The sequence below is a fragment of the Pantoea sp. CFSAN033090 genome (assembly GCF_001264395.1).
GTDB classification, from domain to species: Bacteria; Pseudomonadota; Gammaproteobacteria; order Enterobacterales; family Enterobacteriaceae; genus Pantoea; species Pantoea agglomerans.
Window position 1 is genome coordinate 110,706 of the sequence record NZ_LGYX01000031.1, and the last position, 56,492, is coordinate 167,197.

Below are 56,492 nucleotides of genomic sequence, written 5' to 3' on the forward strand. Positions count from 1 at the left end.
GATAAACAATCAGTTCATCGACCAGTCCGGCCTGCAACAGGGCACCGGCCAGCGTTGCGCCCGCTTCAACCCAGACGCTGTTAATCTGTCGCTGTCCCAGCAGCATCATCATCGCCACCAGATCCAGCTGCTGTTCGCGCAGCGGAACAGCAATTTGCGTTACGTCAGCGGGCCAGCTCTGCTGATCGGGCTGATGACGCATCAGCCAGGTTTCACCCGGCTGCGAAATGAGCCGATGCTGCGGCGTCACGCGATTCTGGCTGTCGATAACCACCCGCACCGGCTGACGCAGTTGCTGCTCATTGAGCAGTGCCTGGCTCTCCGCATTGAGTTCAGACCAGCGTACCGTCAGGGAAGGATCGTCCGCCAGCACCGTGGCGCTGCTGCTGAGAATGGCGGCGCTCTGCGCACGCAGGCGCTGCACATCACGACGGGCAGCCGGCGAGGTTATCCACTGACTTTCGCCGCTGGCCATTGCCGTTCTGCCATCCAGTGAGGCACCCAGCTTGAGCTGGATCCAGGGGAAGCCAGTGCGCATGCGTTTGAGGAAACCGCGATTCAGCGCCTCCGCTTCCGGCATCATCAGACCGTGGCTGACCTCAATGCCCGCCTGATGCAGACGGTGCAGTCCGCGCCCCGCCACCTGCGGATTCGGATCCTGCATGGCGGCCACGACACGGGTAACGCCAGCGGCGATCAGCGCATCACAGCAGGGTGGCGTACGGCCATGATGGCTGCAGGGTTCCAGCGTGACATAGGCGGTTGCGCCACGCGCTTTCTCGCCCGCCATGCGCAGGGCGTGGACTTCAGCATGCGGTTCACCGGCGCGCTGATGCCAGCCCTCACCGACCACCTCGCCATCGCGCACAATCACGCAGCCCACATTGGGGTTCGGCATCGTCGTAAAGCGGCCACGTCGCGCCAGTTCCAGCGCACGCGCCATGTAAAGTTCATCCATGGTTTAATCCTGTAACCGGGCGATCTCTTCGCCAAAATCACGAATGTCTTCAAAGCTGCGGTAAACCGAGGCAAAGCGGATGTAGGCGACTTTATCGAGCTTCTTCAGCTCATCCATCACCAGATTGCCAATCAGCTTACTGGGGATCTCACGTTCACCGGTGGCACGCAGCTGGGTTTTAATATGGTTTACGGCGCTTTCAACCGCATCGGCGCTGACCGGACGCTTCTCAAGCGCTTTCATCATCCCGCTGGCCATTTTGTCTTCATTAAACGGTTCGCGCACGTCATTGCTTTTCACCACGCGTGGCATCACCAGTTCCGCCACCTCGAAGGTGGTAAAACGCTCATGACACATCAGACACTGGCGGCGGCGGCGCACCGAAGAGCCTTCACTAACCAGACGAGAATCAATCACTTTGGTGTCCACAGCGGAGCAGAATGGGCAATGCATGACGTTTCCTGACGCGAGAGAGATGGGCCAGACAGTGTAACGCGAACTGCGAATCAACAAAATCTCTTCCGTGCCTTTCCTGTGCCACCACGCACAGCATAAATGATGTTAAATATCAGCGACGGCAAAAGGGTCTACGCTTATAGAGCCGAAAGACGGCGTATATCCACTAACACACTGGAGGTTGTATGGGTCTGTTTAATTTTGTGAAAGAAGCCGGTGAAAAATTATGGGATGCCGTGAATGGCGGCGATGACCAGAATAAAAAGCTGCAGGATCACATCAACAAGCTCGGTTTACCCGACAGCGACAAAGTGGATGTGAAGGTCAATGGCGATACAGTGACCGTGACGGGCGATGGCCTTTCCCAGGAGCTGAAAGAGAAGATTCTGATCGCAGCCGGTAACGTTGCAGGCATCACCAAAGTGGAAGATAAGGTGACCGTGACAGATAGCGCGACCGAGTCAGAACTTTACACCGTGAAAAAAGGCGACACGCTGAGCGCAATTTCCAAACAGGTTTATGGAAATGCCAACGAATACAACAAGATTTTCGAAGCGAATAAGCCAATGCTCTCTCATCCTGATAAGATCTATCCTGGCCAGGTTTTACGTATTCCAAAATAACGGACAAGGATAACTTATGAGCAGGATGGTTTGGGTTCCGGTGGCGCTCTCTCTGGTGATGCTGAGCGGTTGCAGCAGTAGCGCCAGCAACCCGCAGGTCAGAGAGCTGCATCAGGAAGTGAGTCAGCTTAATCAGCAGATGCAGCACCTGACCACGCAGGCCAGCGCGCTGGAGATTCAGGGGCAGTTAAACAGCCATTCGCAGCAAGGCGCGTGGCTGATCCCGCAGGCGAACACGCCGGTGGCACTGCAAACCCAGCTCGGCACGCTGCGACTCGCGCTCTCGCCTGTCACTGCTGAAGCCAGCGGCTCGCGGGCAACCCTGACGGTACGCTCAATGGACGATCGCCCCTTGCCCGCCCTGCACGCTACGGTGAACTGGGGCGAACTCGATCCGGCGACCGGTAAACCACTGAGTAACGGCAGTCTGAGTCAGACGATAGCGGTGCCTGCCTCGCTGCTGCGCCAGCATTCGGTGAGCATACCGCTGCGACTCAGCGGCCTCACACCGGATCAATCAGGTTATGTCCGCGTGCATAACGTCACCGGCGACGCACCTGCCCAGACCTCCCCTGCTGCACCCTGATCTGATCACAGGTGCAAAAAAAAACGGGCAGCCACATGGCTGCCCGTTTTTATTTCTCTGCGGCGATTAAGGCAGGATAGAAGGCTGATCGGCGCCCTCTTTCTCGACTTTCTGCACCAGCATATGTTCACGCTTCATGCCCAGCTTCAGCGCCAGCGCCGAAGAGACATAAATTGATGAAATCGTACCAATCGTCACACCAATCAGCATGGTCAGTGAGAAGCCTTTCAGCAGCGCACCACCAAACACGAAGAGGATGAGGATCATCGCCAGCGTGGTCAGCGAGGTAATCAGCGTACGGCTTAACGTCTGGGTCAGTGACACGTTAGTAATATCGTAAGAGCTGCCGCGACGGATCTTGCGGAAGTTTTCACGAATACGGTCCGACACCACGATTTTATCGTTAAGCGAGTAGCCAATCACCGACATCAGTGAGGCAACAATCGTCAGGTCGATTTCAATGCGGAACAGCGCCAGCAGGCCGCAGGTGATGATCACGTCATGCGCCAGCGCCAGCACGGTACCCAGCGCCAGACGCCACTCAAAGCGAAAACCGATGTAGATCAGAATCGCAATCAGTGCGGACAACAGCGCCATCGCACCCGCCTGCGCCAGGTCGCTGCCCACACTCGGACCCACGAACTCAATGCGCTTAACGGTGGCATTTTGCTGGGTGGTCTGGTTAATCACCGACACCACTTTATTGCCTAACTCGGTGCCCGCCGGGCCGGTAACCGGTGCCATACGCACCATGACGTCACGGCTGCTGCCAAAGTTCTGAACCAGCGGCTCGTCAAAGCCCGCTTTCACCAGATCGCCACGCAGGACTTCAAGATCGGCCGGTTTTTCCAGCGCGATCTCAATCACTGTACCACCGGTGAAATCGAGGCCCCAGTTAAAACCACGCACACCCACGATAGCAATCGCGGCGAGAATCAGCAGTCCCGAAATGATGAAGGCCAGCTTATCCCAGCGCATAAAGTCGACGACTTTACGCCCGTGGTTCAACTGCTCAATGTTATATTCCTGTGCCACAACGCACTCCTCAGATAGACAGCTTGTTGATGCGTTTGCCACCGTAAACCAGGTTAACAATGGCACGGGTACCGACAATCGCGGTGAACATTGAGGTTGCGATACCAATTGCGGTGGTAATAGCAAAGCCTTTGATCGAACCGGTGCCGACTGCATAAAGAATGATAACTTTGATCAGGGTGGTCACGTTCGCATCGACAATACTGGAGAAGGCGCCTTTATAGCCCTCATGAATTGCCTGCTGAACCGAGCGCCCGTTACGCAGCTCTTCTTTAATACGTTCGTTAATCAGCACGTTGGCATCCACCGCCACCGCCAGCGTTAACACGATACCGGCAATACCCGGCATGGTCAGGGTCGCGCCCGGCAATAGCGACATAATGCCGACAATCAGCACCAGGTTAACCAGCAGCGCGCTGGTCGCAATCAGACCAAACTTCTTGTAGAACACCACCATAAACAGGATCGACGCAAGCAGACCCCACAGGCAGGCTTCCAGACCCTGAGTAATGTTCTGCTGACCCATGGTCGGCCCGATAGTACGCTCTTCCACAATCTGGATGGGCGCAATCAACGCACCGGCACGCAGCAGCAGCGAGAGCTGACGCGCTTCGTTCGGGTTGTTGATACCGGTGATGCGGAAGCTGTTCCCCAGACGAGACTGGATGTTGGCGACGTTAATCACCTCTTCCTGTTTCACCAGAATTGAACGGCCGTTGGCATCTTTCTTACCACTGTCTTTGTACTCCACAAACAGGGTCGCCATCGGCTTGCCGATGTTGTCCTTGGTGAAGTTCGACATGATGTTACCGCCTGCGCCATCCAGTGAAATGTTCACCTGTGGCTGGTTGTACTCATCCATGCTGGAAGTCGAGTCGGTGATATGGTCACCGGTCAGGATCACCCGCTTGTAGAGCACAACCGGCTGGCCATCACGCATGTCTTTAACTTCAGAGTCACCCGGTACACGACCACTGGCCGCTACGGTTGGATCCACGCTGGTGTTTACCAGACGGAATTCCAGCGTCGCCGTTGCACCCAGAATCTCTTTAGCGCGTGCCGTATCCTGAATACCCGGCAACTCAACTACGATGCGATCGGAACCCTGACGCTGTACCAGCGGTTCGGCCACGCCCAGCTGGTTCACACGGTTACGCAGAATAGTAATGTTCTGCTGAACCGCATATTCACGCGCTTCGCTGAGACGAGCATCGCTCATGGTGGCACGCAGGGCATCGCTGCCGCTGCTGTTGATCACCAGATCCTGATGACGCGAGGTCAGCCAGGAGATCGCCGCATCGCGGCTGGCTGCGTCACGGAAACGAATTTCCACGCCGTAGTTCGCGATTTTGTTGACGGTGGTGTAAGGGATACTTTTGGTGCGCAGGTCGCTACGCAGCGAGTCAGCATTCTGCTCCTGCAGTTTGCCGAGTGCGGTGTCCATGTCCACTTCCATCAGGAAGTGCACACCACCACGCAGATCGAGACCGAGTTTCATCGGTTCTGCTGACAGCATACTCAGCCAGCGAGGCGTGGCTGGCGCGAGGTTCAGCGCAACAACGTAGTCTTCACCCAACGCTTTCATGATCGCTTCACGGGCGCGTAACTGCACATCCGTATTATTGAAGCGCGCGGTAATCGCACCATTTTCCAGCGCAACAGATTTGCTCTGGATATTGTCTTGTTTTAATGCGGACTGAATTTGATCCAACGTCTGCTCACTGGCGGCGCTTCCGCGCGCACCAGTGATTTGAACGGCCGGATCCTCACCATACAGGTTGGGAAGCGCATAGAGCAGGCCGACGAGAATCACGACGACCAGCATCACGTACTTCCACAAAGGATAACGATTTAACACGGCAGTTCCCTTAGGGAAGAAAGAATTACAGCGCCTTGATAGTGCCTTTAGGCAGCACGGCGGCGACGAAATCACGTTTAATGACGACTTCATTGGTGTCATTCAGCGCGATAGCTACGTAGCCCGTGTCAGAGACTTTTGTTACGCGGCCTACAAGCCCACCGCTGGTCAGCACTTCATCACCCTTAGAGATAGAATCCATCAGCTTCTTGTGCTCTTTCGCACGTTTCTGCTGCGGACGCAGGATCATGAAATAGAAAATCAGACCAAACACCACCAGCATGATCACCAGAGAATACGGACTTCCCTGAGACGGTGCGCCTGCTGCGGCCACGGCGTCAGAAATGAAAAAGCTCATTAAATTTCCCTCATTGATGAATTATCAGACGTTAAAGGCGGAACTTCTTTGCCCGTCCGTTGGTAGAACTCGTTTACAAAGCGCTCTAATTTACCCTCTTCGATGGCCTGGCGTAAACCTGCCATCAGGCGCTGGTAATAGCGCAAATTGTGGATAGTGTTCAGACGCGCGCCCAGTATTTCGTTACAACGGTCGAGATGATACAAGTAGGCACGACTATAATTGCGACAGGTGTAACAATCACACTCCGCATCCAGTGGCGCAGTGTCATCTTTGTATCTGGCGTTGCGGATTTTCACCACACCCTCAGTCACAAACAGATGACCATTCCGGGCATTACGGGTCGGCATCACGCAGTCAAACATATCGACGCCGCGACGGACGCCCTCAACCAGATCTTCTGGCTTGCCGACACCCATCAGATAACGCGGTTTATCCTGCGGAAGCTGCGGACAGACGTGCTCAAGAATACGGTGCATGTCCTGCTTAGGCTCACCCACCGCCAGGCCGCCCACAGCGTACCCATCAAAGCCAATCTCTACCAGACCTTTCACCGAGACATCTCGTAAATCTTCGTAAACCGAGCCCTGAATAATGCCAAATAGCGCATTTTTATTGCCCAGGCTGTCAAAACGGTCACGACTGCGTTGCGCCCAGCGCAGCGACATCTCCATCGAGCGTTTGGCGTAGTCCCAGTCCGCCGGATAGGGCGTACATTCATCGAAAATCATCACGATGTCAGAACCGAGGTCATACTGAATCTCCATCGATTTTTCCGGATCGAGGAAGATCGGGTCGCCGTTGATCGGGTTACGGAAATGCACGCCCGCTTCGGTGATTTTACGGATGTCGCCCAGGCTGAAGACCTGGAAGCCGCCGGAGTCGGTCAGGATCGGCCCTTTCCACTGCATAAAGTCATGCAGATCGCCATGCAGTTTCATGATCTCCTGACCCGGACGCAGCCAGAGGTGGAAGGTATTGCCCAGAATGATCTGCGCGCCGGTCTCCTGCACTTCTTCCGGCGTCATGCCTTTAACGGTGCCATAGGTGCCAACAGGCATAAACGCAGGGGTTTCCACCACACCGCGATCAAAAATCAGACGGCCACGGCGTGCGCGCCCGTCTGTGGTATCAAGTTCAAATTTCACAAAGCCTCCATCGGAGAAACAGTCCGATGCAGATAACCTTCAGTCGCTCTCAGTCGATTCCGGCTATCGGTTAATAAATCAGTCGCCCACTTTTTCCAGCGGCGCCTGCGGATTTTTGCTGATAAACATCGCGTCGCCATAACTGAAGAAACGATATTGCTCAGCCACGGCTGCGCGGTACGCGGCCATGGTGTGCTGATAACCGGCAAACGCCGAGACCAGCATAATCAGAGTCGATTCGGGCAGATGGAAGTTGGTGATCAGCGCATCGATCACCTGATACTCATAGCCCGGATAGATAAAAATCTGGGTATCATCGAAGAACGGCGCAATCAGGGCATCCTGGCTCGCTTTGGCGGCGCTCTCCAGCGAACGGACAGAGGTGGTGCCGACAGCGACCACCTTATTGCCGCGTGCTTTACAGGCCAGCACCGCATCAACAACCTCCTGCGGCACTTCGGCATATTCAGCATGCATGTGATGCTCTTCGATGGTGTCGACGCGCACTGGCTGGAAGGTTCCCGCACCGACATGCAGCGTCACAAACGCCATCTCAATGCCCTTCTCTTTCAGCGCCTGCAGCAGCGGTTCATCAAAATGCAGACCGGCGGTCGGTGCCGCAACGGCACCCGGCCGGGCACTGTAAACCGTCTGATAGAGCTCGCGATCCGCCTCTTCATCCGGACGGTCGATATAAGGTGGCAGAGGCATATGGCCGACGCTGTTGAGGATGTCGAGCACCGCGCGCTCATCATCAAACACAATCTCAAACAGCGCATCGTGACGCGCCACCATCGTCGCTTTGACGCTCTCGTCTTCGCCCAGCAGCAGTTCTGCTCCCGGCTTCGGCGCTTTCGAGGCGCGCACATGGGCCAGCACACGCTTGTCGTCGAGCATCCGCTCCACCAGCATCTCGATTTTGCCGCCACTGGCTTTGCGGCCAAAGACGCGCGCCGGAATCACACGGGTGTTGTTGAACACCAGCAGATCGCCCGGATTCAGCTTATCCAGCACGTCGGTGAACACACCGTGCGACAGCGTCCCGCTGGGACCATCGAGCGACAGCAGACGACAGCCGCTGCGCTGCGCCTGGGGATAGTGAGCAATCAGGGATTCGGGCAGTTCAAAAGCAAAATCGGCGACACGCATGAAAGAGTTCTTTCTCAGGCAAAAACAGGCGGCACAGTTTAGCGGAAAATCGACCAATTCTGAACAACTGGCTGCGCAAAGGCAGTTCAGCCTATAATGCGGCATGAACTTTCTTGCTCATCTCCATCTGGCTAAGCTGGCCGACAGCTCCTTACTCGGCAATTTAATGGCCGATTTTGTGCGTGGCAACCCGCACCAGCACTGGTCTGCGCCCGTCGCGGACGGCATTCTGATGCACCGTCGTCTCGATGTGATGACCGATGCGCTGCCGGAAGTGCGCAGCGCCCGTCAGCTATTCCGTGCCGAAACCTATCGCGTGGCACCCATTACGCTGGACGTCATCTGGGACCATTTTCTGGCCCGGCACTGGCAGCACTTCACGCCCGGCCAGACGCTGGTGCACTTTTCTGCCGCCGCCGAGCGCGAGATCATGCCGCAACTGGCAGACACCCCCATCGAGTTTCAGGAACTCAACGCGGTGATGTGGCGCGAGCGCTGGTTTGAGCATTATGCCCAGCCCGCGCGGCTGGAGCGGGTGCTGCACGGCATGGCCAGCCGCCGTCCACGCCTGGCAGCCCTGCGCGACTCCTATCACGATTTCACGCAACACTATGATCAGCTGGAAGCGCTGTTTTTTGTTTTTTATCCGCGTTTAATGGCGCTGGCGACCAGCAGAACCCTGTAAAACCCGATCCTCTGCTGCCGGGCTGGCGGACGCCAGCTTTCGCCCGCCGGGAAAGCGCCTCACCCGACCCCGCACCATCTTGCCATTGCTGCCTATCTGCGGCTTAATGAAGCCTTTCTTAACAATAGTTAAGTAAATATCACAGCCAGACCGCCTGTTCAGGCGTGCCTTCCGTTCGTTTTGACCAAAAGACATAAGAGGAAAAGATGTCATCCGCTTCGCATTCTGAAATTGACGCGCGTTACCGTTACGCCTGCGACATCGCCCGTGCGGCGGCCAGCCGGGCTTATTCGTGGTATCAGCAGCGTCAGACACTGGTGGTGGAACACAAAAGGGATTTGCAGGACGTGGTCAGCGAGGCTGATCGTAACGTTGAGGCATTGATTAAGACATTAATCGCTGAGCGCTTTCCTGACGATGCTGTCTATGGCGAAGAGAGCGGCGGTGAGGTTCAGGGCGCACCCTTTATCTGGGTGGTCGATCCCATCGACGGCACCGCCTGCTTCGTCAACGGCCTGCCTAACTGGTGCGTCTCGCTGGCGGTGGTCTGTGACGGCGAACCGGTAATCGGCGTGGTCTGCGATCCCAATCATCAGGAGCTGTTTCACGCACGAGCAGGTCAGGGTGCGTGGGTTAATGAGAGCCGTCTCCAGGTTCATGGCGCGACGCATCTCAACGAGGGTTTGCTCGGCATCAGCAACTCCAGTCGCACCCCTGCCGAAAGCGTCTCGCGCCTGATTAGCGGCTTAACTGAACAGGGTGGCATGTTTATTCGCATCGGTTCTGGCGCGCTGACCAGCGCCTGGGCGGCCGCCGGGCGACTGATTGGCTACTATGAAGCGCATATGCATCCCTGGGATAGTCTGCCGGGCATCGTCCTGATGCGCGAAGCGGGCGGCGTTACTAATGATTATCTGCGCAACGAAGGACTCAAAAACGGCAACCCGGTGTTGCTGGCCAATGCGACTCTTTATCCAAAAATCAAAGCGCTGACCGGTAATCGCGCGCTGGAGGAGTAAATGACGCTGCCCGGCCTGTACCGCTGCGCGCTGATCCTCAGTTTTCTCTGGCTGTTAAGTCCAGCGTCACAGGCGGCGGATTACCAGCTGGAGAAGGTGGTCGAACTGAGCCGTCACGGTGTCCGTCCGCCCACCCCCGGTAATCGCAAAGAGATTGAAGCCGCCAGCCAGCAACCCTGGACGCAGTGGACCACCGCCGATGGTGAGCTGACCGGTCATGGCTACAGCGCGGTGGTCAATAAAGGACGCTGGCAAGGCGAGCACTATCGCCAGCTCGGCCTGCTGGGCGCGGGCTGTCCTGATGCGGCACAGGTCTACGTGCGCGCCAGTCCGCTGCAGCGCACCCGTGCCACGGCCACAGCGCTGACTGACGGGGCCTTTCCCGGCTGCGGCGTGCCGGTGCATCACGTAGCGGGCGAAGTCGATCCCCTGTTTCAGAGTGAAAAGCTGACGATCACCCAGAGCGATCCTGCTCAGGAGCTGGCGGCTAAGCAGCAGAAAGCGGGCGATCTGGCGCGGCTGCAACAGCAGTTGCAACCCGCCATTCAGCAGCTGAAAGCCGCCGTCTGCCCACCCGCGACTGACTGCCCCCTCTTTGATGCGCCCTGGTCGTTCCGGCAAACCCGTAACGGCAACACATACGTTTACGGGCTGAGTGTGATGGCAAGCATGGTGGAGACGCTGCGACTGGGCTACAGCGAAAACCTGCCGTTGGACCAGCTCGCCTGGGGACACATCACCTCGGCCGCGCAGATCACCACGCTGCTGCCGCTGCTGACCGCAAACTACGATCTCAGCAACGACGTGCTCTATCAGGCACAGCGCCGTGGCTCAATATTGCTCAACGCCCTGCTGGAGGCGATTGCTTCCGATAGCGCGCCGGGCCGCTGGCTGATTCTGGTGGCACATGACACCAATATTGCGATGGTGCGCACCCTGATGGGCTTTAGCTGGCAGTTGCCAGGCTATTCACGCGGCAACATTCCACCGGGCAGTAGTCTGGTGCTGGAGCGCTGGCGCGACACCCGCAGCGGCGAACGTTTTTTGCGGCTCTATTTCCAGGCGCAGAGTCTGGATGGGATTCGTCAGCTGCAACCGATTGATGATAAACATCCGTTATTACGTCAGGAGTGGCATCAGCCTGACTGCAGAATCACCGATGTCGGCCTGCTCTGCCCTTATCAATCCACGCTGATTCAGTTGCGGAAAAAGCTGGATAACAGCGCTGTGCTGCCGGTTTCGGTTATATTGCCCTGAGTCTGTGGCTAATCAAATTCAGGCCGCAGCATCAACGCGGCCTGAATAATGTTAACCGCTGTTAATTAACGCCATTCCGACCTTTTCTTATTTAAATCGCCTGACTATCAGCGCCACTCGTTTTGTTTTACGATAGACCTGTCAATCATCCCTTTATTAACTATTTTCCTGTAATTCTTGAGTATTTCGGCGACTGGTTTCGCCGTTTTTTATTTCTTACACGCCCCGCTACTGCTGCCCGCCAGCGCCTGTGTGACTGCACGCTCACTTCTCTGAATCTCCCTTATCGCTTTCTGCCCGGTTATCACTATCCGCCACATTCACTGCCAATTAAAATACGCATTCATGGATATAAACCGGGACATAAACTTATTTCGCAGGCAGGCGTTTTGCTCCTGATAACAGGATTCCATATTGTGGATTGGGTCACATAAATAATCAGATGAGCAGGAATATAAAAGCGCGGGAAATAGCGTGTTCTGCTCCCCCACGAATGAGAGAGCAGAACAGGAGATTAGCGGGGTTTACGAACCAGCTTATAGCCCAGCAGCAGCACCACTATCCACACCATACCGACATAGAGGGAAATGCGGGTATCGGGGAAATAACCAATCAGACCGATAATAAAGCAGAGGAAGGCTACGCCGACACCAGCAGTCCAGCTGCCGCCTGGCAGCGCAAACTGCAGCTTACTGGCGGCCTCTTTACCAATTTTGCGACGGAACGCGATCTGCGACAGCAGAATCATGATCCAGACCCACACCGTTGCAAAGGTCGCCAGCGAGGCGATCACCAGGAAGACTTTTTCCGGCATCAGGTAGTTGAGATAAACCGCAATCAGCATGGCGAACATCATCACCACCACCGTCACCCACGGAATCCCGCGCGAGGAGACCTTCATAAAGACCTTCGGCGCATGTCCCTGCTGCGCCATCCCGTGCAGCATGCGGCCCACGCCAAACACATCGCTGTTAATCGCCGAGAGTGACGCGGTCAGCACCACGAAATTGAGGATAGAGGCGGCCGCCGCAATGCCCAGATGCTGGAAGGTCAGCACAAACGGGCTGCCCGAGGTGCCCACCTGATTCCACGGGTAGATCGACATAATCACAAACAGCGTGCCGACGTAGAACACCAGAATGCGCCACGGCACCGAGTTGATGGCGCGCGGAATCGACTTCTCCGGATCTTTCGCTTCACCGGCGGTGATACCGATGATTTCGATACCGCCATAGGCAAACATCACCATCTGCAGCGACAGCAGCATACCGACTACGCCGTGCGCAAAGAAGCCGCCGTTAGTCCAGAGATTGTGGATGCCGGTCGGCTGGCCGCCGTTGCCGAGCCCCCAGATGATCATGCCGAAACCGGCCAGAATCATCACGATAATGGTGGCAACTTTGAAGAAGGAGAACCAGAACTCCACTTCGCCAAACACCTTCACGCTCATCAGATTGACGGCACCGATGATCAGCACCACGCTCAGCACCCAAATCCAGTGCGGCACCTCAGGGAACCAGACGCCCATATAGATGCCGAACGCCGTGACATCCGCAATCGCCACAATCAGGATTTCAAAACAGTACGTCCAGCCGGTGATGTAGCCTGCCATCGGCCCAAGATAGTCCTGCGCGTAACGTGAGAAGGAGCTGGCCTGAGGATTGTTAACGGACATCTCACCCAGTGCGCGCATGATGATGTAAGCCACTGCCCCGCCGATGATATAGGCGAGCAGCACGCTCGGTCCGGCCATTTTTATCGCGTCAGCGGAACCGTAGAACAGCCCGGTGCCAATCGCCGATCCCAGCGCCATAAAGCGGATGTGGCGCGTGCTCAGTCCGCGTTTGAGCTTGTTGGTTTCTTGCATAACAACCTGTACCTGTGAAATGAAAAAACCACGGGCAGGCCCGTGGTTAAAGAAAAATCAGTGCTCTCTGCTACGAGTGAACGGTCACCTGTTCCGGCCCTTTCACCCGATCAACAACAGCGGCAATCAGCAGCATCACCAGCGACGGCGGCAACCAGGCGAGACCCTGATCGGCCAGCGGCAGATTCTGACTGAAAGCGGGCAGCAAATCTTTAAACCCGGTGGTTTTAATCGCATCAACAATACCGAACAGCAAGCTGATTAACATGGCTGGCGCGATAATCCGGCTGCTCTTATTCCACCAGTTGAGGGTGAAACTCAGCACCACCAGCACGATACAGGGCGGATAAATTGCCGTCAGTACCGGGATGGAGATCTGAATCAGGTGGCTCAGGCCGAGATTCGACACCACCATGGAGAACAGACCCAGAATAAACACCAGCGTTTTATACGATAACGGCAGGTATTGCGCAAAAAATTCCGCACAGGCACAGGTCAGGCCTACGGCGGTCACCATACAGGCGACGAAGATCAGCGCGGCAAGGAAGAAGCTGCCCATGTTGCCAAAGGTGTGCTGAACATACGCGTGCAGAATCGCTGCGCCGTTAGCGTTTTGATCCACCAGCGCACCGCTGCCCGCGCCCAGCTTAAACAGGCAGAGGTAGACCAGCGTCAGGCCCAGACCGGCGATTAACCCTGCCAGCACGGTATAACGGGTCAGCAGCGCGGCATTATCGACGCCACGCGAACGGGCGGCGTTGACAATTACGATACCAAATACCAGCGCGCCCAGCGTATCCATAGTCAGATAGCCATTGACGAAACCGCTGGAGAAGGCCGCACGCTGATAATCAGCGGTAGCCGGAACCGTGCCGCCGGCGGGCCATACCAGGGCAGCAACGCCCAGCACGGTCAGCGCAATAATTTTTAATGGCGCAAGGAAATGCCCTACCGTGTCGAGTAGCTTACCGGGATAGAGCGATACGCCAATCACCAGCGTGAAGTAAATCAGGCTATAGATAAACAGCGGCAGCGCGCCATCACCGGTCAGCGGGGCAATACCCATCTCAAACGAGACCGTGGCCGTACGCGGTGTGGCAAACAGCGGCCCGACAGCCAGATAGCAAACGGTGGCCAGCACGATGCCAGCGACCTTGCCAATCGGGGTGCTGAGTGCATCCACGCCGCCGCCGACGCGGGCCAGCGCGATCACGGTCATCACGGGCAGACCGACTGCGGTAATCAGAAAACCAATCGCGGCAGTCCAGACGTGTTCGCCAGACTGAATACCGACCATGGGCGGGAAAATGATGTTGCCCGCGCCAACAAACAGGGCGAATGTCATAAAGCCCAGCGCGAGAATGTCCTTCGAAGTTAAACGATGTGTCATACGGCCTGTCACTGATGTTGCGGTGGAAGTTGGGTTAGTGTTGTCCCCTCGCTGCGTGTAAACCGCGACCAGGCTGACAATGTCAGCGCATTATGCTCGTCGCAGGGTAAAGCGCAGGTGATTTAAGCTGCTTTTATTCTGTTCACAGAGGGATGGATCGACAACGGCGCTAAGTAAAACGTTTATAGCGGTGAAAGGCAATACGGGATCGGAAAACCAGAAGGTTATGCCGCCATTTTTTCAAAAGGCAGTGGATAGCGTTAATTTTTGCAGCAGGCACACAAGATGATGTGCCTAAATAATAGACAGAGCGCGAGAAGTCCCCGCATAAACGGGCCTGAAGATACACAAAAGGCGCGTTTTACGCGCCTGTCTGCACAACGTTACAGTACTACCAGACCTGATTTGCGATATCGACCACTAAGCGAATCTTCTGCCACTGCTGCGCCTCGGTCAGGCTGTTGCCCTCTTCTGTTGAGGCAAAACCACACTGCGGACTGAGGCAGATCTGATCCAGACTGACATACTGCGCCGCTTCTTCCAGCCGGGTTTTCACCTGCGCCGGATCTTCCAGTTCACCCACTTTCGTGGTGATGAGGCCCAGCACCACCTGCTGATGACCTGGCTTAATGTAACGCAGTGGCTCAAAGCCGCCGGAACGGGCGTTGTCATACTCCAGGAAGAAGGCATCCACGTTGACGCTGCCGAACAGGATTTCTGCGACCGGCCCATAGCCGCCTTCAGAGATCCAGGTTGAACGGAAGTTGCCGCGACAGACATGCAGACCCACGGTCAGATCGGCAGGTTTACCTTCCAGCGCTTTATTCAACACCTGAGCATAAGTCTGTGCCAGCTGGTCAGGATCGTCGCCACGCGCACGTATATCGCGCTTCTGATCTTCAGAACAGAGGTAAGCCCAGACGGTATCATCCAGTTGCAGATAGCGGCAGCCCGCGTCATAAAACGCCTGAATAGCCGCTTTGTAGGTCTGCGCCAGATCGTCGAAGTAGTCCGCCAGATCGGGATAAACTTCCGCGTCGATCACCTTACGGCCACCACGGAAGTGCAGCACGCTGGGGCTGGGAATGGTCATCTTCGGCACCGCATCACCGGCAATACTCTGCAGGAAGCGGAAATGCGCCAGCATCGGATGATCCGCCGGGAAACCGAGTTTGCTTACCACTTTCACGCCATGCGCTTTGGTCTGCACGCCATTAAACTGAATGCCCTGCTCCGCCTCATAGCGCTCTACGCCATTCAGGCCATAGAAAAAGTCGAAGTGCCACCAGCCGCGACGAAACTCGCCATCAGTGACCACTTTCAGGCCATTTTCCCGCTGTTTCGCCACCACATCGCGAATCGCCTCATCTTCAACCTGGCGCAGGGCCGCCGCATCAATCTCTCCGGCTGCAAACTGTTCGCGCGCCTGCTTAATGGCGGTGGGACGCAGAAAGCTGCCAACGGTATCGGCACGGAACGGGGCGGTTTCTCTTTGCATGATCACTCCTGTCTCTCCTGCCGGTAATGACGGCAGGAAATAGTTGCATCCTGATATAAATAGCCATCTGGATGGCTACATGTCTGAACACAGAGTGGCATGAGCGGCTTGCTTCTGCAACTGAAGAAAATTCAGTGATGATGAAAAAAATTCACGTTCGGGGGATTAACGCAGCGCGGCGCGCGCCTGCATCATCTGACTATCAGAGAGCGGCAGATAGCCCGCTTCACTGACCCGCCGCTGTCCCTGCGCCGAAAGTACCTGCTGCAGAAACGCGGCCACCAGCGGCGGCAAAGGTTTACCGGGCGCTTTATTCACATAGAGATAGAGCGGGCGCGCCCAGGGATAGCGGCCACTGCGGATGGCATCGGCATCCGGGGTAATCGCCTGCCCCTGATCATTCATCACCGCCAGCATTTTTACGCCGCTGAGATGAAAGCCAAAACTGGCGTAGCCGATGCTGCGTGAATTACCGGCCACCGCCTGCACCACTGCGGCCGAACCGGGAAACTCCGCCACGTCGCTGCGAAAATCACCTTTGCACAGCGCCTGCTGCTTGAAGAAACCCCAGGTGCCGGAGGCGGAGTTACGTCCATAGCGCTGAATCGGCCGTTTGCTCCACTGCGCGCCGGTTAAGCCGAGATCGCCCCAGCGCAGCGGCACGCTGTGTGCGCCACACAGACGGGTAATCGAGAAGATGGCATCGAGCTGTCGCGGTTCAATCTGCTTTAGCGGATTGCGCTGATTCACCACTACCACCAGCGCATCCATAGCCACCGGAACCGCCAGCGGCGGATAGCCGTAGCGCGCCTCAAAGGCCTGGCGTTCATCTGCCTGCATCGGGCGGCTCATCGGACCGAGTTGTGCTGCACCCGCCGCCAGCGCGGTCGGCGCAGTAGAAGATCCGGAGGCCTGAACCTGGACATTGACGCCCGGCGCCTGGCGACTGAAATCTTCGCCCCACAGCGTCATCAGATAGCCCAGCGTATCGGATCCGACGCTGCTGAGATTGCCGGAGAGCGCGCCGGGCTGGGCCAGTGCCAGGCCCGGCAGCAGAGTAACGATCAACAAAAGAAGGATGCGCATCAGGGAGATCCGGCAGCGATTAATGAACGGCATTCTCCTGCATCACGCTGCTGACAATCAACCTCGCTGGCAGCGTAAAGGTAAAACAGGTCTCCTTGTGCGGCACGCTGGTGATATCGAGCCGGGCGTTATGGTGGCTCAGAGCATGTTTCACTATCGCCAGCCCCAGCCCGCTGCCGCCGGTCGCACGCGAACGGGCTTTATCGACCCGGTAGAAACGCTCGGTAAGACGCGGAATATGTTCTGAGGCGATGCCCGGCCCGTTATCGCACACCCGGAAAATGGCCCCCTGTTTGCCGCGCAGCCAGCTGATATCAATTCGCGTGCCATCCGGTGTGTGGTTTACCGCGTTGTAAACCAGATTGGAGATGGCGCTGCGCAGCTGTTCATCGTTGCCGAACACTTTCAGATGGGGATCGGTATGGAAATGGATGTCGTGACGGCCGCCACTCAGCGTTGCCGCCTCATGCTGCAGCAGTTTCAGCATCACCGGCACATCGACCTTCTCTTTCAGATCGATTGCGGGCGCGGCTTCAATGCGCGATAGCGTCAGCAGCTGTTTGACCAGGCTGTCCATGCGGCGCGTCTGCTCCGACATAGTGTGCAGCGCTTTGCTGCGCGAAGGCTCGCTCATCACCGAGTCGTTCATCATCTCCAGATAGCCCTGCAGCACCGTGAGCGGTGTGCGCAATTCATGGCTGACGTTGGCAAAGAAGTTGCGGCGCGCCCCTTCCAGCTGATGCATCTGCGTGACATCACGCGCCACCAGCAGCCACTGCCCTTCGCTGTAGGGCATGACGCGGAACTCCATGTGAAGTTTGTTGTTCAGCACCAGCGTCAGCGGCTTGTCGAAATCGCGCTGGCGAAGATAGCGGGAGAACTCCGGATAACGGAGCAGATTGAGGATGTTCTGACCATTATCTTCCGGCCAGCGCAGACCCAGGTGCTGTTGTGCGAGGCCGTTACACCAGAAAATGGTGCCCTCTTCGGTGGTCAGGATCACCGCATCCGGCAGCGACTCGGCACCGCTGCGGAAACGCTTAATCAGATTGCCCAGTTCACGCCGCCGCCGCCGGTTGCGGAGCTGCATCTGGTAAAGACCATAAAACAGCGGTTCCCAGCTGGCACGCCCGGCCGGTGGCGTCATGGTGCGGTCCAGCCACAGCCAGTGCGACAGCCGCATCAGATTGTGAAAATGCCACAACAGGACCGTCAGTACGCTCAGCAGCAGCCACCAGGGCAGACCGCCGAACAGCAGGCCCAGCAGCACTGCGGGCAGACAGACCAGCAGCAGTTCTGTCAGTAATCTCTTCCAGGAGAGGCGTTCCAGCACGGTTAAGGCTCCGTTTAGTAGCGGGCAGAGAAACGATACCCTGTTCCGCGAACGGTTTGTACCATGCGATCGTGGCCGGACACTTCCAGCGCTTTACGTAAACGACGGATGTGAACATCGACAGTACGATCTTCCACATACACATTGGTGCCCCAGACGTGGTTCAGCAGCTGTTCGCGGCTGTAAACGCGTTCCGGGTGGGTCATAAAGAAGTGCAGCAGCTTATATTCGGTGGGGCCCATCTCCAGCGGCGTGGTTTCGGACATCACGCGATGTGAGGAGGGATCCAGACTCAGCCCCTGCATCTCAATCACCTCTTCCACGGCCATCGGCGAAATACGGCGCATCACCGCTTTGATTCTCGCCATCAGCTCTTTAGGTGAAAAGGGTTTGGTAATGTAATCATCGGCACCCACTTCCAGGCCGCGCACCCGATCCTCCTCTTCGCCGCGCGCGGTGAGCATCATCACCGGGATATCGCGTGTCATCGCCTCGCGTTTCAGATGTTTGATAAACTGAATACCGCTGCCACCGGGTAACATCCAGTCCAGCAAAATCAGATCGGGCCAGGGTTCAATCAGCTTGCCAACGGCGCTGTCATAATCTTCCGCCTCGATTGGCTGATAGTCGTTCTGCTCCAGAACAAAACACAACATTTCACGGATGGGGGCTTCATCCTCCACAACCAAAATGCGCTTAGCCATTATTACTCCTGCTGATTATGACGGATGTCACTGAGATTCGCGGCGCCATTATGCGTCAGATTTGTGACACTTTTATGAAAAACATAACCTGCCTGTAACCTCACTGGTAATCATTTATGACAGCGCAGCGACAATTTTTTTCTTTGGCCGCAGAGCCAGTATAATCGCCGGGCGAATCACAACGGCAGGGACTCATCATGCGCATCATTCATACTGCGGACTGGCATCTGGGGCAGTTCTTCTACAACAAAAGTCGGGCAGCCGAACATCAGGCATTTCTCGACTGGCTGTTGATCCAGATTGAACAGCATCAGGTGGATGCGTTGATCATCGCAGGCGATCTGTTTGATACCGGTACACCGCCCAGCTACGCCCGCGAAATGTTCAACCGCTTTGTGGTGGCGCTGCAGCCCAGCGGCTGTCAGCTGATTGTGCTGGCGGGCAACCACGATTCCGTTGCCACGCTGAATGAGTCGCGTGAGCTGCTCGCCTGTCTCAATACCCGGGTGATCGCCACCCCGCAGGAGAAGGATGATGTGCTGCTGCTCAACACCCGCCAGGGCGAGCCGGGCGCGCTGCTGTGTGCGATTCCCTATCTGCGGCCGCGCGATATCCTGCGCAGCCGGGCGGGTCAGTCGGGACGCGACAAGCAGACCTCGCTGCTGGAAGCGATCGCCCACCACTATCAGCAGCGATTCACCGCCGCCCAGGCGCTGGGCCATGCACTGCCGATTATCGCCACCGGCCATCTCACCACCGTCGGCGTCAGCCAGAGCGATTCGGTGCGCGACATCTATATCGGGACGCTGGATGCCTTCCCGGCCAGCGCGTTTCCCGCGGCTGACTATATCGCACTGGGGCATATTCATCGCGCCCAGCGCGTCGCGGGCAGCGAGCATATCCGCTACAGCGGCTCACCGATTCCGCTGAGCTTTGACGAGCTGGGCACAGAAAAAAGCGTCTTCCTGCTGGAACTCACCACCAGCGGCCTGCAATCGGTCACGCCGCTGGTGGTGCCACAGGCGCAGCCGATGCAGGTGCTGAAAGGATCGCTGGCGCAGATTGCAGAACAGTTAAATGCCTTCAGCACGGCAGAGCAGGAGAAGTCGACCTGGCTCGACATCGAAGTCACCACCCAGGAGTATCTCAGCGATCTGCAGCGTCAGGTAGAAACCCTGACCGCCACGCTGCCGGTCGAAGTCCTGTTGCTCCGCCGCAGCCGTGAACAGCGACAACAGAGCCTGGCGCGGCTCGACAACGAAACCCTGAGTGAGCTGAAGGTGGAGGAGGTCTTTGCCCGCCGGCTGGCGCTGGATGAGGAGCTGCAACCAGAGCAAATCGCCGAGATGACCACCCTGTTCCGCCAGACGCTGGCCGCCATGGAAGAGACCCAATGAAGATCCTCACGCTACGGTTCAAAAACCTCAATGCCCTGCGCGGTGAATGGTTCATCGACTTCCGCGCCGAACCTTTTGCCAGCAACGGCCTGTTCGCCATTACCGGTGCCACCGGCGCCGGTAAAACTACCCTGCTGGACGCCATCTGCCTGGCGCTCTATCACCAGACACCGCGCCTGGGCGCGATTTCACAGAGCCAGAATGCGCTGATGACCCGCGACTGTGCCGAATGTCTGGCCGAGGTGGAGTTTGAGATCAAAGGAGAAGCCTGGCGCGCCTTCTGGAGCCAGAACCGCGCGCGCGGCACTGCCGACGGCAAACTTCAGGCACCGCGCGTTGAGCTGGCACGCTGCGCCGACAACATCATTGTTGCCGATAAAGTCGGTGACAAGCTGAAGCTGATCGAAACCCTCTCCGGGCTCGATTTCGAAAGGTTTACCCGCTCGATGATGCTGTCACAAGGCCAGTTCGCCGCCTTTCTCAACGCGAAAGCCAGTGAGCGCGCGGAACTGCTTGAGGAGCTGACCGGCACCGAAATTTACGGTCTGATTTCCGCCGCCATCTACGAGCGCCACAAAGAGGCAAAAACCCAGCTGGATCTGCTGCGCAGCCAGGCGGGAGCGATGGCGCTGCTGGATAGCGACGCACGTGCCTCGCTGCAACAGCAGCTCACCGATCTGACCGATGCGGAACAGCAGCTCAGCGCGCACTATCAGCAGGCGCAGCAACAGCAGCAGTGGCAACAGCAGGCGCAGCAGTTACAGCAGGAAAATGCGCAGGCTGACGTCGCGCTGCAGCAGGCCCGGGCCGCATCCCAGGCGGCAGAGGCCGATCGTCAGCGTCTTGCACGCAGCGAACCGGCTGAAAAGCTGCGGGTAAAACTGCAGCAGCGCGACGCGTTACGCACCGAACAGCAGCAGGTCGTGAGCCGCTGTCAGCAACTCACGGCGGCGCAGCAGCAGGCGCAGAGCCAACAGCAGCAGCATCAACAGCACTACGCGACGACCCAAAGTGCCCGCCAGCAGGCGCTGCAGGAACAGCAGCAGCAGGAAAGTCTGCTGACAGAACAGGTTCTGCCGCTGGATCAGCGGATCAGCGCACTGCAGCAGCAGCTTGCGGAGCAGCAGCAGGAAAATGCCCGACAGCAGCAGCATGCTGATCAGACACAGGCCAGCCTGGCAGAGCAGAAGCGCCAGGTTGAGACATGGCAGCAGGCGATTGCCGAACAGCATCAGTTACGCCAGCAGCTTGCCGATCTCGCCCAATGGGGCGCTTCGCTGCCGGTGTGGCAGGAGAACTTTGCCCTGCTGGCGCAGCGTGAAGCGACCCTGGCCGGACTGGCGCAACAGCGCGAGCAGCAGCAGCGACAGATCGCTGCCCAGCAGGCGGAACAGCAGCAGCAGGCAGAACAGGCGCTCCCGCGCCAGCAGGCGGAGCAACAGGCCCGCCAGGCGCTCTCGCAGGCGGAGCAAGTACTAACTTCGCTACAGGAACAGCATCCGCCTGCCGCACTGCGTCAGGCATTAAGCCAGTTGCAGAACAGCCGTCCGGCTCGTCAGCAACTGCTGCTGCTTTCAACCCAGTGGCAGCCGCTGCACCAGCAGCTGGGCCAGCGCCAGCAGCGGCTTATCGCGCTCGCAAAAGCGCATCAGCAGAGTGAAGCGGAACTCCAGGCCCTGCGCGAAACGTGGAAACGCGAAAAACAGCAGCTGGATGATGTCGAAAAAATCTGCGCGCTGGAGCAGCAGATTGTCGATCTCAGCGATTACCGCGCCCGGCTCGCCGCCGATCAGCCCTGTCCGCTGTGCGGCTCCTGCACGCATCCCGCCGTTGAGGCCTACAGCACGCTGGAAGTAAGTGCTAACCAGCAGCGCCGGGCTGCACTGCAGCAACAAACCGAGGCATTGCGCGAAGCGGGCACGGCAAAAAGCGAACAGCTGAAACAGTCAGCCGTGCAGCAGCAGACCCTGCGCGATGAGATCGCGGAGATGCAGCAACAGCTCGATCGGCTTGAGCAGCAATGGCAGGCGCTGAGCAGTGAGCTGGCACTTACCTTCCCGCTCGCCGATCGGGATGCCTTAACCGCGTGGGAGCAGCAGCAAAGCGAGCGTGAAAGCCAGCTTGAGCAACAGCGACAGGCGCAGGAAGCCGCAGAACAGGCGCGTCAGGCCGCAAAAGATTACTATCTTCAGCAGTCACAGGCCTGGCAGCAGCATTTGCAGGCAGAACAGCTGGCGCAGCAGTCGCTGTCCAGCCTGCAGCAGGCGCTGGATGCGCTGCAACAGCGTCAGCAGCAGGAACAGCAGGCCATGGCGCAATTGCAGAGTCGTCTGGAGCAGCAGTTCAGTGCACACAACCTTGCCCTGCCCGACGCCGCCCATCGCGAGGCGTGGCTGACAGAACAGCAGCGGCGCTGGGAGCGCTGGCAGGAAAGTGAGCGGTTGCTAGCTAACCTGCAACCGCAGCTGTTAAAGGGGGAAACCCAGCTCACTGCCCTGCAACAGCAGGCAGAACTGGAGCAGCAGCAGCTCACCACTCGTCAGCAGCAGCAAAACCAGCGCCAGACGCAGCTCAGCGAGATGCGCCAGCAGCGTCTCGCGCTGTTTGGCGACCGCGAGGTCACCCACGCCCGTCAGCAGATACAGGCCCGCGTTCAGCAGGCTGATGAACAACTGGCACAGCAGCTCACTGCCCTGCAACAGGCGCAGGCCGAGGTCAGTCGCCTGCAGGGTGAGCTTTCGGGACTGGAAAATCAGCGGCAGACTCTCAATAGCAAACTGGCAGAGGCGGAAAGCGCGCTGCAGCAGGCACTGGAGAGCGCCGGATTCGCGGATGAAGCCAGCCTGCGCGCGGCGCTGCTGGATGAGCAGACCGCAGTGCAACTGCGTCAGCAGTTGCAGCAGCTCGATCAGCAATGCCAGCAGCAGCAGGCGCGACTGGCGGATCTGCGTCAGCGGCTCAGTCTCCATCAGCAGGCGAAACCCGCTGCGATGCCGGAATCCGCCGAGGCGCTGGCGCAACAGCTGGAGCAGTTACGGCTGGCACTGCGCGACAACGCCAGCCAGCAGGGTCAGATTCAGCAGCAGTTGCACAGCGATGCCAGCCTTCGTGTGCGCCAGCAGAGCCTGATGACACAGATTGAACAGGATGGTGTGACGCTGGCGCAGTGGAGCCTGCTCAACGATCTGATTGGCTCCGCCAGCGGCGATAAATTCCGGCGCTTCGCCCAGGGCTTAACGCTGGATCACCTGGTGGCCCTGGCTAACCGTCAGCTCGATCGGCTGCATGGCCGCTATCTGCTGCAGCGACGGGCGCAGGATCTGCTGGAGCTGGATGTGGTCGATACCTGGCAAGCCGATGCGGCGCGCGATACCCGCACGCTGTCGGGTGGCGAGAGCTTCCTGGTGAGTCTGGCGCTGGCGCTGGCATTGTCGGATCTGGTCAGCCACAAAACGCGCATCGAATCGCTGTTTCTGGATGAGGGATTTGGCACGCTGGATGCGCAGACGCTCGATACCGCGCTGGATGCCCTCGATGCACTCAACGCCAGCGGCAAAACCATTGGGGTGATCAGCCACGTGGAAGCGATGAAAGAGCGCATTCCGGTACAGATTAAAGTACGCAAGATGAATGGGCTGGGTTACAGCCAGCTGGAACTGCCACAAGGATAACGGGCGCCGCAGCGCCCGTTTACGTGCAATCAGCGGGCGCTGACGAGCTTGTAGCGAGGGCCGGTGAGTAACCCGCCCTGCTCGTTCTGTGCCAGCAGACGATTGCTGGTCAGTCCGGCCACGGTGTGCGCTTTGTCAGTCACATTGCTGGCAATCTGTTTGATTGCCGCACTGACCAGCATACCGACCAGCCCACCGTTGTTGTTGTTGCCATCTTCACTGTCGCTGGCACTGGCCTTACCCTGCCAGATCTCTTTGCCGCTGCGCAGATCCACCAGCCGTGCTTTGGCCGTCACGGTCGTCACGCTGTCAATGACCCGATAGCTGCTGCCATATTCGCTGATCGAGATATAGAGCGCGCTGTCGGCGTGGAAAATCTCATTCAGACGCTTCGCGCTGACGGCCTGGGCGTCACTGGCACTGGTCAGGCCATTCTGCTGAAAGGTCTCTTCAACCACTGCCACCGGGAAGACGTAGTAACCGGCTTCGGCCAGCGGGCGCGTCACCAGCGAGGTCAGACTGTGCGCGGCATTGATATCCGGCGAGGTGTTATCGGCCGGCAGCACCAGAATCGAGGCGGGCTTGCTGGCACGGAACGCACTGTAGTCATACGGTTTTTTCGTCGCACAACCGGTCAGCAGCAGCATCATCAGCACGCCGCCGAGGGCAATCAGTTTTTTCACCGTACCACTCCTTGTTTTTTACTCATCAGAAAATCCATGTAAGGTGCCGATTCGGGAAACAGCTGCTTCTCGGTGGCAAACTGACCAAAGGCTTTATTGGTATCGCCGGTTTTGGCATAGAGCAGACCAAGCTGGGCGTGCAGGCCAGGCGCAACCGGCTGGTTAACGGCACGGGCTTTTTCAATGTCCAGATTCAGCGCATCGATCTGCTTCAGCGGATCGCTGCCCGGCTGATAGTAACTGTAAACCTGCTGCTGATAATCGCCCCAGTAGTAGATCGTTTTCGGCGCTTTTGGCGCACAGCCTGCCAGCAACGCCGCTGCAATCAGCAGGCTGCTCAGTGTCATCATCTTCATTTACTGCTTCCTTATTTAGCCGGACGCCATGCGCCGTTGTTGATTCCATCCACTAAGTGATCGACCGCTTCGCGAATCGCCAGATCCATCACTTTGCCGTTCAGCGTTGAGTCATAGCTGCTGGTGCCACCAAAGCCGATGACCTCACGTGCGGAGAGCTGATACTCGCCCGCGCCCTGGGTGCTGTAGACCACCTCTGAGGTGGTGACATCCACTACGTTCAGATTCACTTTGGCATAGGCGATCTGCGTTTTGCCGCGGCCCAGAATGCCCCACAGCTGCTGATCGCCCACTTCTTTGCGGCCAAACTCGGTGATATCACCGGTGATGATGAAGTTCGCGCCTTTGATATTCTGCTGGCTGCGTTTGAAGTCCGACTCCTGCTGCAGCTCTTTCAGGTTGCTGCGATCCAGCACGCTGAACCGGTTGGTCTGCTGCAGATGGGTAATCAGAATGGTTTTTGACTGATTGCCCAGCCGATCGACACCATCAGAGAAAATGCCGTTCATATAGGAGGAGCGGTTATCAAACTGACCCACCGCAATCGGGCTGCGCACGCCCTGATAAACCGGCTGGCTGGCCGCGCGAACCTGGGGGGCCTGAATAGCGCGGGAAGATTCAGTGGCGCAGCCGCTGATGAGCGAGGCCGTTAACAGGGAGAGTGCCGCAAAGGCATATTTTTTCTGCATTTCTAATCCATGAAGTGAAAGAGATGTAACCCGCGCCAGGGCGGTAAATTCTGGTTCTGACGACAGTCGGAGTAATGCCATAGCATTCATGATGCCGGTCTGTAGACTGTCGGCAGCAGACCGGAAGATCTTTAAGGAAAGTTGGCCAGTTAAATGAATTTAATTAATATGACGATGAGAATGTTGCCGGGGGTGATTATTGCAATGTCGCTCAGCGCCTGTCAGCAACCTGTGACAAAGCAACGGGATAGCGTGGCAAACCTCTGTCAGCCGTCGAAAGATCCTGACAGCCAATCCTGTCACTGGACTAATCAAATGCAGCCAGTACTGAACCGGCAGTTCAGCGATGCGGCGCGTTACGCCGGTCAGCAATGTCTGGTACGGATGGAGTGGCAACCACACAGCAGACATTATGCGGTGACCCAGACGCAGGGTGATGAAGCGCTCTGCCTGCGCGCCTGGCAACTGGTCGCGCAGACCCGCGATCTGCCGCCGCCGCCGGAGCCTGGACAACCGGCGTGGTTCGGCTTTGCGCCGCGCGGTTAGCTGGCCAGACCTTCCTGACGCCACTGGCGCGGACTGATGCCAAACCAGCGACGAAACGCGCGTGAAAACGCGCTGACTTCCGAGTAGCCCAGCAGCAGCGCCATCTCAGAGATGGGCAGCTGCTTCTGCTGCAGATAGTGTGTCGCCATTTCGCAGCGCACCTGATCGACCAGCGCGGTAAAGCTGCTGCCCTCTTCGCGCAGCCGCCGCTGCAGTGACCAGCTCGACAGTCCGAGCTTATCCGCCACCTCTTCCAGCACCGGCTCACCCTGCATCAGCGATAAATTAACCTGCGAACGCGCCTGCTCAATCATGCTCTGCTGCGACGTCACACGGTTAAGCCGCCGGATCGCATCCTGCATCACCATTAACAGGATCGGATCGCTCTCCGGCATGGCGCGCAGCAGATCGCGCCTGGGGATCACCAGTGAGTTAAACGGCTGATCGAACCAGACCGGCGCATCAAACACTTTGCAGTGATCGTGCCACTGGCCGGGACGCGGATGTTCAAAGTGGACTTCGCGCGGTGCCCAGTGTCTGCCTGCCACGTGGCGGATCAGATTCATAAACATCCCCAGCGTCAGCTCTGCATCCTGTCGGCGCGACAGGATCGCGCCATGTCGCACCTGATAATCCAGCCGCCAGCACTCTCCCTTATCCACCAGCCGGGTTAAGGTGTCGTGCTGATGCCAGGGAAACGCGTTGACCACATTATGCAGCGCCTGTTCCAGCGTGGCGGAGCACAAACCGATGTAGCCGATCAGGCCTAATGACTGCGGTTTAAACTGCCTGCCGTAGTGCAAACCGAAGTTATCAAAACCGGAGTGACGCGCCGCCTCTTCCAGCACCCGACAGTAGTTAACCAGCCCCAGGCTGAGCGTCGGACTGGCCAGGCGCTCCGGATCGATGCCGCTGATGCCGAAGATACGATCAACATCGCCGCCCTGGGTATGAATAAAGTCGCCTAAGCCGGTCGCCGCCGCTGCCAGCACGCCGTGATTGCCTGCCCCCGCCGCTGCCGAGCAGGCCGCAAACGCATCGGGCTTTATCAGTGTCGGATTCATGGTCGCCTCAGTCAGAATTCAGGTGGATCACCCGTTACTCCTATCCGAGCAATTTCCATACCAGGTCCCTGATGCCCGACGCGCCGCCTGCGGGCTGTCCGGGCGGCGCGCGGGCTACGCGCAGGGCACTGCGGCGGCGCAGCGACGCCCGCCGCTGGTGCATCAGACGCCGACCGGCAGCTGCTCACCTTCCAGATAGCGGCGGCAGAGGCGGACCGAGTGGCTGGCCCACGCCGATCCCAGGCTGCGCGCCATTTCGGTTTCGGCATGTGATCCCACCCACGCGGTGAGCTGGATACGACGCTGGATCAACAGCGCGGGCAGCATGGCCATCTCCGCATCGCTGATATGCGCCACCTGCTCATAGCCGCGGATCCAGTGATCGATCCACTCTGGCGCGCGCGGATGATGCTCAACAAAACTGATCGCCGCCGCCAGATCGTGCAGATACCAGCCGAGCCCGCAGTCATCGAAATCGATCACCCGCGTTTCGCCCTTGTGCAGCAGCAGATTGGTCAGCCGCAGATCGGCGTGGATCAGGCCATAGCGATCCGATCCTTTACCGAACTGCGTCATCGCCGCGCCGACCTGGCTTATCGCCTGCTCTACCACGCCATGATCGGCAGGATTCAGATTCGGCGCATCCTGCCAGCGTCCCCAGTGACTCTCTGCGCTGGTCATGGTGTGGTGATCCCAGATGATGCGCTGGAAACCCGCAGGCGGCTGCCACTGTTTACTGTGCTGATGCAGCCGCGCGGTGATCTGGCCGAGCTGCTGAAAAGCGCGGGGATCGACGTCGGTGGTCGGCATCTCTCCGTCGATCCAGTGAAACAGCACCACGTAGCGTTCACCGCCCTCCGGCAGCCGCAGCGTCAGCACGGTTTCGCCCTCTTTGTCCGGCACCGCTTCCGGCACCATAATGCCGGTTTCGCGCAGCGCATTGAGCCACAGCAGTTCGCTGACGATGTCGGCTTTTTGATGATAATCGCCGCGATGCAGTCGCAGCGCATAACGCCGGCCTGCCGCCTGCAGCAGAAACGTGGCGTTCTCTGAGCGGCACAGCAGGCTGAGCTGGCCCTGCAGCGCGGCGGGATAACAGGCCAGCGCCTGCTGCGCCATCAGGGTGAGTTGGGAATCAGTCAGGTTGTCATATTGTTTAGCGCTCATCAGTCCGGCTCCTTGTCACTTGCTTTATCTCAGCATGCGTTGCCAGAAGGTGAGCTGCTTGACTCCGGAAGAGACAAAGTTGACCGCAGCGTGCAGCTGGCCCGGTTGTTGCCCGTGAGTTGACTGTGGAGGACAGAATTCACTGCGCCCGCGTCAAGTCGTGGCGAGTAATGCAACGGCATTATCCCCTTACTGTAGCGTAATGGCGGTGTAACGCCGCGTGAGACCAACAACGACGGGGATAACAGAATGACAAACAGACTCAAGCCCACTCTGGGCACCCTGCATCTGTGGGGGATTGCGGTTGGCCTGGTCATTTCAGGCGAATATTTTGGCTGGAGTTACGGCTGGGCCGTGGCGGGCACGCTGGGATTTCTGGTCACCACCGCGTTAATCGCCACGCTCTATACCTGCTTTATTTTTAGCTTCACCGAACTGACCACCGCGATCCCCCATGCAGGCGGGCCATTTGCCTATAGTCGCCGCGCCTTTGGCGAAACCGGCGGACTGATTGCCGGTCTGGCGACGCTGATTGAGTTTGTCTTTGCGCCACCGGCGATTGCCATGGCGATTGGGGCTTATCTCAACGTGCAGTATCCCGAACTGAACCCGAAGACTGCGGCGGTCGGCGCCTATCTGCTGTTTATGACGCTGAATATTCTCGGCGTAAAACTGGCGGCGATGTTTGAACTGGTTGTGACGGTGCTGGCGGTGATTGAACTGCTGGTGTTTATGGGTGTGGTTTCACCCGGCTTCAGCCTGGCGAACTTCGCCGCACACGGCTGGGCAGGCAGTGACAGCTTCGGACTGCCCGCCTTCTCCGGCATTTTCGCCGCCATTCCTTTTGCCATCTGGTTTTTCCTGGCCATTGAAGGCGCGGCGATGGCGGCCGAAGAGGCGAAAGATCCGACCCGGACCATTCCCCGCGCCTACATCAGCGGAATTCTGACGCTGGTGGTGCTGGCGATAGGTGTGATGCTGATGGCGGGCGGCGCGGGCGACTGGCGCAAACTTGCCGATATTAACGATCCGCTGCCGCAGGCGATGAAAATGATTGTCGGCGAACACTCTAACTGGATGCATATGCTGGTGTGGATTGGACTGTTTGGCCTGATTGCCAGCTTCCACGGCATCATCCTCGGCTATTCACGGCAGTTTTTTGCCCTGGCACGCGCGGGCTATCTGCCGCCTTCTCTGGCCAAACTGTCGCGTTTCCAGACCCCGCATCGGGCAATTATTCTCGGCGGCGTGCTGGGTATCGCGGCAATTTACAGCGATGGTGTGATTAATCTGCAGGGGATGACGCTGACGGCGGCGATGATCACCATGGCGGTATTTGGCGCGATTGTGATGTACATCATGAGTATGCTGAGTCTGTTTAAACTGCGCCGCAGCGCGCCGGAGATGGTCCGCAGTTTCCGCGCGCCGGGCTACCCGATTGTTCCGGGCATCGCGCTGCTGCTGTCGGTGGTCTGTCTGCTGGCGATGCTGTGGTTTAATCCGGTGATTGGCGCGCTGTTTTTCGCCATCATGCTGGCAGGCTATCTTTACTTCCTCGCCACCAAAGCGCAGCGCGATCGGGCGCCGCAGGACAGTATGCTGGTCGGCGAATAAAAGCGGCGCGGGTGAGTGCCGTGGGTTAACGATTCAGCGCCGGGTCTCTCTGGCGCTGAATCGTCAGCGGATGCTCGGGTAACTCAGCCGTTAAGCGGCCAGAGCCACGCCGCACCGCGTACGCCGCTGGAGTCGCCATGCTGCGCCTTCAGCACCGGCGTTTCACACTCCCCGCCAAATACCCACTTCTTCATCAGCACCGGCACGGTCTGATAGAGACGATCCACATTGCTCATCCCACCGCCCAGTACAATCACATCGGGATCGATCAGGTTTACCACCTGCGCCAGCGATTTTGCCAGCCGCAACTCATAGCGGCTCATCGCCAGTTCGGCGATCGGATCCTGCTGCGCCAGCAGCGAGGCGATCTCCGCACCTTTGCGATGTACGCCGCTCAGCCGCTGATAGTCGATACCAAAACCGGTGCCTGAAACAAAGGTCTCAATACAGCCCTGCTGCCCGCAATAACAGGGCACTTCCTGACGGTAGCGCAGCTCATCCTCATCCATCCACGGCAGCGGATTGTGGCCCCACTCACCGGCATTGCCGTTGCCCCCGATACGCGACTCACCGTTGATCGCCACACCGGCGCCCGATCCGGTGCCGATGATCACGGCAAACACCAGCGACTGTCCGGCACCGGCACCGTCGATCGCTTCCGACACCGCCAGGCAGTTGGCGTCGTTCGCGATACGCACTTCCCGGTTCAGCGCCTGCGCCAGATCTTTATCCAGCGGCTGACCGTTGAGCCAGGTGGAGTTGGCATTTTTTACCCGCTTACTGTAAGGCGAAAGCGTGCCGGGAATACCGAGGCCGACCGTGCCGGTTGCGCCGGTTTTCTGCTCCGCCAGCGTGACCAGATCGACAATCGCCTGCACCGTTGCCTGATAGTCATCACGCGGGGTATTCACCCGGTGGCGGAACAGTTCCTCTCCCTTATCCGACAATGCGATCACTTCTGTCTTGGTGCCACCCAGATCTATGCCTATGCGCAAGATTACGTCCTCGTTATTCGTTCAGGTGAGAGATACAGTAAAAGGCGTCTGCCGGAAAGGCAATGAAACCACTCCGATGTTTCGCTATCATGCGCGCTGACTCTCGCAGACTTGTGCGCCCGATCGCGCCACGGTAAGGAATCCCGATGTTGTGGTTTAAAAATATGATGGTTTATCGTCTGAATCGTGACATTCCGCTGTCCGCAGATGAGATGGAAAAGCAGCTCGACGCCTTCACGTTTTCACCGTGTGGCAGTCAGGATATGAGCAAGACCGGCTGGGTCTCGCCGATGGGCAACCGCAGCGATGCGCTGACCCATGAAAACAAAGGCCAGATTGTGATTTGCGCCCGCAAAGAAGAGAAAATCCTGCCTTCGCCGGTGGTGAAACAGGCGCTGGAAGCGAAAATCGACAAGCTGGAATCTGAGCAGAGCCGCAAGCTCAAAAAGACTGAAAAAGATTCGCTGAAAGATGAAGTGCTGCACAGCCTGCTGCCGCGCGCCTTCAGCCGTTTCAGCCAGACCTACCTGTGGATCGACACGGTCAACAACCTGATTATGGTTGACTGTGCCAGCGCTAAAAAAGCGGAAGATACCCTGGCGCTGCTGCGTAAAAGCCTGGGCTCACTGCCGGTGGTGCCGCTGACGCTGGAAAGCCCGATTGAACTGACCCTGACCGAATGGGTACGTTCAGGCGAGCTGCCTGCCGGATTCGCCCTGATGGATGAAGCGGAGCTGAAAGCGCTGCTGGAAGATGGCGGCGTTATCCGCTGCAAGAAACAGGATCTGGTGTGCGATGAGATCGCCAACCACATCGAAGCGGGCAAGCTGGTAACCAAACTGGCGCTCGACTGGCAGGAGCGCATTCAGTTCGTGCTGGCCGATGATGGTTCAGTGAAGCGTCTGAAGTTCAGCGATACCCTGCGCGATCAGAACGACGATATTGACCGCGAAGATTTTGCACAGCGCTTTGATGCGGACTTTATTCTGATGACCAGCGAACTGGCCGCACTGACCAGCAATCTGGTAGAAGCGCTCGGCGGCGAAGCCCAGCGTTAATCAGCCACCGGCAGAATCATCCTGACAGACGATATTCGCCAAAAAAAGGGCCGCTTAGCGTTAATGTCAGTCAGTTAAGATTAGATTTGTAAAGGCTGTCACGGTCAGACGTGGCAGTTTTTTTTCCGGGCGAGCGGGCCGCAGTGCGGGCCAGCGCACCTCTGCTGCTGCCGGGCCGTCCTCGCGCCGCTGACGCGGTTCCTTCGGCTTTGACGTCGTGCCGACGAACCGTTCGGGGATCGGCCCTCCCTGGCCGGCCCCGAACTGTCCACGCTTCCCGGCGTGGACTTCTGGCGCTCAGGCTTCCACTCTCGTGCACTTTTTAACAATACACACTGAAGTTTCAGAGCAGGCTGGTGCCGGGCAGGAGCAGGCAATCCGCAGCGCTGAACAGAATGAGTCTGCCAGGAGAGCCCGCAGGACGCGGGCGAAAGGCGGGGCGGCACAGGATGTGCCATCCCCGGCGGTCCGTCAGGCAGAGGAATGAAGTGAAGGGACCGCGCAGCGGCGCGAGGACCGCCAGCCCCTGCCCGGCACCAGACTGCGTTATCACCTGTCGCTTAACTGACCAGCATTACCGCTAAGCGGCCATTTTTTTAATCTTTCAGGTAACGGCAGAGATAGGAACTTGGCTCGCCAACCTGCAGATGAAATTCGCTGTGACCCGGCACGTTAAACACCGAACCCGCTTCAAACCATTTCCACTCGGTTTCACCTGGCAGTAATACCTTAAGCGAGCCGCTGACCACGGTCATCTCCTCCGGCTGGCCGGTACCGAATGTGTATTCGCCTTCAGCCATTACGCCCACGCTGGCACGTCCGGTGCTCGCACTGTCAAAACCGATAGACTTAACTTTTCCGTCAAAATACTCACTTACGTTGAGCATAATAGTTCTCCAGAGCACATGTTGTGTGTCTGGCAGTGTAGAAGGGAACCCGCTGATCTGTCACGCGAAATGATGGCCGTTTGTGATCTCTTCACTCAGGGAAGCAACTCCGCCGCCAGGCGCGCCACCAGCTGATTAGAGAGCAGAACCGGTACGCCCAGCCGCTGCTGTAACCCTATCCGATGCTGCTGGTGATAACCCATACAGTCGAGCACCACCAGCGCTGCGCCCTGCGCTTTCAGACTGTTTGCAGCATCGGCGAAGGTTGCCTGATCGCCCTGATAGGGACTGGCGACCGCAAAGCAGGGCTGCGCGGGCAGTTGCTGCCACTTACCTGCCTGCTCAACAATCTGCTCCTCAACCGGCACGACAATGCCGACCCGCTGCTGCTGCACCATGGCGCAGATGAGCGGTGGAATCAGGCGATCCGGCTCCAGCAGTAGCGCACGCTGGGTGCGGAGCCGGCTGAATTCACCGGTGCAGAGCAGCAGAATGGTCGCATAGCCCGCCTGCTCCAGCGCACTGATTTTGCGCTGCAATCCCTGCTCCACTTTCGAGGCCGCCAGCCGCACCTGTTCGCCACTCTGCAGCCGCGACACCAGAACCCGGTCGCCCGCTGCTGGCGCGAAGCGTGCGGCAATCTCTGCCGCGCTGAGTCCATCCAGTAAACCGGCGTGATCGGTCAGCGCATCCGGCAGATGCTGCCGCAGCAGCGGCAGAATATCGCTGCGCGGAGACTGGCCGATAGTCAGCGTTACCAGTGGTTTCGTCATCTTAGTGATTCCGGTGACGCAGATGCGCCAGGCTGCCATAGAGTGAAATCAGCCGCGCATACTCTTCGGCGTCGTAGAAGTGACAGGTTCCACGACCAAACTCCTTGGCCACCTCAATGGCAAACTTCGCCGCTGCCGCAATGTCCACTTCATGGCTGGCGCCGGTTCCGCAGCCCGGCACCACCGACTCGGCAGTGATCGCCACCCCCACCACCGGCACATCCGTGGCGGTAGAAGGTTGCAGAATGCTGTTGAGGTGATAAACCCCATTGCCGTAAGGCGTAATATCCTGCGTGGTGATGGGAAAGGTCACCGCCGGACGGCCGCTGGTCATCTCCATGATGCGCAGCAGATCCTCCGAAACCCGCAGGATGTAGCCCTCTTTCACCGTCGGCGACAGGGCAAAGCCTTTGTGGTTGATAATGCGGTTACCTTTGGTGGTGTCGATTGACAGAATCGCATCCACACCCGCCACCACTTCATTATCATTCATGGTGATATCGTCAATCGGCGAGTCCATGAAATCGACCGGCAGATGCGGCCGCGTTGGCGCATCCGGGCAGATATGAGTGGTAATGATGACATCGCCATCAAGCCTGTCGCCTTTGCTCTGCATCTGCGCCAGTTTAAGCGCGCTGGCAACGGCCGCGATCGCGCCATCCGCATCTGACACCATGCCGATACGACCAGGACGAGCGCCGATGCCACCAAGGCGACCAATAATCCCCAGCGTCGGTGCACTGCCGCCGCCTGATTTGCCCTGCGTCCCCGGAATATCAATGCGCACAAAATCGGTGCGGCCTTTGGGACCGGAGACACGGGTAAAGCGGGCATCAACATCAGGATACGCCGCGAAGAGATCCACCACCTGCTGTCCGTCAATGTGGGCGCTATCCAGTAACTCAAAAACCGCCAGGGTCTGCTGCAAACTCATGCTTTATCCTTTTATTTCTTGCTGCTGCTGGCAAACAGCGAATGAAAGAAGCTGTAGAGGGCATCACCGGCAATAAAGCCTGCCGCCATCACCTCCATAGGCGACCGGCCCCGCTCGCCCCAGATCCGGATGATTATGATGCGTAAGGCGATCCCCACCACTACTGCCCAGCCCGCCATGGCGTTATTAATTAATAAACCGGTGGCGAGCAGCACGCCCAGCTGGCGTTTCGGCCCGCCGATCAACTGGATAATGGCCCCCGGAATCGCCCACATCAGCAGATTACCGGCGATACCTGGCTCAGCACCCGCCTGAATGGTTTTGGCATACACCCGCGCTACAGGCGGCAGCAGGTTGTCAGCAAAGAAGAAGGTATGGGCGTACCAGACCAGCGGAATCGACACAACAAAGGCGATCATAGCTGCGATGAGCTGAATACGACGTCCCCAGAGCTCCTGCTGCAGATCGGCACCGTTGCCGCGCAGGATAAAGCCCGCCTTCAGGTCATAACCCATATCGGCGAACGCCGGACCGGTGGCGGCGGTAAAGCCGCAGAGCAGGCAGAGCGCCAGCGGTGGGAAGCCGATCAGAATGCCGATAATCAGCGTAATCAGCGCCACGGCAAAGGCCGGGAACCAGCCGGAGTGCATAGCGGCAATGCCGACAATCAGTTCATGGGCGAAAGCAGCAAACGCGGCATAAAGAACAAACAGCAGCAGCATCGCGATGCCCATCTCACTCCACAGGCCGCCCGCCAGCGCCAGCAGCGCGGAAATCACGATATAACCCACGCTGCCGAAACCCAGCGCCCGCTGCACCTCATTGCCATTACGGCTCACCACCAGCGCATCATTTTTGCGGCTGCGGATCACCATCACGACCTGAATCAGCGCTACCAGACCGGCACCGACCATCACGCCATGCGGAATATAGAGCGCATTAATATCAATACCGGCCACCGGCTGCGCATAGGCACGCAGCAGAAAACCGATGCCAAGCATCGACAGCGCCCAGATATTGCCGATAAACGCGGTGCCAAAGGCGGACATCGGGATCTTCAGCATGGCACCGACGACGCCACCCACGATGCCCAGCACCAGCAGCCACGCCTGGCGTCCGCCTTTATCTCCCGCTTTGATCGCTTCTGCTGCCGCAACGCCCGGTGGCCAGGCATTACTGGCCGGAAAGACGCGGGTATCAAACAGCCGATAGAGCAGCCAGGCATCCAGCAGCATCGCGGCGCTGACGCCACAGAACAGCGGCAGGACCAGTTGCGGTTCACCCAGCGCCCAGGGCACGGCAATCGGCATCAACAGACTGTTCGCCGCCCCAAAGGTGGCTGAAGAGATAGCGGTCTGCGCCAGGTTCTGGATTTCAATCGAACGATAACGGCGGAATGCCTGCAGCGGAATACGCGCCAGCAGCATGGCAAACAGCGCGCCGATAATAGAGGTGTTAGGCGTTACGCCAATGGTGGTAATCAGCTGAATGCCAATAATGGCACCCGCAATGGAGAGAAGAATTAAAACCAGTGCCACGCCAACGTGTTTAATCGGATTTACCCGTTCCATACGTCCCCGCCAGTCCTTGTCCAGAAGAAATGAAATAACGTCTACCCGCCCGCTGGCCGGTTTACGCCGGTTATCAGTTTCACTGCTCTGATGCGCACAGAGATTGCAACAGCCACTGCAGATGGTCGTCCCTCCGCATGCTGAACCGATACAGGAGGCAATGAGAGACGGACACAGGCAACCGGAGTGCTGCGTAAAGCGTGGCGATCAGATTGAAAGAAAAAGGCCCGAAGGCCTTTGTTTTCCCTGGTGTGGCGAAAGTACTACGCCGATAAAAACGGTGTGAAGTTACGCGCCATATTTTTCGGTCATCTCTGTGGCCGTTGCGCGTAATGCTTCAAGGAGCTCTGACGGGAAACCCGGTTCAGACTCCATAGACGGAAACGACAGGCAGAGTGCCACCGTTTCGCCATGATGTTTGTTATGAACAATAACTGACAGCGAGCTGATGCCTGGCAGCGACTCATTTCGGGCCAGTGACCAGCCCTGCTGGCGGATCTCAGCTAGTCTGGCACAGAGTGCCTCAGGACTTTGCGGCGAGTTCGCTGATGCGACCTGCCATTGATCATGGAAGCGCGCCAGCACCTCTTCATCACTTAACTGCGCTAACAGCGCCCGGCCGGTTGAGGTCGCGGCAGCCGGCATCCGACTGCCCGGTGGCGTGACCATCTGCGTAAAGTGACGCCCATGAAACATACGCATCACTAATACTTCCCGCCCGTCGAGCTTCGACACGTAACCCATGCAGCCGGTCTTCGCAGCCAGCCTGACCATCGCCGCTGAAACGCTGTCAACCAGCGGTGCCGAAAGATAATGTCCGGCGGCAGCCAGCAATACGCGACCAATGTGATAACCGCGCGTATCCGCATTCCGCTCCAGCAGCCCCTGACTTTCCATGGTGGCCAGCAGCCGCGAAACGGTGCTTTTTGGCAGGTTTAACGCCTCAACCACCTCACTGAATGAGAGACCGACATGCCCCTGCGTTACACCTTTGTGCTGAAACAATCGAAGTACGGCGGCAGCATTTTCAAGTGTGGTCATGTTACGTGTTCCACTATATGGAACCAAGTTCCTCTGTTGGTTTGATGAAAATAAAACGTGGCGCTGAATCGGTCAAGCGACAATTTGCTTCACACAGAGATCGGCAGCAGAGAAAATAAGGGGATAAAAATGATTAGCGGGGCTTTATCTGGTGAGACAAGGAGAGTGCAGAACAGAAGCATACGCAGAGTGCATTCGACAGTAAATCTGCGTCAATTTCGCTTCTTAAATAACCTGATCGACTTCAGGGGGGAGAAAAAAAGAGGCATCGTTCAGGCACAGCGTCAGGCGGGTCAGTAATAAGCAGTTATCCGGTGTAACAGGCTGGCGTCCCTGCCAGCAGTGAAGCTTTACTCTTTTTCAACGTCTTCGTAGCGCGCTTTGGCGTCACGCGCTTCTTCTTCCGTTTCGTGCTCACTGATTAATGAATTCGGTTTGGGATGATCAGCACGCAATTCGTAAGAGGTTACTTTATTACCTTCAGTGCCCTTTTCAACAGGCACAATTTTCGCTTCACGTGGATACGGTGGTCTGGTCGGCATACTGTGTCCCTCTTGTCTGAATAACATTCCACAGGACAGGCCGCTGCCTGTCATAGGATAAGTATAGACAATGCCGTCTGAAGCGGGATCAAAGCGGGAAAAATCTGAGGGTTAGCTGGCGCGCGCCAGAGAGAGTGACAGCATAATTTCCTCTACCACGCACTCGGGCGATTGCATCGCATTCACCTGATGATGGGCCGCAGCCTGATAGAGATGCGCACGTTCACGCAGCACATCACTCATCTCATCAGCAATCGGACGGCCGGTTAAGGTCGGACGCTGGGCCGCTTCAGGTTCACTTTCCAGCCGCTCTGCCAGCACCTCGGGGGACGCGCTAAGCCAGATCACCTGGCCCTGCTCCTGCATAAAACGGCAGTTCTCTTCAGCCAGAATCATGCCGCCGCCGGTGGCAATGACGGTTCCGGGTGCCGTCACCGCTTTAAGCGATTCCGTTTCACGGGCGCGGAAACCTTCCCAGCCTTCCTCCGCCACAATCTCCGTCACGCTCCGCTGCGTGCTGAGTTGCAGATGGTGATCGGTATCCGTAAAGGCGTAGCCCAGCGCCCGCGACAACGCCTCGCCGACCGTGGTTTTGCCGCAACCGCGAGCGCCAATCAAAAAGATGGGTAGTGACATCAGGGCCGTTCCTCCGCCTGACCGCGCGATGCGGCTGCATGGTGAGCTTATTAATGCGACGCATAATAACTGGAAATTATTATGGCCTCTACCTGTCAGGCACGATTTACGCATTTTCGTCCCCTGAACAGCGACAATCTTTGTGTTTTCAAGGGGAAATGCATGCACGTTTTGTGCATCAGGGCCGTAACAGAGCGATAAAAACTCCGCAAAAGAGCGGCTAAAATGCGTCGGCAATATTTGCTTACTGCCCCGATTTTACTTTTCACGCTGGCGCCCACATATACTGGTAACAATCGCCACAGGAGAGTCATCATGCAACGCGAAGAACAACAACTGATCGAAGGGCTGTTCAGCCGTCTGAAACAGGCTGAAAGCCAGACCGTGGCACGCGATGCCGCTGCCGAACAACTGATTAACCAGCATCTGCAGGCGCAGCCGGGCGCGCCTTACTACATGGCGCAGGCGATCCTGATTCAGGAAGCGGCGCTGAAAAAACTCAATGAGAAAGTATCGGCGCTGGAAAGCCAGCTGGCCCAGCAACAGCAACAGCAGCAGCAACCTGCACAGAGCAGCGGCGGCTTTCTGTCCGGGCTGTTTGGTAGCGGTTCGCGTCAGCAGCCGCCTGTGCAGCAGCAACAGCAATCGTCACCGTGGAACAGTGCGCCACAGCAACCGGCTCAGCCGCAATATGCGCCTGCACAAGCGCCTGCACCACGCGGCACCGGTTTCCTCGGCGGCGCACTGCAGACAGCTGTGGGTGTGGCGGGCGGTGTGGTGATGGCCGATATGCTGACCAGCATGTTCCACCATTCACAGCCGGAAGAGATTGTGAACATCATCAATGAGCCACCCCTGCCCGATGTGAATGACAATCTCAACACCTTCAACGGTGGCGATGACAATGCCGATACCTTTAACGGCGGTAACGACAACGCCTTCCTCGACCAGAATACAGGCTGGGACAGTAATTATGCCGACAACAGCGATCTCAATGATTTTGGCGGCAACGATTACGACGACGACAGCTTCGTTTAACTTCAGCGTTTCTGCTGGGTGAGCCAGCTATCCAGCTCATTTGCAAACTGCTGGCGGTCACGCGGACTCATCGCCGCGGGGCCGCCGGTCTGCACCCCACTTGACCGCAGGGTATCCATAAAATCCCGCATCGTCAGGCGTTCACGTATCGTCGCCGGTGAGTAACGCTCGCCGCGCGGATTCAGCGCCGCCGCACCCTTCTCAATCACCTCTGCTGCCAGCGGGATATCGGCGGTGATCACCAGATCGCCTGGCTGACAACGTCTGACGATCTCATTGTCCGCCACATCAAATCCGGCAGGCACCTGCAGGGTACGCAGATACGGTGAGGGCGGCACACGCAGAAACTGGTTCGCCACAAAAGTGATGGTAGTTGCGGTGCGGTCGGCTGCGCGGTAGAGCACCTCTTTGATTACATTCGGACAGGCATCGGCATCGACCCAGATAAACATCATGATTCCTTACAGTCAGAGAAGAGTAAGATCTTGCCGGGTTCCCCCTAAATGGCAAATTTTATTTGCGGCGCGCTTTCCAGCCTGCGCCTGGCTGACTTGTTATTCAGGCTGGCTGAAGTAAGCTAGCTCACTGAGAAAAACGAATAATGTCCTAAGGAGATGGCGATGCTGGCAAAGAAAATCGGGTTTATCGGCGGGGGAAATATGGCGAAAGCCATTATCGGCGGACTGGTCAACAGCGGCAAAATCGCCCCGTCTGATATCTTCGTTTACGATCGCAAAGCAGAGACCAACCAGGCGATGGCAGAGCAGTATGGCATCAACGCAGCAGAGAGCGCTGAAGCGCTGGCGCGTGAAGTAGACATCCTGTTCGGCGCGGTCAAACCCAATGTCATTCTGAAAGTCTTAAAAGAGCTGACAGGCAGCCTGAAAAAAGAGGCGCTGGTGGTGTCGATTGCGGCTGGGGTGACGCTCGATTCGCTCTCATCGGTGCTGGGTTACGATCGTAAAATTGTCCGTGCGATGCCGAATACTCCCTCGCTGGTCAGCGAAGGCATGACCTCGGTCACGCCCAACGTGCTGGTTGAGCAGGCGGAAATCGACGAGGTGATAGCGATTTTTGAGAGCTTCGGCAAAGCGGCCGTGGTGGATGAATATCTGATTCACTCCGTGGTCGGCGTCAGCGGTTCTGCGCCGGCCTACGTGTTTATGTTTATCGAAGCGATGGCCGATGCGGCCGTACTGGGCGGCATGCCACGCGCTCAGGCCTATCAGTTTGCTGCACAGGCGGTGAAAGGGGCGGCGCAGATGGTGCTGACCACCGGAAAACATCCGGCTGAACTCAAAGATATGGTCTGCTCTCCGGGCGGCACCACCATCGAAGCGGTGAAAGTGCTGGAAGAGAAAGGCATGCGCTCGGCGGTGATGGAAGCGATGCTGCAGTGCATGGCGAAGTCAGAGAAACTGAGCCGCAGCTAACCGCTCAACAAAGGATGTGCAAGGCGGCCCCGCACGCTGGCCCGCCTTGTCTCCAGCTTAACAGATATTAACGGATCTGTTCCTGACAGAGCGCCACCGCGTCGGCAAACGTCATCGGCTGCTGCATCCGCTCCACCAGCTCAGCGGTCAGCGTATACATGCCGCATGAGCAGATTGCCGCCAGCCTCCCCTGCTGGCCATAAAACGCCATAAACTTTTTATCCTCCAGCGAGCCAATCAGCTGGAATGAATCCCATTCTTTGGCATGGCCCAGATACTCATAACGGGTGCCATACTGCGTAGTCCAGAAGAACGGCACACGATCAAACGCGACGGTCTGGTCCAGCATATTCCATGCGGCGGTTTGTCCCTGCTGATGCGCGACGCGATAGTGCTCAATGCGCAGCGGCCCCTGTGCCGACGGATACGTGGCGATATCTCCCGCCACCCAGATATTGTCAGCGACCCGCAACTGCTCATCCGCCTGCAGGCTGCCATCCTCTGCCAGCGGGAGATCGTGGATAAAGTCGGTAGCCGGTTTAACCCCGGTGGCAAACAGCACCACCGTCGCGTCCAGCAACCGTCCGCCCTTGAGCTGCACGCCACTCACCCGCTGGTCGCCCTGTAAGGCTTCGATCTCGCCCTGCACCCACTTCACGCCGTTCTGCTCATGCAGCTGATAGAAATAGCGGCCAATCTGATCGCCAAACTGTTTAGCAAAGGGCAACGCCTGTCGGGCGATTACCGTCACGTCAATGTCACGATTACGCAGCGCCGACGCCAGTTCGGTGCCGATAAAACTGTTGCCGATAATCACGATTTTATGGCTGGCATCCACCGCCTGAAGCAGCTCATCGGTCTGCGCTTTGCTGCGCAGCAGATGGACCCCATCAAGATCGCTGCCCGGCAAATCGGGGCGGACTGGCGTCGCGCCGCTGGCGATCAGCAGTTTGTCGAAGGCAAGCGTCTCGCCATCCTCAAAGATCAGCCGTTGCTGCTGGGCATCCAGGCGGCTCACGGTAGCCTGAAGCCGTTCAACGTGGTCCATCACATCCGCTTTCAGCAGCTGCGGCACCTCGCTGATATCCATTTTGCCCGACGGCACAAATTTGGTCAGCGCGGTGCGGTCGTAAGGCGCATCCGCTTCCCGCTCAACCAGAATCACACGGCCTTTGAAGCCTTCATGGCGCAGACGCCACAGCGCCGCGCTGCCCGCTGCCCCACCACCGAGCACCACATAGACCGGTGCGGCTGCCCCACTGCCAATCGGCGCCGCGGGCGACATCGCTTTCGGATTCACCAGCACCCGGCCCTCTTCAATGCGCAGCGGATACTGTTTGAGATCGGCTAACGCCAGCGGTTCACACATTTTTCCACTGGCCAGATTAAACGCGGCTTTGTGCCACGGACAGACCAGCCGATCGCCACAAATCGCGCCCTGCTCCAGCGGCGCGCCTGCGTGCGGGCATTTCGCCTGATAAGCACGTACATTGTCGCCTTCGCGGATCAGCAACACTTCCACCTCGCCGAGCGTTTTTTTAACCGGCTGGCGCTGGGGCAGATCGTTCAGGTCGACGGTAAATTGATAGTTCACGACATGGCTCCTTTAACGGTTCTTGTCTTGTGCTGCGCGGCAAAACAGAGTGCTGCGCAAATCCCCACAAACAGTAAGTGTGGCAAAAGAACCGGGAAGCCTGGCGATGAATGCTTATCAGAAGGTTAACATGCTGTTATATAATTGAATTTAATCAGCATTGCGCGGGAAGGAGAAGCGGCCACCTGCGTGGCCGGGGGGATAATCAGCTTTTTTTCAGGCACTGGCTCATAAAGGTTTTACGCGCATCGCCCGCCAGTTTTTTATCACCAGCTTCGCCGTTACAGCTTTTCATTTTCATCTGCTGCGGTGACATCTGCGACAGCTTGCTGTCCTTTTTCAGGCATTCACTCATAAAGGTTTTGCGCGCATCCCCTTTAAGATCCTGTGATTTAGCATGCTGGTTACACATCGTCATCTTCTCCTGCTGCGGGGTCTTTTCCGCCGCACCGGCCAGTCCACTGACCAGCAGGCCCGCCATCATCATCGCCATTAAACCGACTTTCATCTTGTTATCTCCACAGTGGATTGTCCTTTGTTATTCTGGCAGCGAATAAGCAAAGCGGAAAATGTTTCAGGTCAAAGTGATGTGAAGATCCCATTCCAGTCTGGCACTGGGATTGTTACTGACGAGGATGGCGGAGTAACTTTTCGATGTAATTGCGCAGCAGTTGCGCATTTTCATCTCCGGCATCGGCCACATTGTCTATTGCGGTCTCAATACTGGTGGTTATAGCCAGATGTTGTTGCGGCTCCAGCTTGCGAACCAGCGCGGTAACAACAATCTCCAGCGCTTCGATTTGCGCCATCTGCTCTTTGGCTGTCGCCTCTTTTTCAGCCAGCTTTACCAGCAATTCAGCAATCAGGTTTTTCATGCTGTTATCTCAGCGGTGGAGAAAAGCTGAAATTATCACCACGCTGGCTAAAAAAACAGAGGGTAACCGCTACTTTTTTCAGTGAGTTAGCCCGCATTCCTCACCGTCTGCTCAGACGATTCCGGCTAACCTTGCGAGCGAAACGTTTTCCCTGCAATCAACGCTATGGTCAAACGTTTCGCCCGCCCGAAATCGGTCTTTTGCTTAGCGAGGATCGACAAATCCGCGGCCTGGTCCGCCGCCGTGTCCGCCCCAGCCACCGCCACCGCCGCCTGGAGGCGGGAAAATACATCCGCTTAATGCAGTAACCAATGCCACAACGGCAGCCAGCTTAAAGATTCGTACCATATCTACCTCAGGGTGATGAAATCGGGCTGAGTGTATGGAGCCACCTGCATGGCGACAAGTGAGATTCTTCCGCATCCGGCGACTATTCATCTTTGCTGACCAGGCTTAACGATTTACCACCATTAAGGCGGCACAATCTCAACATCCCGGCTGGATTACAGCACAAATTATTTGTGCAAATCGGGAGGGTGAACACTTTACAGGCGGCGTAATTTTGCGCATTGTGAGCGCATTACATTTACAGGATATAAACATGACTCTCTCTCAGGCTGCTTTCAGTGACATCCTCTCCCGGCGCGACTGGGAAAATCCGGTCGTGACCTCGCTGCATCGGCTGGATGCGCACCCGCCATTCGCCAGTTGGCGAGATGAAGCAGCCGCGCGGGATGACAGCCCCTCGGCGTCACTGCAGAGCCTCAACGGAGAGTGGGGTTTCCGTTATTTTACGCAGCCTGAAGCGGTCCCGGCCAGCTGGTTACTGCAGGATCTGCCGGACACTACGACCCTTCCGGTTCCGGCCAACTGGCAGATGCACGGCTTCGATGCCCCCATTTATACCAACGTGCAGTATCCGATTCCGGTCAATCCTCCGCTGGTACCCACAGAGAATCCAACCGGATGTTACTCGCTCACATTCAGCACTGACGCAGCCTGGCTGGATAATGGGCAGACACGCATCATTTTTGACGGCGTAAACTCGGCCTTTCACCTGTGGTGCAACGGACACTGGATTGGCTACTCTCAGGACAGTCGTCTGCCCGCTGAATTCGACCTGACGCCTTATCTGCGGCCGGGCAAAAACCGGCTGGCAGTAATGGTGCTGCGCTGGAGCGACGGCAGTTATCTGGAAGATCAGGATATGTGGCGAATGAGCGGTATTTTCCGTGACGTCACGTTATTGCATAAACCGCAGGTGCATCTGGCCGATGTTCAGCTGGAAACCCGGCTCAGCCCGGAGTTTTACCGTGCCGAATTGCGTGCCCGGGTCCGTGTTGCTCTGCCAGCTGACGTCAGCTCGCGCTATCAGCTGCGCCTGACGCTGTGGCAGGGTGACCAGCAGATTGCTCAATGTCAGCAGCCGCTGGGCAGTGCCATTATTGACGAGCGGGGTCACTATCCCGAACGCGCCCTGCTCAGCCTGCCGGTGGAACAGCCTGCGCTGTGGAGTGCCGAAACACCCCACCTCTATCGCGCCACGCTGGCGCTGCTGGATGAGAATCAGCAGCTGATCGAGGTGGAAGCCTATGATGTCGGCTTCCGTCAGGTCACCATCGACAACGGACTGCTCTGTCTGAACGGCAAGCCGCTGCTGATCCGCGGCACCAACCGTCATGAACATCATCCGGAGCGCGGTCAGGTGGTGGATGAGGCGACGATGCGCCGCGACATCGAGCTGATGAAGCAGCACAATTTTAATGCGGTGCGCTGTTCACACTATCCTAATCATCCGCTCTGGTACCGGTTGTGCGATCAGTATGGGCTTTATGTGGTGGATGAGGCCAATATCGAAACCCACGGCATGCAGCCGATGAACCGGCTCTCCGATGATCCCCGCTGGTTTGCCGCCTATAGCGAACGCGTGACGCGCATGGTGCAGCGCGATCGTAATCACTGCAGCATTATTATCTGGTCGCTGGGCAATGAGTCAGGACATGGTGCCACACACGATGCGCTCTACCGCTGGGTAAAAAGCAGCGATCCAACCCGTCCGGTTCAGTATGAAGGCGGCGGTGCGGATACCGCTGCTACCGATATCATCTGCCCGATGTATGCCAGGGTTGATGAAGATCAGCCCTTCCCGGCGGTGCCGAAATGGTCGCTGAAAAAGTGGATCGGTCTGCCGGGTGAGACGCGTCCGCTGATCCTGTGTGAGTACGCGCATGCCATGGGCAACAGCTTTGGCGGTTTTGCTAAGTACTGGCAGGCCTTCCGCCAGTTTCCGCGTCTGCAGGGCGGCTTCGTCTGGGACTGGGTTGATCAGAGCCTGACCCGCTATGACGATCAGGGCGAACCCTGGCAGGCCTACGGCGGCGATTTTGGCGATAAACCCAACGATCGTCAGTTCTGTATGAACGGGCTGGTATTTGCCGATCGCACGCCGCATCCGGCGCTTTATGAGGCGCAGTGCGCCCAGCAGTTCTGGCAGTTTGACGTCGATCCCGGCGATCCGCTGAGCTTTACGGTCAGCAGCGACTATTTGTTCCGCCACAGTGACAACGAAGTGCTGCGCTGGCGCATCGAACAGGCGGGTCGTGTAGTAACGGAAGGAGAAGTGCCGCTGGATATCGTTCCACAGGGCCAGCAGCGGATCACGCTGCCGTCACCGCCAGCATTACAGGGCGAATGCTGGCTGAACGTCGCGGTTCATCAGATTCAACCGACCCAATGGAGCACCGCTGGCTGGCGTGTCGCCTGGCACCAATGGGCGCTGCCCTCATCGCTGGCGCTGCCATCAAAGCCGGAGAGCGGCCACGCACCGGGCCTGCACGATGATACCCGTGAGATTGTCATCACCCATCAGCAGCAACGCTGGCATTTTTCACGCCACAGCGGCGAACTGACGCAGTGGTTTGTGGATGAACAGCCCACACTGCTTTCACCGCTTCAGGACTGCTTTATTCGCGCCCCGCTCGACAATGACATCGGCACCAGCGAAGCGGAACGGGTTGATCCCAATGCCTGGGTCGAGCGCTGGAAAGCAGCGGGTTATGACCAGATGAGCAGCCAGCTGGTGTCGATGACGGCGAATGCGTTGCCACAGGCGGTGCAGATTGAGACGCTGCACAGCTGGCTCGCCCATGGCCAGATCGCCTTTATCAGCCGTAAACGTTATCTGATCAATGCGCAGGGTGAGTTGCAGTTGCAGCTTTCCGTTGAGCAGTCGCGTGGATTGCCGCCGCCCGCGCGCATCGGATTACGCTGTGAGCTGACGCAGATACCACAACAGGTGAGCTGGCTCGGCCTGGGTCCGCATGAAAACTATCCCGATCGCCAGCTGGCCGCGCAGTTTTCCCGCTGGGAGCTGCCGCTGGATCAGCTCTCAACGCCTTATGTTTTCCCGGGTGAGAACGGTCTGCGCTGCGGCACCCGTCAGCTCGACAGCGGCAGCTGGCAGGTCAGCGGCGATTTCGCTTTCTCACTGAGCCGTTTTAGCCTGGAGCAGTTGCGGGAGGCATCACACCGCCACCATCTGCGTCCGGAAGCGGGCTGCTGGCTGCATCTGGATGCCTGCCACATGGGTGTCGGCGGCGATGACTCCTGGAGCCCCAGCGTCAGTCCTGAGTTTTTACTGACTCAGCAGCGCTGGCAGGCTGAACTGACGATTTGCCAGCCGACGCGGGCAGATCTGTCTTCGGACGCCGGTAAAAGCGCTTCAGAAACAGCACGTTAATCAGCACGACCACGGCGGTGGCAAAAAAGACCCAGCGGAAACCGGCCACCGCCGACACCGCGGCGCCCAGCAGCGGACCCGCGACATTGCCGAGATACATAAAGGACTGGTTATAGCCGAAGATCCGGCCGGTGATGTTGTCACGCGAGTGACGCACCAGCAGCGTCTGCACCGCGGGCATCATCGCGCCATCGGCAAAGCCCAGCAGAAAACGTAATACCCCCAGCTGTGTCGTGCTGGTGACAAACGACATGGCGATAAACAGCAGCAGCGAGATAACCATCGTTGCCAGCAGGATACGCTGCGTACCGATGCGATCGCCGAGTCGTCCCAGACGAGGCGCGGCCAGCAGTGCAGAGACGCCAGGCAGCGCGGCGATGACTCCGCTAAGAAAAGCGATATTCTCAGCGGTGGGTGCCAGTTCCCGCACAAAGAGCGTCAGGATCGGGTTCACCGATCCGTTGCACATCTGGATCACCATGGTGGTGAAAAAGAGGCAGAGCATCAGTTTTGGATTATCCAGCGAGCGGAAAACCTCGCGTCCGCTGAGCTTCTCCTTTTTACTCACCGGGGTGTAACCGGTCTCCTTGATCAGGAACAGCGTCACCAGAAAGCTGACCATCAGCAGCGCTGCGGTGACAATAAACACCGTACGCAAACCGACCCAGTCTGCCAGCAGCCCGCCCAGTATCGGTCCCAGAATCACCCCGCCAATCTGACCGGTTGAGACACAGCTCAGCGCCCAGCCGCTGCGTTCACGCGGCACCTGAGCGGCCACCAGCGCCATGGCGTTGGGAATATATCCGGAGGTCAGCCCCATCAGGGCACGCAGCAGCAGCAACTGCCAGGCTTCGGTGACAAAAGCCTGTAGCAGAATTACCACGCCCATGCCAAAAGCGGCGCGCAGCAGCATTAGCTTACGGCCTTTGCGATCGGCAAGACTGCCCCACAGCGGGGCTACGGCCGCCGAAACCACAAAGGTGATACTGAAGGTAAGACCCGACCAGAGGCTCAGTGATTCGCCACCGGTTACGCCAAGCTGCTCAAGGTAGAGCGGCAGAAACGGGATGATCTGACTGATGGCCAGGCCGGTAAAAAAGCAGCCAAACCAGACCGAGATCAGGTTTATCTTCCAGGGTTCTATAGTGCGTGGCATGAGCAGATATTTTAAAGAGAGGGAATGCTCAGTCTAACGCGGCTATTCTCAGCGTGACCGACAAAACATGGCACAAATGGCAAAAGACCGGATTCCTCTTTGATTCAGCGCAATCACCGGCGCAAATTTTCCAGCCCGCCGGGTTTTTAGCGCGAAGCACGCGGGCGATGGTCTGGCCGGACGCAATTTTCCCTGACCCGCCCCGTCAATATAGAAAAATATGTCATTCTGTTACTGACAACTCTTCCCCCCGCTTCTATGTTTAAAAAACCGCCAGCCGCGGCGGTGTGGCAATCTTTTTAATCGGCGCGACATCCTCCGCAAAAAACGGTGCAGACCGTCCGGCTACGCTGAGGCGAACCAGCTTATTTCATGGTTAAACGCCCTTATGCTCAGGCGTAAGGGAGGGAGTCTTGTTTTAGCGGAGGTGGGTAATGAGAGTACAACCTGACAGCGCCAGCCGTGCTATCAGCGACTATTTTAACAGCCCGGACTGGCGAATACCGCCTGAGTCCGATCTGCTGGCGGTGATTCTGCGTGAAATAATGGAAGCGGGAGAACCCGCGACCAATAAAGCCCTTATTGCGCGGGTTATCGATAAACTGGAAGTGGAAGGCGACGAGACGCAGTTGCAGCGTTATCGCACCCTGCTGGCGCAGTTAATCGACACGCAGCCGGAGGCGTAAACCCACCACCTACTTCACCCAACGCAATTTATCCGCTTCGCTGATACTGGCCCGTCCGCTGCTGCGCTGAAACAGGCACAGCTCCCGTCCACGCTTATTTTTCATCTGCGGCTGGGGATAGCGTCCCTCCAGCAACAGTGCGCTGTAGCCCGTATTGTCGTCATACTCGATCGCCTCGCCCAGCACCTTTACTTTGCTCAGATGACTGGCGTTAATGCAGGCCTGCACCATCACCTGACGGCTCTTTTGCCAGGCCTTTTCACTGGAAGCCTGCGCCAGTGTGCTGCTGAGTAACAATGCGGGCAGAAGTGCCCCGATTATGCGTTTCATCTTCTCTGCTCCTGTTACGGCCCGAAGCCGCTAAAAAAATTCCCGCCGGGGCGGGAATAAACAAGACGAGCACTATCTATTGTGTGACGAGGAAGTTTCTTAAACGCGCTGCTATCCTCGCCTGCCGTTATGACAAACCTATGACATCTTTGCCGTTAACCACAATAAACTGAGCTGATATTGCCATTTTTGTCAGCCAGGAAGTTCAGCCGGTTAAGGTTGAAGTCCATGGTGACGGCAGAATTATAGGGGATGGCGCGTACCTTCTGTTCGAAGTGCTGACCCTGCAGCGCGGTTAACGGTTTACCGACATAATTCTGATACTGAGAGGCACCGCAGCGGTCAGCTTCGGGATCCTGCGCCACACTGGCGGTATCGGGCTTAGAGGCAGATTGACAGGCGGTTAATGCAAACAGCCCCACTACCAGCAGCCCTTTTCCATAAAATTTCACGTTTATTCTCCTGTTGGACGTGTAAAACCCTGCCCCAAGAGTAGCAAAGCGCACCTGCTGACCTGAACCCCTAAAAAGTAATGTTGTTACAGCAGCATTAAACGGGTCGCAGCACAGGTCATCTTTTAAGATTAATCGCACTCATTGCCTAAAAAAAGCACAGCGGACCACTACAATATTAAGAATAGTCTTAGCCCTGTGGAGGTCATGATGGAACTGATTATTTTTGTCGTCTGCGCAATGCTGATGACCGCCGTGGCGGTTAAAGTCCGTTAAACGGGTTCAGCCTGGTTCTGCGCGGTTCTTTCCAGAAGCGTACTGAATGCAGCCAGCGGCATCGGTCGACCGAGGAAGTAGCCTTGCCCCTCTTCGCACGAGAGCTGTTTTAGCTGGTTCAGTTGCGCTTCTGTCTCAATCCCCTCAGCCGTAATTGTCAGGGCAAAGGCGCGTGCCAGCGCAATAATCCCCGCGACCACCGATTGTGCCTGCTGCGACTCCGGGAAATCTTTCATCCAGGAGCGATCGATCTTCAGCCCATTAAACGGGAAGGTCTTCAGGTAGCCCAGGGCCGCATAGCCGGTGCCGAAATCATCAACGGTTAACCTTACCCCGAGTGACCGTAAACCCTGCATCACCTCCAGCGCATGCTGCGGATGTTCAAAGGTCACGTTCTCCGTGATCTCCAGCTCCAGCCGCGTAGCCGGCAGGCCACTTTTCGCCAGCACATCCGCAACCCGCTGCACTAAATCGCTGGTGCGGAACTCCATAGGCGAAATATTAACCGAAACATAGCGATCGCCCCCCCATCCCAGCGCATCCTCACACGCCCGCATCAGCACCCAGTCGCTGATGGTGGCGATGAGACCGCTCTCTTCCGCCAGCGGAATAAAGTGATCGGGGGTAATCCACTCATCCGGCGCAATCTGCCAGCGAATCAGCGCCTCGGCACCCGCCAGCTGACCCGTCAGCAGTTGATAACGTGGCTGATAGTGCAGGCGAAATTCATTGTTCTTCAGCGCTTTCTCAATCCGCCGCGCCATTTCACGCTTATCCTCACGCTGACTGGCCATCTCATTGGCATACCAGACCCACTGATTGCGTCCCGCTTCGCGCGCTTCATTCAGCGCGATATCAGCCATTTGCAGCAGCGCTTCCGGATGGCTGGCATCCTGCGGTACACAGGCAATCCCCATGCTGATGGTGAGATAGTGAACATGCTGGCCGGTGCTGATGGGCTGCTGAACCTCGTGCACCAGCTGTGCGCAACGCTGATCGACCCGCTCACGGTTCGTTTCACGCAATACCAGCACAAACTCATCGCCACTCAGCCGCGCCACCAGCTCCTGCGGGCCGATACAGCGCTTCAGACGCTGCGCTATCTGGCTCAGCACCTCATCGCCCGCCGCATGGCCCCAGGTTTCATTAATCGGCCTGAACTGATCGAGATCGAGGGTAATCAGCGTCAGCGGCGCAGCGCCATCAGGCAGCTCAAGGTGTAGCGTCAGAAACTCCTGCAGTTGCACGCGGTTCGACAGGCCGGTTAAGACGTCGTGACGCGACAAAAAATGAATGCGCGCCTCGGCTTCCATGCTCTGAGTGATGTCCGATACCGTGCCGCGAAACCCGATACGTCGCGCCTCATGCCAGATTGTTTTCGCGACCAGCTGGCCGATACGGCGGTTGCCGTGCGCCGACATAAACTGACAGCGCAGTGGCATCTGTTGCCCCTCCTCCTCCTGACGCTGCAGCCAGGCGACCAGCGAATGGCTGGGATGCGTCAGCAGGTGATCGATGTGACGGCCCAGCCAGTGTGTAATATCGTGGCCGGTCACGGTTTGAAAGCGCGCTGACAGGTAGATGAGGCGACCCTCTTCGTCCGTTTCCCAGATCCAGTCTGACGCTGCCTCAGCGAGATCGCGAAACCGCGCTTCGCTGTTGGCCAGCTCCTGCTGACTGATCGCCAGCAGGGCAAAGCGCCGGTCAGAAAGAATCGCATTAGAGAGCGCATGGCGGCTGACGCGATGGGTGATTATGCCAATGATGATCGCCATGAGCATCAGCAGTGGCAACAGAAACCAGACCAGGCCCATGCCAGGCATCTTTGGCGTCCAGCGCAGCACAATCAGATCGCCACCGGGTAACGGTTGCACCATCCGCGGTTCACGCAGGGCATCCCCTGCACTGACGGGCAGGCGCAGTTCGCGCACATCCAGCGTGGCGCCCAGCGCCTGTAATTTGGCAGGGGTGAAAAGATTCACAAACACCATGACTGACGCCGGCCCCGCTATCGGCGGCATATTCGTCAGTTTGCCGCTACCGATGGGGGCGGCAACCACAATGGCGGGCAGATGATTAATCAGCGCATCACGGGTTATCGCCGCGTCATTGCGCTGACGTGCCGCCGCAATCAGCGCTGGGGCCTCTTTTCCCAGCCAGGCTTCCAGCGGCGTATCCACCAGCTGCCCATTAATGACGCTGTACGTGGTGTGACCGTTGCCGTCGACCACGAATACGCCCTCATAGTGATACTCTTCGTAGAGGCCCGGACCAAAGTTCTCTTCGTCATAAGCCCAGACTTTGTTGACCCTGACATGGAGATTGCGCCAGGCTTCGCCCCAGAACGCATAATCCCGGATATCCGTGACCATCGCCTCCTGACGATTTTTCCACGCCTGCTGCATCAGCAACTGGTCATGCTCAACCGATACGCTGTTTTGCCGCTGCGCAATCGTCAGCACCATCAGCATCGAGAGCACCAGCACGCCAAACAGCAGCAGCGAAAGCGTGCGCAGGCTGCGCCGCGTAAAGCGGACAGTGCGGTCTTCAGCGGCATGACTGAATGGAGGCGAGGGTGGCGCCGGAGGGTTAGAAGTCATTAAGAGTGCTCACTACACAGTCAGAGTTTGAGATGACGGGCCTGCAATACAACATGCAGTGCTGACCAGATTAGTTTCCTCAGTTATCGGCTCACGCGCGCGGGTGTTTAGTCTGCGGTTAACATTTTGCGCTTAAATATTGTGTTACAGGCTGACTCGACAGCGATCTGGTGCATTGCTACTATGCGCTAACCTTCGCTGGCAGAGTCGCCTATGAATACCAATTCCGACAGAGTGACACTGACGCTGTTCTACGTCGGCAGCTTTGTGGTCTATTACCTGGTTACCATGCTGATCACGCTGTTCCCTAATTACAGCGTGCTGCGTAATGACGGCCTGCTGGTGCCGGTGCTCTGCCTGTTTGAATTTGCTGTTATCTATCCGCTTTACCGCTTTTACTGCCAGCGCCGTACAGACCTGCCGCTGGGTGAACTCTGCACGCTGCAAACTCTGCTGTTTACTGGCGCGCTATTTGTTCTGATGGCCGCACAGATGCAGTTCATGCAGCCGGAAGGATGGCTGGTGATGCAGGCCCAGCAGGGACGTAATTCGCTGCTGATCCTGCTGCTCACCGCCGTGCTGCTGGCGCCGGTGTTTGAAGAGGTGCTGTTCCGCGGTTTTCTGTTGCAGGGCTTTCTGCTGTGGGCGCCACGGAGCCGCTTTGCCTGTATGCTGCTGACCTCACTGCTGTTTGCGGTGATGCATACGCAGTATGTGCACTGGCAGACCCTTATCGCCCTGACGCTGTTTTCGCTACTGCTCTGTTACGCCCGGCTGCGGAGTAACAGTCTGGCGCTGCCCATCTTCCTGCACACGCTGAATAACCTGATTGCGCTGCTGCCCGCCTGGTATTTCGCAGGCTAGCGCCAGGCCCGCCCCTTCTGGCACACCTTACAGGCCGCCGCATCACACCCTGGCTGGCGGACCATAGCTCACACTGACAATGCCGCCCCGGCACGTTTGTCTATACTGGATGTTAAAAAGGGATAAAAAGCACCACAGTCCGGACCACCAGACCGTGTAAAGGAGAGGATCTATGTTGATAGGATTTGTGTTATTAGTGAGCGCATGCGGCTACGATGCCTGCGAGGCGCTGCCGGTATCAGAGCGCATCTATCCGACGAAGGTCGACTGTGAAACGATGGCGAACCGCATTCATAAAGTCAGACCGAATGTGGTACTGCTGTGCGGTGAAGTACATCGCTAATTCAGGGCCAGCTTCAATAAAGCAGGGCTGTAACGTTGCAAGCTGACGCTTTAGCGTACAAAATATAAGCTGTTGTTAACCATTATCGTTGTGAATCCCATGAAAACATCACGCCCCCGTCGTCCTGGTGGACGCTGGGTTTACTATCTTTTGTATGATGGCATTCTGTGGCCCTGCCCCGTCCGTTGGGAGTGGGAGAGCAGCTATGGCGGCTGGCTGCCATTTTACTACACGCCAACCTTTGAGTTTGTGGTGGGCGATCCGCGCAAGGCCTATCGCATTGCGCGCAGCGATGTGCGGGCTAAAAGGCGCGAGGATGCCTTTGTCTGAGCGCGTTTATCGCCACGGCAGCCATGAGGCAGTAAGCAGATAGTGAACCGCTTCCAGCACAATAATCACCATTAATAATATGCCCAGCGTGTGGCGGCCAATCCCCTTCATCTGTTCAGGCCCAGATCATGGCAGCCCAGCGAATCAGCAGCAGCGCGCCACAGATGCACAACAGAACCAGCACCATCTTCCAGTACTTTTTGGCTGCCCGGTATCTCGTCACCTCAGTTTCCTCTGGTCAGAAAGCGAAGATGCGCCAGAAGGCGCATCTGTTCCGGTCAGCAACAGGACCGGTGAGGCATAGCATAACGCCCGGGCCGCCAAAAGGCGACCCGTTACCGGCATCAGTTGTTCAGGGTGTAATCCAGCGTAATTTCCGCGTTCAGTACCTGAGAAACCGGGCAGCCCGCTTTGGCTTTATTGATGATCTCGTCGAAGGTCGACTCATCAATGCCTGGCAGAGAGATGGTGCTGGTCAGTGCCACTTTGGTGATGGCAAAGCCATCGCCTTTTTTGTCCAGCGACACGTCGGCCGTGGTATCAATGCTTTCCGGTGGATGACCTGCGTTGCCCAGCATCAGCGACAGCGCCATAGAGAAACAGGCTGCATGCGCTGCACCAATCAGTTCTTCCGGGTTGGTGCCTTTGCCGCCTTCAAAACGGGTGTTAAAGCCATAAGGCTGCTGGCTCAGCACGCCGCTCTCGGTGCTGACGGTGCCTTTGCCTTTGATATCGCCTTCCCAATGCGCCGAACCTTTCTTATGAATGGTCATGTCGTTCCTCCTGTTGGTAAAGAAGCTAAGTATAGACAATACATTCATTTTCGCAGGCTCAACTCACCGCGCGGGGACGTGGCGGTGTGCTCTGCGGTGCCAGTAACGCTTCCGCCTGTACCAGCGAATCGCGGGTAATTTCACCGATCGACTTCGCGCCGGTGAGGGTCATGGCAACGCGCATCTCTTTTTCAATCAGCGTCAGCAGGTTTTCTACGCCGCGCTGACCGTGGGTTGCCAGCGCATAGATAAATGCCCGTCCCAGCAGCACGCTGTCTGCGCCCAGCGCAATCATCCGCACCACATCCAGCCCGTTGCGAATGCCACTGTCCGCCAGAATGGCGATGTCACCTTTTACCGCATCGGCAATGGCCGGTAGCGCACGCGCCGAGGAGAGCACGCCATCCAGCTGGCGTCCGCCGTGATTAGAGACCACGATGCCATCGGCGCCAAAGCGCACCGCATCACGCGCATCTTCCGGATCGAGAATGCCCTTGATCACCATCGGCCCATCCCAGAATTCGCGGATCCACTCCAGATCGCGCCACGAGATAGAGGGATCGAAGTTATTCGCCAGCCAGCCGATGTAATCTTCCAGCCCGGTAGGCTTGCCCAGATACGTGGAGATATTCCCCAGATCGTGAGGGCGCCCCTGCAGACCCACATCCAGCGCCCACTGTGGATGGGTGACCGCCTGCCAGTAACGACGCAGCGCCGCATGATTGCCGCTCATCCCGGAGTGCGCATCGCGATAGCGCGCGCCCGGCGTGGGCATATCCACGGTAAACACCAGCGTGGAGCAACCGGCGGCTTTGGCGCGCTCCAGCGCATTGCGCATAAAGCCGCGGTCACGCAGCACATAGAGCTGGAACCACATGGGGCGCTTAATCTGCGGGGCCACCTCTTCGATCGGGCAGACCGAGACCGTCGACAGGGTAAACGGAATGCCTTTCAGGTCTGCCGCGCGCGCCGCCTGCACTTCACCCCGGCGGGCATACATGCCGCACAGGCCGACCGGTGCCAGCGCAACCGGCATCGACAGGGTTTCATTGAACAGTTTGGTTTCAAGACTCAGTTCCGACATATTTTTCAGAATGCGCTGGCGCAGCGCCACATCCGAGAGATCCTCTACGTTGCGACGCAGGGTGTGCTCGGCATAGGCACCGCCATCAAGATAGTGAAACAGGAACGGCGGCAGGATACGTTGCGCGGCCGCGCGATAGTCACTGGCAGCGGAGATAATCATCAGTCAGATTCCTTTGGGTTGCGTGTGTCGTTATCCGGTAAGCGGGTGATGCGCGCCTGACGCGCTTCATCTTCATGCAGGCTTTTCATGGTGGTGTGCACGAATCCCAGATGCTGCATCGCC

The 56,492-nt window shown here is 57.6% G+C and carries 56 protein-coding genes (2 of these 56 cut by a window edge); 17 read left to right on the plus strand and 39 right to left on the minus strand.

Going from position 1 to position 56,492, the window contains the following annotated elements; translation table 11 throughout:
* Both ribD and nrdR read right to left on the minus strand, forming a co-directional pair.
* Positions 1-958, minus strand: partial view of a bifunctional diaminohydroxyphosphoribosylaminopyrimidine deaminase/5-amino-6-(5-phosphoribosylamino)uracil reductase RibD gene (gene ribD / locus AFL22_RS21420; protein ID WP_052272139.1) — the 5' portion only. Its footprint begins 143 nt before the window's first position; 958 of the gene's 1,101 nt are visible here — the first part of the coding sequence; its start codon is at positions 956-958; its stop codon lies beyond the left edge, outside the window.
* 3 nt (positions 959-961) lie between these two features.
* Positions 962-1,411 carry a transcriptional regulator NrdR gene (nrdR, locus tag AFL22_RS21425; protein WP_009091750.1) on the minus strand — a complete coding sequence of 150 codons (450 nt, stop codon included), beginning with the start codon at positions 1,409-1,411 and terminating at the stop codon, positions 962-964.
* Between the two features lie 188 nt (positions 1,412-1,599).
* Here nrdR and lysM point away from each other — a divergent pair, with 188 nt between their 5' ends.
* Together lysM and AFL22_RS21435 are read left to right on the plus strand one after the other, a co-directional pair.
* A complete protein-coding gene (gene lysM, locus AFL22_RS21430) occupies positions 1,600-2,037 on the plus strand; it encodes a peptidoglycan-binding protein LysM (RefSeq protein WP_010255362.1) in 438 nt (145 codons plus the stop codon).
* A gap of 16 nt (positions 2,038-2,053) precedes the next feature.
* Positions 2,054-2,623, plus strand: coding sequence for a DUF3251 domain-containing protein (locus AFL22_RS21435; protein WP_052272140.1), 570 nt, complete (start codon positions 2,054-2,056; stop codon positions 2,621-2,623).
* A 66-nt stretch (positions 2,624-2,689) separates the two neighbouring features.
* Here AFL22_RS21435 and secF read toward each other — a convergent pair whose 3' ends face one another.
* The 5 genes from secF to queA form a co-directional block, all read right to left on the minus strand.
* Positions 2,690-3,658 (minus strand): protein translocase subunit SecF, encoded by a 969-nt coding sequence (gene secF, locus AFL22_RS21440; RefSeq protein ID WP_010255357.1) that lies wholly within the window; start codon positions 3,656-3,658, stop codon positions 2,690-2,692.
* A 10-nt stretch (positions 3,659-3,668) separates the two neighbouring features.
* The gene (gene secD / locus AFL22_RS21445; RefSeq protein WP_071997994.1) at positions 3,669-5,516 is read right to left on the minus strand and encodes a protein translocase subunit SecD; all 1,848 of its coding nucleotides are present in this window, start codon (positions 5,514-5,516) and stop codon (positions 3,669-3,671) included.
* 25 nt (positions 5,517-5,541) lie between these two features.
* Complete coding sequence (gene yajC / locus AFL22_RS21450; RefSeq protein ID WP_010255353.1) at positions 5,542-5,874, minus strand: preprotein translocase subunit YajC; 333 nt, start codon at positions 5,872-5,874, stop codon at positions 5,542-5,544.
* Entirely contained in the window at positions 5,874-7,022 is a 1,149-nt protein-coding gene (gene tgt, locus AFL22_RS21455) for a tRNA guanosine(34) transglycosylase Tgt (protein ID WP_010255351.1), read from the minus strand. The genes yajC and tgt overlap by 1 nt, the downstream gene beginning before the upstream one ends.
* A gap of 78 nt (positions 7,023-7,100) precedes the next feature.
* Positions 7,101-8,171 carry a tRNA preQ1(34) S-adenosylmethionine ribosyltransferase-isomerase QueA gene (gene queA, locus AFL22_RS21460; RefSeq protein WP_010671194.1) on the minus strand — a complete coding sequence of 357 codons (1,071 nt, stop codon included), beginning with the start codon at positions 8,169-8,171 and terminating at the stop codon, positions 7,101-7,103.
* Between the two features lie 103 nt (positions 8,172-8,274).
* On the opposite strand from queA, the gene AFL22_RS21465 reads away from it, so the two are divergent.
* From AFL22_RS21465 to AFL22_RS21475, 3 genes are all read left to right on the plus strand, one after another.
* Positions 8,275-8,856 carry an ACP phosphodiesterase gene (locus AFL22_RS21465; RefSeq protein ID WP_022626127.1) on the plus strand — a complete coding sequence of 194 codons (582 nt, stop codon included), beginning with the start codon at positions 8,275-8,277 and terminating at the stop codon, positions 8,854-8,856.
* Positions 8,857-9,062: 206 nt separating this feature from the next.
* Entirely contained in the window at positions 9,063-9,875 is an 813-nt protein-coding gene (locus tag AFL22_RS21470) for an inositol monophosphatase (RefSeq protein WP_022626128.1), read from the plus strand.
* Positions 9,876-11,132 (plus strand): histidine-type phosphatase, encoded by a 1,257-nt coding sequence (locus AFL22_RS21475; RefSeq protein WP_052272141.1) that lies wholly within the window; start codon positions 9,876-9,878, stop codon positions 11,130-11,132.
* Positions 11,133-11,646: 514 nt separating this feature from the next.
* Here AFL22_RS21475 and proY read toward each other — a convergent pair.
* The 6 genes from proY to phoB all read right to left on the minus strand — a co-directional run bounded on the left by proY (position 11,647) and on the right by phoB (position 19,010).
* Positions 11,647-12,999, minus strand: coding sequence for a proline-specific permease ProY (gene proY, locus AFL22_RS21480; RefSeq protein WP_031593969.1), 1,353 nt, complete (start codon positions 12,997-12,999; stop codon positions 11,647-11,649).
* A 70-nt stretch (positions 13,000-13,069) separates the two neighbouring features.
* Complete coding sequence (brnQ, locus tag AFL22_RS21485) at positions 13,070-14,389, minus strand: branched-chain amino acid transporter carrier protein BrnQ (protein WP_010255323.1); 1,320 nt, start codon at positions 14,387-14,389, stop codon at positions 13,070-13,072.
* A gap of 391 nt (positions 14,390-14,780) precedes the next feature.
* Entirely contained in the window at positions 14,781-15,887 is a 1,107-nt protein-coding gene (locus AFL22_RS21490) for a cobalamin-independent methionine synthase II family protein (RefSeq protein WP_052272142.1), read from the minus strand.
* 165 nt (positions 15,888-16,052) lie between these two features.
* Positions 16,053-16,973 (minus strand): PstS family phosphate ABC transporter substrate-binding protein, encoded by a 921-nt coding sequence (locus AFL22_RS21495; RefSeq protein WP_052272158.1) that lies wholly within the window; start codon positions 16,971-16,973, stop codon positions 16,053-16,055.
* A 19-nt stretch (positions 16,974-16,992) separates the two neighbouring features.
* Positions 16,993-18,306, minus strand: coding sequence for a phosphate regulon sensor histidine kinase PhoR (gene phoR / locus AFL22_RS21500; RefSeq protein WP_010255313.1), 1,314 nt, complete (start codon positions 18,304-18,306; stop codon positions 16,993-16,995).
* Positions 18,307-18,320: 14 nt separating this feature from the next.
* Positions 18,321-19,010, minus strand: a complete 690-nt coding sequence (gene phoB, locus AFL22_RS21505; RefSeq protein WP_003852491.1) for a phosphate response regulator transcription factor PhoB — start codon at positions 19,008-19,010, stop codon at positions 18,321-18,323.
* Positions 19,011-19,207: 197 nt separating this feature from the next.
* On the opposite strand from phoB, the gene sbcD reads away from it, so the two are divergent.
* Both sbcD and AFL22_RS21515 read left to right on the plus strand, forming a co-directional pair.
* Positions 19,208-20,407 (plus strand): exonuclease subunit SbcD, encoded by a 1,200-nt coding sequence (sbcD, locus tag AFL22_RS21510; RefSeq protein WP_033785418.1) that lies wholly within the window; start codon positions 19,208-19,210, stop codon positions 20,405-20,407.
* Entirely contained in the window at positions 20,404-24,078 is a 3,675-nt protein-coding gene (locus tag AFL22_RS21515) for an AAA family ATPase (protein WP_052272143.1), read from the plus strand. Before sbcD ends, AFL22_RS21515 begins: the two co-directional genes overlap by 4 nt.
* A gap of 29 nt (positions 24,079-24,107) precedes the next feature.
* Here the strand turns inward: AFL22_RS21515 and AFL22_RS21520 are convergent, their stop codons facing one another.
* The 3 genes from AFL22_RS21520 to AFL22_RS21530 are packed head-to-tail and all read right to left on the minus strand — an operon-like array spanning position 24,108 to position 25,806.
* Positions 24,108-24,761, minus strand: a complete 654-nt coding sequence (locus AFL22_RS21520; RefSeq protein WP_081273830.1) for a DUF799 domain-containing protein — start codon at positions 24,759-24,761, stop codon at positions 24,108-24,110.
* Entirely contained in the window at positions 24,758-25,117 is a 360-nt protein-coding gene (locus AFL22_RS21525) for a DUF4810 domain-containing protein (RefSeq protein ID WP_033766621.1), read from the minus strand. The genes AFL22_RS21520 and AFL22_RS21525 overlap by 4 nt, the downstream gene beginning before the upstream one ends.
* Positions 25,118-25,128: 11 nt before the next feature.
* Positions 25,129-25,806 (minus strand): CsgG/HfaB family protein, encoded by a 678-nt coding sequence (locus tag AFL22_RS21530; protein ID WP_033756751.1) that lies wholly within the window; start codon positions 25,804-25,806, stop codon positions 25,129-25,131.
* A gap of 153 nt (positions 25,807-25,959) precedes the next feature.
* Here AFL22_RS21530 and AFL22_RS21535 point away from each other — a divergent pair, with 153 nt between their 5' ends.
* A complete protein-coding gene (locus AFL22_RS21535) occupies positions 25,960-26,352 on the plus strand; it encodes a cell envelope integrity TolA C-terminal domain-containing protein (protein ID WP_052272144.1) in 393 nt (130 codons plus the stop codon).
* Here AFL22_RS21535 and AFL22_RS21540 read toward each other — a convergent pair.
* Positions 26,349-27,416, minus strand: coding sequence for an AraC family transcriptional regulator (locus AFL22_RS21540; RefSeq protein WP_052272145.1), 1,068 nt, complete (start codon positions 27,414-27,416; stop codon positions 26,349-26,351). The two genes, AFL22_RS21535 and AFL22_RS21540, sit on opposite strands and share 4 nt — an antisense overlap.
* 162 nt (positions 27,417-27,578) lie before the next feature.
* Positions 27,579-28,583, minus strand: coding sequence for a phosphotransferase (locus tag AFL22_RS21545; protein ID WP_010671182.1), 1,005 nt, complete (start codon positions 28,581-28,583; stop codon positions 27,579-27,581).
* A 249-nt stretch (positions 28,584-28,832) separates the two neighbouring features.
* Between AFL22_RS21545 and eat the strand changes: the two genes are divergently transcribed.
* A complete protein-coding gene (gene eat, locus AFL22_RS21550) occupies positions 28,833-30,197 on the plus strand; it encodes an ethanolamine permease (RefSeq protein WP_010671181.1) in 1,365 nt (454 codons plus the stop codon).
* A gap of 83 nt (positions 30,198-30,280) precedes the next feature.
* Here the strand turns inward: eat and mak are convergent, their stop codons facing one another.
* Positions 30,281-31,192 (minus strand): fructokinase, encoded by a 912-nt coding sequence (gene mak / locus AFL22_RS21555; protein ID WP_010671180.1) that lies wholly within the window; start codon positions 31,190-31,192, stop codon positions 30,281-30,283.
* 146 nt (positions 31,193-31,338) lie between these two features.
* Here mak and rdgC point away from each other — a divergent pair, with 146 nt between their 5' ends.
* On the plus strand, positions 31,339-32,250 hold the full coding sequence (rdgC, locus tag AFL22_RS21560; RefSeq protein WP_022625153.1) for a recombination-associated protein RdgC: 912 nt from the start codon (positions 31,339-31,341) through the stop codon (positions 32,248-32,250).
* Positions 32,251-32,846: 596 nt separating this feature from the next.
* Here rdgC and ppnP read toward each other — a convergent pair.
* The 7 genes from ppnP to aroL all read right to left on the minus strand — a co-directional run bounded on the left by ppnP (position 32,847) and on the right by aroL (position 38,634).
* On the minus strand, positions 32,847-33,137 hold the full coding sequence (ppnP, locus tag AFL22_RS21565) for a pyrimidine/purine nucleoside phosphorylase (protein ID WP_009091800.1): 291 nt from the start codon (positions 33,135-33,137) through the stop codon (positions 32,847-32,849).
* A gap of 95 nt (positions 33,138-33,232) precedes the next feature.
* On the minus strand, positions 33,233-33,910 hold the full coding sequence (locus tag AFL22_RS21570) for an AroM family protein (RefSeq protein WP_010671178.1): 678 nt from the start codon (positions 33,908-33,910) through the stop codon (positions 33,233-33,235).
* A gap of 1 nt (position 33,911) precedes the next feature.
* Positions 33,912-34,844: a DUF1177 domain-containing protein gene (locus AFL22_RS21575; protein WP_033766613.1), complete on the minus strand. Its 933-nt coding sequence runs from the start codon at positions 34,842-34,844 to the stop codon at positions 33,912-33,914.
* A gap of 11 nt (positions 34,845-34,855) precedes the next feature.
* Positions 34,856-36,415 carry an OPT/YSL family transporter gene (locus AFL22_RS21580; protein WP_052272146.1) on the minus strand — a complete coding sequence of 520 codons (1,560 nt, stop codon included), beginning with the start codon at positions 36,413-36,415 and terminating at the stop codon, positions 34,856-34,858.
* A 288-nt stretch (positions 36,416-36,703) separates the two neighbouring features.
* The gene (locus AFL22_RS21585; protein WP_010255274.1) at positions 36,704-37,456 is read right to left on the minus strand and encodes an IclR family transcriptional regulator; all 753 of its coding nucleotides are present in this window, start codon (positions 37,454-37,456) and stop codon (positions 36,704-36,706) included.
* A 350-nt stretch (positions 37,457-37,806) separates the two neighbouring features.
* On the minus strand, positions 37,807-37,998 hold the full coding sequence (locus tag AFL22_RS21590; protein ID WP_033771050.1) for a YaiA family protein: 192 nt from the start codon (positions 37,996-37,998) through the stop codon (positions 37,807-37,809).
* Between the two features lie 111 nt (positions 37,999-38,109).
* Complete coding sequence (gene aroL, locus AFL22_RS21595; RefSeq protein ID WP_052272147.1) at positions 38,110-38,634, minus strand: shikimate kinase AroL; 525 nt, start codon at positions 38,632-38,634, stop codon at positions 38,110-38,112.
* A gap of 315 nt (positions 38,635-38,949) precedes the next feature.
* On the opposite strand from aroL, the gene AFL22_RS21600 reads away from it, so the two are divergent.
* The gene (locus AFL22_RS21600; protein ID WP_052272148.1) at positions 38,950-39,672 is read left to right on the plus strand and encodes a DUF2076 domain-containing protein; all 723 of its coding nucleotides are present in this window, start codon (positions 38,950-38,952) and stop codon (positions 39,670-39,672) included.
* A gap of 2 nt (positions 39,673-39,674) precedes the next feature.
* Here AFL22_RS21600 and AFL22_RS21605 read toward each other — a convergent pair whose 3' ends face one another.
* Positions 39,675-40,124 (minus strand): YaiI/YqxD family protein, encoded by a 450-nt coding sequence (locus AFL22_RS21605; protein ID WP_010255266.1) that lies wholly within the window; start codon positions 40,122-40,124, stop codon positions 39,675-39,677.
* A 168-nt stretch (positions 40,125-40,292) separates the two neighbouring features.
* On the opposite strand from AFL22_RS21605, the gene proC reads away from it, so the two are divergent.
* Positions 40,293-41,105, plus strand: coding sequence for a pyrroline-5-carboxylate reductase (gene proC, locus AFL22_RS21610; protein WP_010255263.1), 813 nt, complete (start codon positions 40,293-40,295; stop codon positions 41,103-41,105).
* A gap of 67 nt (positions 41,106-41,172) precedes the next feature.
* Here proC and AFL22_RS21615 read toward each other — a convergent pair whose 3' ends face one another.
* The 4 genes from AFL22_RS21615 to AFL22_RS24325 all read right to left on the minus strand — a co-directional run bounded on the left by AFL22_RS21615 (position 41,173) and on the right by AFL22_RS24325 (position 43,922).
* Positions 41,173-42,699, minus strand: coding sequence for an FAD-dependent oxidoreductase (locus AFL22_RS21615; RefSeq protein WP_052272149.1), 1,527 nt, complete (start codon positions 42,697-42,699; stop codon positions 41,173-41,175).
* A 205-nt stretch (positions 42,700-42,904) separates the two neighbouring features.
* Positions 42,905-43,207 (minus strand): PsiF family protein, encoded by a 303-nt coding sequence (locus AFL22_RS21620; protein ID WP_010255256.1) that lies wholly within the window; start codon positions 43,205-43,207, stop codon positions 42,905-42,907.
* Between the two features lie 115 nt (positions 43,208-43,322).
* The gene (iraP, locus tag AFL22_RS21625; protein WP_010255252.1) at positions 43,323-43,574 is read right to left on the minus strand and encodes an anti-adapter protein IraP; all 252 of its coding nucleotides are present in this window, start codon (positions 43,572-43,574) and stop codon (positions 43,323-43,325) included.
* A 204-nt stretch (positions 43,575-43,778) separates the two neighbouring features.
* Positions 43,779-43,922, minus strand: coding sequence for a hypothetical protein (locus AFL22_RS24325; RefSeq protein WP_164480391.1), 144 nt, complete (start codon positions 43,920-43,922; stop codon positions 43,779-43,781).
* A 253-nt stretch (positions 43,923-44,175) separates the two neighbouring features.
* Between AFL22_RS24325 and AFL22_RS21630 the strand changes: the two genes are divergently transcribed.
* Entirely contained in the window at positions 44,176-47,313 is a 3,138-nt protein-coding gene (locus AFL22_RS21630) for a beta-galactosidase (RefSeq protein WP_052272150.1), read from the plus strand.
* Here the strand turns inward: AFL22_RS21630 and AFL22_RS23675 are convergent.
* Positions 47,195-48,469 carry a multidrug efflux MFS transporter gene (locus AFL22_RS23675; RefSeq protein WP_072123986.1) on the minus strand — a complete coding sequence of 425 codons (1,275 nt, stop codon included), beginning with the start codon at positions 48,467-48,469 and terminating at the stop codon, positions 47,195-47,197. The genes AFL22_RS21630 and AFL22_RS23675 overlap by 119 nt on opposite strands.
* A gap of 434 nt (positions 48,470-48,903) precedes the next feature.
* Between AFL22_RS23675 and AFL22_RS21640 the strand changes: the two genes are divergently transcribed.
* Entirely contained in the window at positions 48,904-49,155 is a 252-nt protein-coding gene (locus AFL22_RS21640) for a biofilm development regulator YmgB/AriR family protein (RefSeq protein WP_010255246.1), read from the plus strand.
* A 9-nt stretch (positions 49,156-49,164) separates the two neighbouring features.
* Here the strand turns inward: AFL22_RS21640 and AFL22_RS21645 are convergent, their stop codons facing one another.
* The 3 genes from AFL22_RS21645 to AFL22_RS21655 all read right to left on the minus strand — a co-directional run bounded on the left by AFL22_RS21645 (position 49,165) and on the right by AFL22_RS21655 (position 52,813).
* Entirely contained in the window at positions 49,165-49,485 is a 321-nt protein-coding gene (locus AFL22_RS21645) for a hypothetical protein (protein WP_052272151.1), read from the minus strand.
* A gap of 155 nt (positions 49,486-49,640) precedes the next feature.
* Positions 49,641-49,937 (minus strand): I78 family peptidase inhibitor, encoded by a 297-nt coding sequence (locus tag AFL22_RS21650; RefSeq protein WP_052272152.1) that lies wholly within the window; start codon positions 49,935-49,937, stop codon positions 49,641-49,643.
* 272 nt (positions 49,938-50,209) lie between these two features.
* Complete coding sequence (locus AFL22_RS21655; RefSeq protein ID WP_052272153.1) at positions 50,210-52,813, minus strand: EAL domain-containing protein; 2,604 nt, start codon at positions 52,811-52,813, stop codon at positions 50,210-50,212.
* A gap of 213 nt (positions 52,814-53,026) precedes the next feature.
* Here AFL22_RS21655 and AFL22_RS21660 point away from each other — a divergent pair, with 213 nt between their 5' ends.
* The 3 genes from AFL22_RS21660 to AFL22_RS21665 all read left to right on the plus strand — a co-directional run bounded on the left by AFL22_RS21660 (position 53,027) and on the right by AFL22_RS21665 (position 54,350).
* Positions 53,027-53,677 carry a type II CAAX endopeptidase family protein gene (locus AFL22_RS21660; RefSeq protein ID WP_010255238.1) on the plus strand — a complete coding sequence of 217 codons (651 nt, stop codon included), beginning with the start codon at positions 53,027-53,029 and terminating at the stop codon, positions 53,675-53,677.
* A gap of 172 nt (positions 53,678-53,849) precedes the next feature.
* Positions 53,850-54,020, plus strand: a complete 171-nt coding sequence (locus AFL22_RS24330; RefSeq protein ID WP_003850083.1) for a hypothetical protein — start codon at positions 53,850-53,852, stop codon at positions 54,018-54,020.
* A 99-nt stretch (positions 54,021-54,119) separates the two neighbouring features.
* Positions 54,120-54,350 carry a hypothetical protein gene (locus AFL22_RS21665; RefSeq protein WP_029519422.1) on the plus strand — a complete coding sequence of 77 codons (231 nt, stop codon included), beginning with the start codon at positions 54,120-54,122 and terminating at the stop codon, positions 54,348-54,350.
* 107 nt (positions 54,351-54,457) lie between these two features.
* On the opposite strand, the gene AFL22_RS24690 is transcribed toward AFL22_RS21665, so the two are convergent.
* The 4 genes from AFL22_RS24690 to lldR form a co-directional block, all read right to left on the minus strand.
* Positions 54,458-54,520 (minus strand): hypothetical protein, encoded by a 63-nt coding sequence (locus tag AFL22_RS24690; RefSeq protein WP_277814012.1) that lies wholly within the window; start codon positions 54,518-54,520, stop codon positions 54,458-54,460.
* Between the two features lie 174 nt (positions 54,521-54,694).
* The gene (locus AFL22_RS21670) at positions 54,695-55,123 is read right to left on the minus strand and encodes an OsmC family protein (protein ID WP_022625164.1); all 429 of its coding nucleotides are present in this window, start codon (positions 55,121-55,123) and stop codon (positions 54,695-54,697) included.
* Between the two features lie 58 nt (positions 55,124-55,181).
* The gene (gene lldD, locus AFL22_RS21675; RefSeq protein ID WP_022625165.1) at positions 55,182-56,369 is read right to left on the minus strand and encodes an FMN-dependent L-lactate dehydrogenase LldD; all 1,188 of its coding nucleotides are present in this window, start codon (positions 56,367-56,369) and stop codon (positions 55,182-55,184) included.
* Positions 56,369-56,492: the final stretch of a transcriptional regulator LldR gene (gene lldR, locus AFL22_RS21680; RefSeq protein WP_010255231.1), read on the minus strand. It continues 650 nt past the right edge of the window; only the last 124 of its 774 coding nucleotides appear in the window; its start codon lies off the right edge, out of view; the stop codon is at positions 56,369-56,371. The genes lldD and lldR overlap by 1 nt, the downstream gene beginning before the upstream one ends.

What these genes read in the sequence shown, in the direction of transcription:
- nrdR (WP_009091750.1), bottom strand. Translation starts at nt 1,411, where the DNA reads ATGCATTGCCCATTCTGCTCCGCTGTGGACACCAAAGTGATTGATTCT.
- lysM (WP_010255362.1), top strand. Translation starts at nt 1,600, where the DNA reads ATGGGTCTGTTTAATTTTGTGAAAGAAGCCGGTGAAAAATTATGGGAT.
- AFL22_RS21435 (WP_052272140.1), top strand. Translation starts at nt 2,054, where the DNA reads ATGAGCAGGATGGTTTGGGTTCCGGTGGCGCTCTCTCTGGTGATGCTG.
- yajC (WP_010255353.1), bottom strand. Translation starts at nt 5,874, where the DNA reads ATGAGCTTTTTCATTTCTGACGCCGTGGCCGCAGCAGGCGCACCGTCT.
- queA (WP_010671194.1), bottom strand. Translation starts at nt 8,171, where the DNA reads ATGCGTGTCGCCGATTTTGCTTTTGAACTGCCCGAATCCCTGATTGCT.
- AFL22_RS21465 (WP_022626127.1), top strand. Translation starts at nt 8,275, where the DNA reads ATGAACTTTCTTGCTCATCTCCATCTGGCTAAGCTGGCCGACAGCTCC.
- AFL22_RS21470 (WP_022626128.1), top strand. Translation starts at nt 9,063, where the DNA reads ATGTCATCCGCTTCGCATTCTGAAATTGACGCGCGTTACCGTTACGCC.
- AFL22_RS21475 (WP_052272141.1), top strand. Translation starts at nt 9,876, where the DNA reads ATGACGCTGCCCGGCCTGTACCGCTGCGCGCTGATCCTCAGTTTTCTC.
- proY (WP_031593969.1), bottom strand. Translation starts at nt 12,999, where the DNA reads ATGCAAGAAACCAACAAGCTCAAACGCGGACTGAGCACGCGCCACATC.
- brnQ (WP_010255323.1), bottom strand. Translation starts at nt 14,389, where the DNA reads ATGACACATCGTTTAACTTCGAAGGACATTCTCGCGCTGGGCTTTATG.
- AFL22_RS21490 (WP_052272142.1), bottom strand. Translation starts at nt 15,887, where the DNA reads ATGCAAAGAGAAACCGCCCCGTTCCGTGCCGATACCGTTGGCAGCTTT.
- AFL22_RS21495 (WP_052272158.1), bottom strand. Translation starts at nt 16,973, where the DNA reads ATGCGCATCCTTCTTTTGTTGATCGTTACTCTGCTGCCGGGCCTGGCA.
- phoB (WP_003852491.1), bottom strand. Translation starts at nt 19,010, where the DNA reads ATGGCTAAGCGCATTTTGGTTGTGGAGGATGAAGCCCCCATCCGTGAA.
- sbcD (WP_033785418.1), top strand. Translation starts at nt 19,208, where the DNA reads ATGCGCATCATTCATACTGCGGACTGGCATCTGGGGCAGTTCTTCTAC.
- AFL22_RS21515 (WP_052272143.1), top strand. Translation starts at nt 20,404, where the DNA reads ATGAAGATCCTCACGCTACGGTTCAAAAACCTCAATGCCCTGCGCGGT.
- AFL22_RS21525 (WP_033766621.1), bottom strand. Translation starts at nt 25,117, where the DNA reads ATGAAGATGATGACACTGAGCAGCCTGCTGATTGCAGCGGCGTTGCTG.
- AFL22_RS21530 (WP_033756751.1), bottom strand. Translation starts at nt 25,806, where the DNA reads ATGCAGAAAAAATATGCCTTTGCGGCACTCTCCCTGTTAACGGCCTCG.
- AFL22_RS21535 (WP_052272144.1), top strand. Translation starts at nt 25,960, where the DNA reads ATGAATTTAATTAATATGACGATGAGAATGTTGCCGGGGGTGATTATT.
- AFL22_RS21540 (WP_052272145.1), bottom strand. Translation starts at nt 27,416, where the DNA reads ATGAATCCGACACTGATAAAGCCCGATGCGTTTGCGGCCTGCTCGGCA.
- AFL22_RS21545 (WP_010671182.1), bottom strand. Translation starts at nt 28,583, where the DNA reads ATGAGCGCTAAACAATATGACAACCTGACTGATTCCCAACTCACCCTG.
- eat (WP_010671181.1), top strand. Translation starts at nt 28,833, where the DNA reads ATGACAAACAGACTCAAGCCCACTCTGGGCACCCTGCATCTGTGGGGG.
- rdgC (WP_022625153.1), top strand. Translation starts at nt 31,339, where the DNA reads ATGTTGTGGTTTAAAAATATGATGGTTTATCGTCTGAATCGTGACATT.
- ppnP (WP_009091800.1), bottom strand. Translation starts at nt 33,137, where the DNA reads ATGCTCAACGTAAGTGAGTATTTTGACGGAAAAGTTAAGTCTATCGGT.
- AFL22_RS21570 (WP_010671178.1), bottom strand. Translation starts at nt 33,910, where the DNA reads ATGACGAAACCACTGGTAACGCTGACTATCGGCCAGTCTCCGCGCAGC.
- AFL22_RS21575 (WP_033766613.1), bottom strand. Translation starts at nt 34,844, where the DNA reads ATGAGTTTGCAGCAGACCCTGGCGGTTTTTGAGTTACTGGATAGCGCC.
- AFL22_RS21580 (WP_052272146.1), bottom strand. Translation starts at nt 36,415, where the DNA reads ATGGAACGGGTAAATCCGATTAAACACGTTGGCGTGGCACTGGTTTTA.
- AFL22_RS21585 (WP_010255274.1), bottom strand. Translation starts at nt 37,456, where the DNA reads ATGACCACACTTGAAAATGCTGCCGCCGTACTTCGATTGTTTCAGCAC.
- AFL22_RS21590 (WP_033771050.1), bottom strand. Translation starts at nt 37,998, where the DNA reads ATGCCGACCAGACCACCGTATCCACGTGAAGCGAAAATTGTGCCTGTT.
- aroL (WP_052272147.1), bottom strand. Translation starts at nt 38,634, where the DNA reads ATGTCACTACCCATCTTTTTGATTGGCGCTCGCGGTTGCGGCAAAACC.
- AFL22_RS21600 (WP_052272148.1), top strand. Translation starts at nt 38,950, where the DNA reads ATGCAACGCGAAGAACAACAACTGATCGAAGGGCTGTTCAGCCGTCTG.
- AFL22_RS21605 (WP_010255266.1), bottom strand. Translation starts at nt 40,124, where the DNA reads ATGTTTATCTGGGTCGATGCCGATGCCTGTCCGAATGTAATCAAAGAG.
- proC (WP_010255263.1), top strand. Translation starts at nt 40,293, where the DNA reads ATGCTGGCAAAGAAAATCGGGTTTATCGGCGGGGGAAATATGGCGAAA.
- AFL22_RS21620 (WP_010255256.1), bottom strand. Translation starts at nt 43,207, where the DNA reads ATGAAAGTCGGTTTAATGGCGATGATGATGGCGGGCCTGCTGGTCAGT.
- iraP (WP_010255252.1), bottom strand. Translation starts at nt 43,574, where the DNA reads ATGAAAAACCTGATTGCTGAATTGCTGGTAAAGCTGGCTGAAAAAGAG.
- AFL22_RS24325 (WP_164480391.1), bottom strand. Translation starts at nt 43,922, where the DNA reads ATGGTACGAATCTTTAAGCTGGCTGCCGTTGTGGCATTGGTTACTGCA.
- AFL22_RS21630 (WP_052272150.1), top strand. Translation starts at nt 44,176, where the DNA reads ATGACTCTCTCTCAGGCTGCTTTCAGTGACATCCTCTCCCGGCGCGAC.
- AFL22_RS23675 (WP_072123986.1), bottom strand. Translation starts at nt 48,469, where the DNA reads ATGCCACGCACTATAGAACCCTGGAAGATAAACCTGATCTCGGTCTGG.
- AFL22_RS21640 (WP_010255246.1), top strand. Translation starts at nt 48,904, where the DNA reads ATGAGAGTACAACCTGACAGCGCCAGCCGTGCTATCAGCGACTATTTT.
- AFL22_RS21645 (WP_052272151.1), bottom strand. Translation starts at nt 49,485, where the DNA reads ATGAAACGCATAATCGGGGCACTTCTGCCCGCATTGTTACTCAGCAGC.
- AFL22_RS21655 (WP_052272153.1), bottom strand. Translation starts at nt 52,813, where the DNA reads ATGACTTCTAACCCTCCGGCGCCACCCTCGCCTCCATTCAGTCATGCC.
- AFL22_RS21660 (WP_010255238.1), top strand. Translation starts at nt 53,027, where the DNA reads ATGAATACCAATTCCGACAGAGTGACACTGACGCTGTTCTACGTCGGC.
- AFL22_RS24330 (WP_003850083.1), top strand. Translation starts at nt 53,850, where the DNA reads ATGTTGATAGGATTTGTGTTATTAGTGAGCGCATGCGGCTACGATGCC.
- AFL22_RS21665 (WP_029519422.1), top strand. Translation starts at nt 54,120, where the DNA reads ATGAAAACATCACGCCCCCGTCGTCCTGGTGGACGCTGGGTTTACTAT.
- AFL22_RS21670 (WP_022625164.1), bottom strand. Translation starts at nt 55,123, where the DNA reads ATGACCATTCATAAGAAAGGTTCGGCGCATTGGGAAGGCGATATCAAA.
- lldD (WP_022625165.1), bottom strand. Translation starts at nt 56,369, where the DNA reads ATGATTATCTCCGCTGCCAGTGACTATCGCGCGGCCGCGCAACGTATC.